This window comes from Candidatus Bathyarchaeota archaeon (assembly GCA_026014735.1).
GTDB lineage: Archaea > Thermoproteota > Bathyarchaeia > Bathyarchaeales > Bathycorpusculaceae > Bathycorpusculum.
This window is the reverse complement of the sequence record JAOZHT010000002.1, coordinates 403,430-461,100: the sequence shown is the minus strand read 5'-3', so window position 1 is coordinate 461,100 and position 57,671 is coordinate 403,430. Positions and strand designations below refer to the sequence as shown.

Annotated in this window: 56 protein-coding genes and 1 tRNA gene (2 of these 57 running past the window's edge); 34 read left to right on the top strand and 23 right to left on the bottom strand. The window is 50.4% G+C overall.

Translation table 11 applies throughout. From position 1 onward, the window contains the following. The 6 genes from NWE93_08145 to NWE93_08120 form a co-directional block, all read right to left on the bottom strand. Positions 1–517, bottom strand: the 5' portion of a protein-coding gene (locus NWE93_08145; GenBank protein ID MCW4000196.1) for a hypothetical protein. 119 nt of this gene lie to the left of the window's left edge; 517 of the gene's 636 nt are visible here — the first part of the coding sequence; the start codon lies at positions 515–517; the stop codon falls past the left edge of the window. Further along, on the bottom strand, positions 514–1,047 hold the full coding sequence (locus NWE93_08140; protein MCW4000195.1) for a hypothetical protein: 534 nt from the start codon (positions 1,045–1,047) through the stop codon (positions 514–516). Before NWE93_08140 ends, NWE93_08145 begins: the two co-directional genes overlap by 4 nt. Before the next feature lie 99 nt (positions 1,048–1,146). Continuing rightward, on the bottom strand, positions 1,147–2,019 hold the full coding sequence (locus tag NWE93_08135) for a hypothetical protein (GenBank protein MCW4000194.1): 873 nt from the start codon (positions 2,017–2,019) through the stop codon (positions 1,147–1,149). Between the two features lie 308 nt (positions 2,020–2,327). Continuing rightward, complete coding sequence (locus tag NWE93_08130; GenBank protein ID MCW4000193.1) at positions 2,328–2,810, bottom strand: hypothetical protein; 483 nt, start codon at positions 2,808–2,810, stop codon at positions 2,328–2,330. 207 nt (positions 2,811–3,017) lie between these two features. Further along, a complete protein-coding gene (locus NWE93_08125; GenBank protein ID MCW4000192.1) occupies positions 3,018–3,635 on the bottom strand; it encodes an ankyrin repeat domain-containing protein in 618 nt (205 codons plus the stop codon). A 65-nt stretch (positions 3,636–3,700) separates the two neighbouring features. Further along, on the bottom strand, positions 3,701–4,600 hold the full coding sequence (locus tag NWE93_08120) for a HEAT repeat domain-containing protein (protein MCW4000191.1): 900 nt from the start codon (positions 4,598–4,600) through the stop codon (positions 3,701–3,703). Positions 4,601–5,018: 418 nt separating this feature from the next. On the opposite strand from NWE93_08120, the gene NWE93_08115 reads away from it, so the two are divergent. After that, positions 5,019–5,648 carry a 4Fe-4S dicluster domain-containing protein gene (locus NWE93_08115; GenBank protein ID MCW4000190.1) on the top strand — a complete coding sequence of 210 codons (630 nt, stop codon included), beginning with the start codon at positions 5,019–5,021 and terminating at the stop codon, positions 5,646–5,648. A gap of 19 nt (positions 5,649–5,667) precedes the next feature. Here NWE93_08115 and NWE93_08110 read toward each other — a convergent pair whose 3' ends face one another. Next, positions 5,668–6,516, bottom strand: coding sequence for a histone deacetylase (locus NWE93_08110; GenBank protein MCW4000189.1), 849 nt, complete (start codon positions 6,514–6,516; stop codon positions 5,668–5,670). 77 nt (positions 6,517–6,593) lie between these two features. On the opposite strand from NWE93_08110, the gene NWE93_08105 reads away from it, so the two are divergent. Continuing rightward, positions 6,594–8,534: an arginine--tRNA ligase gene (locus NWE93_08105; protein MCW4000188.1), complete on the top strand. Its 1,941-nt coding sequence runs from the start codon at positions 6,594–6,596 to the stop codon at positions 8,532–8,534. Between the two features lie 222 nt (positions 8,535–8,756). On the opposite strand, the gene NWE93_08100 is transcribed toward NWE93_08105, so the two are convergent. Continuing rightward, a complete protein-coding gene (locus NWE93_08100) occupies positions 8,757–9,572 on the bottom strand; it encodes a DUF3800 domain-containing protein (protein MCW4000187.1) in 816 nt (271 codons plus the stop codon). Between the two features lie 439 nt (positions 9,573–10,011). Here NWE93_08100 and NWE93_08095 point away from each other — a divergent pair, with 439 nt between their 5' ends. The 4 genes from NWE93_08095 to NWE93_08080 are packed head-to-tail and all read left to right on the top strand — an operon-like array spanning position 10,012 to position 14,781. Next, complete coding sequence (locus NWE93_08095) at positions 10,012–11,100, top strand: NDP-sugar synthase (GenBank protein MCW4000186.1); 1,089 nt, start codon at positions 10,012–10,014, stop codon at positions 11,098–11,100. A gap of 20 nt (positions 11,101–11,120) precedes the next feature. Continuing rightward, positions 11,121–12,491, top strand: a complete 1,371-nt coding sequence (gene glmM, locus NWE93_08090; protein MCW4000185.1) for a phosphoglucosamine mutase — start codon at positions 11,121–11,123, stop codon at positions 12,489–12,491. Between the two features lie 26 nt (positions 12,492–12,517). Beyond that, complete coding sequence (locus NWE93_08085; protein ID MCW4000184.1) at positions 12,518–13,834, top strand: 3-hydroxyacyl-CoA dehydrogenase NAD-binding domain-containing protein; 1,317 nt, start codon at positions 12,518–12,520, stop codon at positions 13,832–13,834. After that, positions 13,831–14,781: a Gfo/Idh/MocA family oxidoreductase gene (locus NWE93_08080; GenBank protein ID MCW4000183.1), complete on the top strand. Its 951-nt coding sequence runs from the start codon at positions 13,831–13,833 to the stop codon at positions 14,779–14,781. Before NWE93_08085 ends, NWE93_08080 begins: the two co-directional genes overlap by 4 nt. 2 nt (positions 14,782–14,783) lie before the next feature. On the opposite strand, the gene NWE93_08075 is transcribed toward NWE93_08080, so the two are convergent. Further along, positions 14,784–15,053 (bottom strand): Trm112 family protein, encoded by a 270-nt coding sequence (locus tag NWE93_08075; GenBank protein MCW4000182.1) that lies wholly within the window; start codon positions 15,051–15,053, stop codon positions 14,784–14,786. Between the two features lie 40 nt (positions 15,054–15,093). After that, positions 15,094–15,960, bottom strand: coding sequence for a class I SAM-dependent methyltransferase family protein (locus NWE93_08070; protein MCW4000181.1), 867 nt, complete (start codon positions 15,958–15,960; stop codon positions 15,094–15,096). 80 nt (positions 15,961–16,040) lie between these two features. On the opposite strand from NWE93_08070, the gene NWE93_08065 reads away from it, so the two are divergent. Next, positions 16,041–16,202 carry a hypothetical protein gene (locus NWE93_08065; protein MCW4000180.1) on the top strand — a complete coding sequence of 54 codons (162 nt, stop codon included), beginning with the start codon at positions 16,041–16,043 and terminating at the stop codon, positions 16,200–16,202. Positions 16,203–16,251: 49 nt separating this feature from the next. Here NWE93_08065 and NWE93_08060 read toward each other — a convergent pair whose 3' ends face one another. Together NWE93_08060 and NWE93_08055 are read right to left on the bottom strand one after the other, a co-directional pair. After that, complete coding sequence (locus NWE93_08060; protein MCW4000179.1) at positions 16,252–16,545, bottom strand: hypothetical protein; 294 nt, start codon at positions 16,543–16,545, stop codon at positions 16,252–16,254. Positions 16,546–16,662: 117 nt separating this feature from the next. Beyond that, complete coding sequence (locus NWE93_08055; protein ID MCW4000178.1) at positions 16,663–18,726, bottom strand: carboxypeptidase-like regulatory domain-containing protein; 2,064 nt, start codon at positions 18,724–18,726, stop codon at positions 16,663–16,665. A 192-nt stretch (positions 18,727–18,918) separates the two neighbouring features. On the opposite strand from NWE93_08055, the gene twy1 reads away from it, so the two are divergent. The 11 genes from twy1 to NWE93_08000 all read left to right on the top strand — a co-directional run bounded on the left by twy1 (position 18,919) and on the right by NWE93_08000 (position 31,177). Further along, complete coding sequence (gene twy1, locus NWE93_08050; protein MCW4000177.1) at positions 18,919–19,881, top strand: 4-demethylwyosine synthase TYW1; 963 nt, start codon at positions 18,919–18,921, stop codon at positions 19,879–19,881. A gap of 385 nt (positions 19,882–20,266) precedes the next feature. After that, positions 20,267–21,064: an AAA family ATPase gene (locus NWE93_08045; protein MCW4000176.1), complete on the top strand. Its 798-nt coding sequence runs from the start codon at positions 20,267–20,269 to the stop codon at positions 21,062–21,064. 1 nt (position 21,065) lies between these two features. Continuing rightward, positions 21,066–21,830, top strand: a complete 765-nt coding sequence (locus NWE93_08040; protein MCW4000175.1) for an AAA family ATPase — start codon at positions 21,066–21,068, stop codon at positions 21,828–21,830. Positions 21,831–21,967: 137 nt separating this feature from the next. Beyond that, a complete protein-coding gene (gene cdhA, locus NWE93_08035; protein MCW4000174.1) occupies positions 21,968–24,316 on the top strand; it encodes a CO dehydrogenase/acetyl-CoA synthase complex subunit alpha in 2,349 nt (782 codons plus the stop codon). A gap of 15 nt (positions 24,317–24,331) precedes the next feature. Next, positions 24,332–24,877: a CO dehydrogenase/acetyl-CoA synthase complex subunit epsilon gene (gene cdhB, locus NWE93_08030; GenBank protein MCW4000173.1), complete on the top strand. Its 546-nt coding sequence runs from the start codon at positions 24,332–24,334 to the stop codon at positions 24,875–24,877. An 8-nt stretch (positions 24,878–24,885) separates the two neighbouring features. Then, positions 24,886–26,289 carry a CO dehydrogenase/CO-methylating acetyl-CoA synthase complex subunit beta gene (gene cdhC, locus NWE93_08025; GenBank protein MCW4000172.1) on the top strand — a complete coding sequence of 468 codons (1,404 nt, stop codon included), beginning with the start codon at positions 24,886–24,888 and terminating at the stop codon, positions 26,287–26,289. 57 nt (positions 26,290–26,346) lie between these two features. Next, positions 26,347–27,531 carry a CO dehydrogenase/acetyl-CoA synthase subunit delta gene (cdhD, locus tag NWE93_08020; protein ID MCW4000171.1) on the top strand — a complete coding sequence of 395 codons (1,185 nt, stop codon included), beginning with the start codon at positions 26,347–26,349 and terminating at the stop codon, positions 27,529–27,531. 15 nt (positions 27,532–27,546) lie between these two features. Further along, complete coding sequence (gene acsC, locus NWE93_08015) at positions 27,547–28,971, top strand: acetyl-CoA decarbonylase/synthase complex subunit gamma (protein ID MCW4000170.1); 1,425 nt, start codon at positions 27,547–27,549, stop codon at positions 28,969–28,971. 98 nt (positions 28,972–29,069) lie between these two features. Continuing rightward, on the top strand, positions 29,070–30,134 hold the full coding sequence (locus tag NWE93_08010; GenBank protein ID MCW4000169.1) for an ATP-binding protein: 1,065 nt from the start codon (positions 29,070–29,072) through the stop codon (positions 30,132–30,134). A gap of 124 nt (positions 30,135–30,258) precedes the next feature. Further along, entirely contained in the window at positions 30,259–30,744 is a 486-nt protein-coding gene (locus tag NWE93_08005; GenBank protein ID MCW4000168.1) for a hypothetical protein, read from the top strand. Positions 30,745–30,790: 46 nt separating this feature from the next. Further along, complete coding sequence (locus NWE93_08000; GenBank protein ID MCW4000167.1) at positions 30,791–31,177, top strand: VOC family protein; 387 nt, start codon at positions 30,791–30,793, stop codon at positions 31,175–31,177. On the opposite strand, the gene NWE93_07995 is transcribed toward NWE93_08000, so the two are convergent. Next, positions 31,174–32,448 carry an ABC transporter permease gene (locus NWE93_07995; GenBank protein MCW4000166.1) on the bottom strand — a complete coding sequence of 425 codons (1,275 nt, stop codon included), beginning with the start codon at positions 32,446–32,448 and terminating at the stop codon, positions 31,174–31,176. The genes NWE93_08000 and NWE93_07995 overlap by 4 nt on opposite strands. Beyond that, entirely contained in the window at positions 32,441–33,190 is a 750-nt protein-coding gene (locus tag NWE93_07990) for an ABC transporter ATP-binding protein (protein MCW4000165.1), read from the bottom strand. The genes NWE93_07995 and NWE93_07990 overlap by 8 nt, the downstream gene beginning before the upstream one ends. Positions 33,191–33,258: 68 nt before the next feature. Between NWE93_07990 and NWE93_07985 the strand changes: the two genes are divergently transcribed. The 6 genes from NWE93_07985 (at position 33,259) to NWE93_07960 (ending at position 40,108) form a co-directional block, all read left to right on the top strand. Further along, positions 33,259–34,092: a hypothetical protein gene (locus NWE93_07985; GenBank protein ID MCW4000164.1), complete on the top strand. Its 834-nt coding sequence runs from the start codon at positions 33,259–33,261 to the stop codon at positions 34,090–34,092. 149 nt (positions 34,093–34,241) lie between these two features. Next, positions 34,242–35,753, top strand: a complete 1,512-nt coding sequence (locus NWE93_07980) for an amidophosphoribosyltransferase (GenBank protein MCW4000163.1) — start codon at positions 34,242–34,244, stop codon at positions 35,751–35,753. A gap of 49 nt (positions 35,754–35,802) precedes the next feature. Beyond that, a complete protein-coding gene (locus NWE93_07975; GenBank protein ID MCW4000162.1) occupies positions 35,803–37,218 on the top strand; it encodes a hypothetical protein in 1,416 nt (471 codons plus the stop codon). Further along, positions 37,215–38,294 carry an HAD hydrolase family protein gene (locus tag NWE93_07970; protein MCW4000161.1) on the top strand — a complete coding sequence of 360 codons (1,080 nt, stop codon included), beginning with the start codon at positions 37,215–37,217 and terminating at the stop codon, positions 38,292–38,294. The genes NWE93_07975 and NWE93_07970 overlap by 4 nt, the downstream gene beginning before the upstream one ends. After that, positions 38,295–39,200, top strand: a complete 906-nt coding sequence (locus NWE93_07965) for a formylmethanofuran--tetrahydromethanopterin N-formyltransferase (GenBank protein ID MCW4000160.1) — start codon at positions 38,295–38,297, stop codon at positions 39,198–39,200. After that, entirely contained in the window at positions 39,197–40,108 is a 912-nt protein-coding gene (locus NWE93_07960) for a carbohydrate kinase family protein (GenBank protein ID MCW4000159.1), read from the top strand. Before NWE93_07965 ends, NWE93_07960 begins: the two co-directional genes overlap by 4 nt. Positions 40,109–40,153: 45 nt before the next feature. Here NWE93_07960 and NWE93_07955 read toward each other — a convergent pair whose 3' ends face one another. The 4 genes from NWE93_07955 to NWE93_07940 form a co-directional block, all read right to left on the bottom strand. After that, positions 40,154–40,546, bottom strand: coding sequence for a PIN domain-containing protein (locus NWE93_07955; protein MCW4000158.1), 393 nt, complete (start codon positions 40,544–40,546; stop codon positions 40,154–40,156). Positions 40,547–40,557: 11 nt separating this feature from the next. Then, complete coding sequence (locus NWE93_07950; protein ID MCW4000157.1) at positions 40,558–40,788, bottom strand: AbrB/MazE/SpoVT family DNA-binding domain-containing protein; 231 nt, start codon at positions 40,786–40,788, stop codon at positions 40,558–40,560. Between the two features lie 235 nt (positions 40,789–41,023). Next, positions 41,024–42,607 (bottom strand): phosphoenolpyruvate carboxylase, encoded by a 1,584-nt coding sequence (gene ppcA / locus NWE93_07945; protein MCW4000156.1) that lies wholly within the window; start codon positions 42,605–42,607, stop codon positions 41,024–41,026. A gap of 146 nt (positions 42,608–42,753) precedes the next feature. Then, entirely contained in the window at positions 42,754–43,893 is a 1,140-nt protein-coding gene (locus NWE93_07940) for a PAS domain S-box protein (GenBank protein ID MCW4000155.1), read from the bottom strand. A 350-nt stretch (positions 43,894–44,243) separates the two neighbouring features. Here NWE93_07940 and purS point away from each other — a divergent pair, with 350 nt between their 5' ends. From purS to purQ, 3 genes are read left to right on the top strand one after another with little or no spacing between them, the layout of a single operon-like run. Further along, positions 44,244–44,495: a phosphoribosylformylglycinamidine synthase subunit PurS gene (purS, locus tag NWE93_07935; protein MCW4000154.1), complete on the top strand. Its 252-nt coding sequence runs from the start codon at positions 44,244–44,246 to the stop codon at positions 44,493–44,495. Continuing rightward, positions 44,492–46,873, top strand: coding sequence for a phosphoribosylformylglycinamidine synthase subunit PurL (gene purL, locus NWE93_07930; GenBank protein ID MCW4000153.1), 2,382 nt, complete (start codon positions 44,492–44,494; stop codon positions 46,871–46,873). The genes purS and purL overlap by 4 nt, the downstream gene beginning before the upstream one ends. Next, positions 46,873–47,688: a phosphoribosylformylglycinamidine synthase subunit PurQ gene (gene purQ, locus NWE93_07925; GenBank protein ID MCW4000152.1), complete on the top strand. Its 816-nt coding sequence runs from the start codon at positions 46,873–46,875 to the stop codon at positions 47,686–47,688. Before purL ends, purQ begins: the two co-directional genes overlap by 1 nt. 166 nt (positions 47,689–47,854) lie before the next feature. On the opposite strand, the gene purM is transcribed toward purQ, so the two are convergent. Continuing rightward, positions 47,855–49,081, bottom strand: a complete 1,227-nt coding sequence (purM, locus tag NWE93_07920; GenBank protein ID MCW4000151.1) for a phosphoribosylformylglycinamidine cyclo-ligase — start codon at positions 49,079–49,081, stop codon at positions 47,855–47,857. A gap of 71 nt (positions 49,082–49,152) precedes the next feature. On the opposite strand from purM, the gene NWE93_07915 reads away from it, so the two are divergent. Both NWE93_07915 and NWE93_07910 read left to right on the top strand, forming a co-directional pair. Then, positions 49,153–49,228: transfer RNA gene (locus NWE93_07915), tRNA-Gly, on the top strand. A gap of 172 nt (positions 49,229–49,400) precedes the next feature. Next, on the top strand, positions 49,401–49,628 hold the full coding sequence (locus tag NWE93_07910; protein MCW4000150.1) for a DUF2769 domain-containing protein: 228 nt from the start codon (positions 49,401–49,403) through the stop codon (positions 49,626–49,628). Positions 49,629–49,636: 8 nt separating this feature from the next. Here NWE93_07910 and NWE93_07905 read toward each other — a convergent pair whose 3' ends face one another. Continuing rightward, the gene (locus tag NWE93_07905; protein MCW4000149.1) at positions 49,637–50,581 is read right to left on the bottom strand and encodes a zinc dependent phospholipase C family protein; all 945 of its coding nucleotides are present in this window, start codon (positions 50,579–50,581) and stop codon (positions 49,637–49,639) included. A 119-nt stretch (positions 50,582–50,700) separates the two neighbouring features. Between NWE93_07905 and NWE93_07900 the strand changes: the two genes are divergently transcribed. The 4 genes from NWE93_07900 to NWE93_07885 all read left to right on the top strand — a co-directional run bounded on the left by NWE93_07900 (position 50,701) and on the right by NWE93_07885 (position 55,098). Next, complete coding sequence (locus NWE93_07900) at positions 50,701–51,072, top strand: hypothetical protein (GenBank protein ID MCW4000148.1); 372 nt, start codon at positions 50,701–50,703, stop codon at positions 51,070–51,072. Positions 51,073–51,140: 68 nt separating this feature from the next. Continuing rightward, the gene (locus NWE93_07895) at positions 51,141–51,506 is read left to right on the top strand and encodes a hypothetical protein (GenBank protein MCW4000147.1); all 366 of its coding nucleotides are present in this window, start codon (positions 51,141–51,143) and stop codon (positions 51,504–51,506) included. A 730-nt stretch (positions 51,507–52,236) separates the two neighbouring features. Then, the gene (locus NWE93_07890; protein ID MCW4000146.1) at positions 52,237–54,267 is read left to right on the top strand and encodes a hypothetical protein; all 2,031 of its coding nucleotides are present in this window, start codon (positions 52,237–52,239) and stop codon (positions 54,265–54,267) included. 69 nt (positions 54,268–54,336) lie between these two features. Beyond that, positions 54,337–55,098 (top strand): ATP/GTP-binding protein, encoded by a 762-nt coding sequence (locus tag NWE93_07885; protein MCW4000145.1) that lies wholly within the window; start codon positions 54,337–54,339, stop codon positions 55,096–55,098. On the opposite strand, the gene NWE93_07880 is transcribed toward NWE93_07885, so the two are convergent. Together NWE93_07880 and NWE93_07875 are read right to left on the bottom strand one after the other, a co-directional pair. After that, the gene (locus NWE93_07880) at positions 55,095–55,724 is read right to left on the bottom strand and encodes a hypothetical protein (GenBank protein MCW4000144.1); all 630 of its coding nucleotides are present in this window, start codon (positions 55,722–55,724) and stop codon (positions 55,095–55,097) included. The genes NWE93_07885 and NWE93_07880 overlap by 4 nt on opposite strands. Positions 55,725–55,783: 59 nt before the next feature. Further along, the gene (locus NWE93_07875; protein ID MCW4000143.1) at positions 55,784–56,161 is read right to left on the bottom strand and encodes a Rid family detoxifying hydrolase; all 378 of its coding nucleotides are present in this window, start codon (positions 56,159–56,161) and stop codon (positions 55,784–55,786) included. Between the two features lie 152 nt (positions 56,162–56,313). Here NWE93_07875 and metK point away from each other — a divergent pair, with 152 nt between their 5' ends. Further along, on the top strand, positions 56,314–57,483 hold the full coding sequence (gene metK, locus NWE93_07870) for a methionine adenosyltransferase (GenBank protein MCW4000142.1): 1,170 nt from the start codon (positions 56,314–56,316) through the stop codon (positions 57,481–57,483). A 178-nt stretch (positions 57,484–57,661) separates the two neighbouring features. On the opposite strand, the gene NWE93_07865 is transcribed toward metK, so the two are convergent. Beyond that, positions 57,662–57,671, bottom strand: the 3' portion of a protein-coding gene (locus tag NWE93_07865) for a hypothetical protein (protein MCW4000141.1). It continues 1,148 nt past the right edge of the window; 10 of the gene's 1,158 nt are visible here — the last part of the coding sequence; its start codon lies beyond the right edge, outside the window; the stop codon is at positions 57,662–57,664.

Genomic DNA, 57,671 nt, shown 5'->3' with positions numbered 1-57,671 from the left:
ATTTATTTTTTCTTTCCCAAGCACGAAAAAGAAGCGTTTGTGCAGCCCCAGCGGATAATAAACTCGAAACAAAGAAGGCCATCATTGAATATGTTAACGTAGCAACTTGGGGGAAGTTAACTATCCAGTTCCCTATTATCAAACACAAACCGCTAAGAGCAAAGACAATAAATGTCGTTGTCGAGAGTTTAACATTTGAAGAGCCAGTTTTAAATAGCGTTTGCAGTTCCCTATATGCGGGCACTATTGCGAGAAATGTTCCTATAACTGCGCCAAAAAGAATTAAGCCAACAAAATTAGAGAAAGGCAGGTAAAATAAACAATTTAGCAGCGGCATCCCTAACAATAAAATGAAAAATATTGAATCGCGGTTTAGGGAAAAAGCTTTGTATCTCTGGGGCGGTATTGCCTGCATTTTAGGTAAGCTATCGCTAATAGCAAACGTTGAGTTTTTTATTTTAGGCTCTTGTGGGAACCAGCCTCTGATTCGGTTTCTTAAGGTTTCTCGTGTTTTCACTTTTTTCTCCTCCAAGAAAGTATTCCAACTGTAAACATTGTAAGTCCGACCGCGAAGAAGCCGCCGAACATCTTCAGTTGCAAATAGTCATAGTTGAGGCTGAGGTCGGTTGGAGCCAGCAGGTAGAGGAATAGGAATCGGAAGGAAATTGCAATCACGCCAAAGCCGCAGCCGAAGAGGAAATTTCCCACAAAATTCTTCCGCATCATTCCTTCAGCCATCGAGTTTCTGAATCTTTGGCTTTTTATCGATACTGCGCCCATAACTGCCATAAGTATGCCGCCAACGCCCATCGATAAAAAGAGCGCAATATTGTCAAGTAAATCTCTGAAAAGGCGGTTGTCTATAACGATGCCCTGCCAACTTAACGCTTCCGCAAAATGGCTGTAATTTATACTTGAAATTAATGCTGCCCCAAAACCCAAAGCGATCAATCCTATGCCAAAGCCAATCACTATGCCTGCATCGCGTTGATATTTTGATTCCATGGCTGCCGGAAGCGGATTAACCACTGCCAGGGCATTCTGCATTCTTGGCAGGCTTTTTTGTGGCTTTGGTAAGGTCGGTGTGGCAGGGAACCATCCTCTGATTCGGTTTTCCAAAGTTGGTTTCTTCATACCCATCATCCTTTAGTTTTGAAGCCTCTCTACATGACCCCACTGAGTCGTGTAATTTCCCGCTTGAATGCTTGACGAGTCGTGAACGGTTATCCAGCCAAAATACGAGAAGAGGTTGAGGTTATAACTATAATTCTGACTTAACGTGACATTAACCAGTGTGCTATAACAATCTACATACACCAGTAATTGCTGGCCTTGTACGGTATAGTTGAAGTTGTTTGCTGGTTCATTGTCATAGGTACCGTTTGGATGATATTCTGCTCGGCTGCTAACTATGGTTGGTCCATATTGTTTGATGAAGGATACTTGACAGATTTTGGTGGTGTCTTCTGTAAAGTAGACATGGATGTCTGCTTGATTTGTGTTAACATTTAAATTCACAACGTTTACGTTAGGCGCCTCTGTGGTGGTTATATAGTGATTTTCGGGCACGTAGGTGACTGTGAATGCGCCTGCAACGGCTGTACCTAAGAACATAATGCAAAAGAGAAGCGCCAAAATGGCGGGGAGGGTTTTGGCGAAGCGGTCTAATCCTCGAAGAACCAGAAAGCCTATTGTAATCAAAGCTATCGGAATGGCATACTCATACTGCAATCCCGAGGTTATTACAAGGTATGTGATGGCGGGTAAGATTGCTATAGCGGCAAGGGGCGCGAGTAGTTGCCGTTTGGTCGGAAAATTATCGGGAACAGTCCAAATTAACTTTTCTTTCTGTAATTTCCAAGTAGTGACGGTAAAAATTATCAATATTACAGCTACCACTCCAACGAAGGTTGCTACGCCCACACTGGTGCCTAGCAGAGGATATGCGATGATTCCTGAAAAACGCAAAATGCCTAAAAGTGCATCATTGAAAAAAACGCCGGCAGCGCCTATAAACATGAACACAGCTGTTACAGCAAATCTTAGTCGAATAGTTATGTTGTATCTGTAAATGCCATAACAAAGACTGAATAAAATAGCGACCCAACAAAAGTCAAAGGCTGCAATAGGGTAATCCTTGGAATATAAAGAGGTAACTCCATTAAAAATCGAGAAAATACCAAAAATAACTGTGTAAATTAGTAGCTGTTTTTTGTTTTTTCGTTCCTGTGAAGGGACGTTATCTATGCGTGTTACTGCCTTGGTCTGAAGTGCGGGTTCTTGAGGGAACCAGCCTCGAAGGTACCGCTGGTAGCCGCTTTCCCAATTCATGCTTTGAGCTCCGGTATGAGTTGGCTGAAGATTTGATGCGCCAGCTTGGCAGGGTGAATCTTGTCGGCATCGGGGATTTCTATGCCTCTTTCATGGGCTATGTCGATGAGGTATTGGCGGGTTTGGTTGAGGAACGCGGTGTCGGTGATTTCTTCGGGGTTGTCGTGCCAGTACCAGACTTTGAGTCCGTGGCTGGTGGTGTAGGTGATGATGGCTTTGCGTTTGAGGCCGGGGTGGTAGCCGAGGAGTATGGCTTGTTGGGGGAGGAGTTTGGTGACTTGGAGGTCGTTGACTTGGGCGACTTCGAGGAGGGTGGTGGCGAGTTTGGTTTGGGCGGTGAGGCGGGTTTGGTTGACGTATTGGCGGGTGGTTTTGAGTTTTTGGGCTATGGTGGTGACGCTGAGGCCTTTGCCGAGGAGTTCCCAGATGGTTTTTTGGCTTTGACTGAGGGGTGAGGAGACGTTGCAGGGCGTGGACATGACAATACCTGTAAACACTACAATGTTTACAGACTATTTAAGAATTATGTTAGGATTCTTAGGGATAATTATGAGTAAAAGGTGAAGAAACTGTTGACCTCCATAAACCACAAATGGAGTTCAAAAGAATATGAGTTTGGAATTGAAACCAAACCTAAACGAATCAATTAAAATTTTTCTTAAAATAAAATTTGTATGCGCTCCATGTTATTCAATACCAGCATTTTCAAGTAGAAAATCAGCTGTGGAATTTTCACCATATAATTTAGCAACAGTTAAAGGCGTAGCTCCTTTTTCTGGAACTATTCCACCCCAGAAATGCTTGTTTGCCATTAGACGCGCATTAATGTTTGCGCCTTTTAAAAGTAGCTTTTCAGCCAAAATCTTGTCTCCTCTAGCTGCTGCGTAATGCAAAGGTGTTGCACCATCCTTATCCAGCACATTGACGTTAGCTCCATGCTGTAAGATGAAATCAAATAGCGAGGAGTTTTGACAAAGTACTGCACTATGAAGTGCAGTAACCCCACAATGGTTTCCTTTATTTATGTCAGCACCTCGGGAGATCAAAAATTCAGCCATTGCTACATCATCACCACCACCTATGACAATGTTTGTATCGTTGATTTTGAGCCCCCTTCGAATAAGAATGTCAATAATTTCAAATTGTCGATAAAGGCTAGCATAGTGAAAAAGTACGATATTTCCAGAACTGTCCTTTGCATTTACAAGATTAGGTTCACGGTCAAGAATCTCTTCAATTTCTCTATTGTTTCCTGCCTTGCAAGCTGCGGCTAATTTGCCTATAATTTCAAAATTCGCAATCATGCTTCTCTGGCCTCTTCTTTGTCTTTTAATAAAGGTGAGAATTTATAAACTTTCTAGTAACACTATTAGCAGAATAGACCTGTAATGGATATTTCTCCATATTTTTGATATAAACTTGTTGGAGGAAATTTAAGCCTTGACCGTAGAGCCGTTAAAATTATCCGTGTAAGCTTACTGTGTTTTTTTTCTAGTTTCAATAAAGCTTCTGATAATATGCTTATTATCCTATTGTCTTTCCAGGGGCGAGCAGCTTCCTCTTTTAGTTTTGCTTGTAATCGTTGAATGACGTGCTCATCTCTGCAACCGATTTCCCCAAGTGACCAAGCTGCAGTATCAAATAGATGCGCATCATGCGTCCAATCCAACTCGAGCAATGGCTTAACAGCTTTTTGGTTCTTTAAATATCCCAGTACTTCTATTACAAACCGCATCATATCAACTGAATTGGGTGGATTGCCAAGTCCTACAAACCTGGCGGGGTTACGAGGATACCAGGCTGGGGCATCTTTTTGTAAAAAAGAAATGAGCGCATCAACTGCGGGCTCACCTATATTGGCCAATATTGCTGCAGTTTCTCTTGTAGTCGGGCTCTTACTGTAAACGACACGTGGGTCTGGGAAAATCTCTTCGAGCAGCAACTCCAATCCGCATAATGCCCTTGTATCTCCCATCAAGGCAAGAGTGAGAAATTTGTCATAGCTATAGTCAGCCTTTTCGAAAATGGCGTATGCAGCACTCTTGTCACCAATCTCACTTAAAGCTCTGACGGCTGCGTATCTTACAGAACTATCTTCGTCGCTTAATAATTCAATTAATGGTTTCACTGCTTGGGGGGCTTTTATTTTGCCGAGAGCTTCTACGGCTGCTATTCGTATAAGAAAATCTTTATTCAGCAGAGCCTTAACCAAACCGTCAACATTTCTATTTTCAGTCATCTTTTTAACATTAGGTTTCAACAAATCCATTGTTGCTGCACCATACTATCCTGATTATTTAGGACAGGACTATTTAACGTGTGCTTGTGAGCGGTGGAAGGGTTTTACAATAATTATCCCTAACTTTTAGCCGCTAATTAAGAATTACCGAAGCCCCGCGGCAACCCCACAAAACCCCAACCAAAAACCCAACAAACAAACAGCCAAACAAACACAAAACCAACACCCACCCAAACCCCCAAACAAAACCCATGCAGACGCCTAGCCTATAAATAGAGGGGGGGTAGAGAAGAACACGCACAACAGAGCCCAAATGCAGCCAAGCCCAGCCAAACCATATTTTTCCGTGATCTAGCATGGGTTTTCCATAAAAACAACCATTTTTTTAAGTAACGCATAAAAGCAAATGCTGCACAGTGTTACTTTAACACCAAAGGTTTGGTTACCAATGTCGGCTAAAAATCCTCCCAGAAAATTCGTTTCAGTTGACCCCAGCAAATGCATCGGCTGCGGCATCTGCGAGTACGCCTGCACCGTTGAGAAAGGCGAAGGCATCTGGAACCCGATTCGCAGCAGAATCCGCGTTGTCCGCATGTCACCAGTTTTCAATTTCGCATTAACATGTCGAGGATGCATTGATGCACGATGCGTTAAAGCATGCCCCGAAAGCGCCATCACCCAATCCGCAGTTAACAACCTCCTCATCATCGACGAAAAGAAATGCAAAGGCTGCGACTGGTGCATTCAAGCTTGCCCACATGGCGGCATCGCGCTCCACGCGGAAACAGGCAAAGCCATCGCATGTAACCTCTGCGAAGGCGAACCTAAATGCATCGAATCCTGCCCCGAGGAAGCCTTGGAAATCGTTTCAACCGACGAGGAAGCCGAGAAACGCTTCAACGACGCCTTAGCAAAGCTGCCTGAGCGAAGCGAGAAACTCCTCAAAACAGTCGAAAACAAGGACTGGAAGCCGCTGCTGGCAAGTGCAGAGAAGCGCTCGGAGAAAATCTCTGAGAAACTCGAAGCCCTCAACACCAAAGCTATGGCTAAAAGAGCCGAGAAAGAAGCTGAGGAATAAACCTCACTCTCCTTTTGGGTTAACGGTTTTCTTCATAACCCCTAATCAGTAAATCCGCGTCTAACCCGACGTTTTGCCCGTTGTAGCCGCCTTCCAGAACCCAAAACGCAGGCAGCCCAAGCGAAGCTATTCTTTTGCCTATATCATAGAAGTCCTGCCCCAAAAGCCCCAGAGTTGCCAAGTCGCCGCTGTGCGTGTCAAACCCCACCGAAACCGCCACAACCTCAAACTTGCCCACATCAACCAAACCCAGCGCCTTATCCAATGTTTCAAGGTAAAGTTTGCCCCCTGCAGTCGCCGGAAGAGGAAAATTGATGCAGTTCTGCTCTATGGTGATGCCGGTTCCAGGGTAGTTGGGTGACTGATGCAGCGAAACATAGGCTACATCGGAGTCCCCTAGAAAGATTTCTTGGGTGCCGTTGCCATGGTGTCCATCGATGTCTAAAATCAACGCTTTCTTGCCCAGCTCCTTAACGGCGACGGCAACGTTGTTTAGGTAGCAGAAGCCACGGGTGTAAGCGCCCAAGGCAGCTCCATACCTGCCCGCATGGTGTCCCGGTGGACGTGTAAGGGCGAAGCCTCCGATTTTGCTTGCCAGCAAAGCCCCGCCAACCGATAAGCTGGCGTAATCAAAGATTTTATCGTAAGCTGGCGTATCGGAATCCTCCACCATCCCCTTTTTGAGGTTCCACAGATACTCCATGTCATGAACCGAGAGCAACTGGTCTTCGGTGGCAGGGGGTGGCTCCACAAACTCGTAGCCCTTCTCCTGCAGGATGTCATGGGCAACTTTCACTCTTTGAGGCCCCTCAATATGCCAAGTTCCATAAGCTAAACATTTTTCGGAGTACACGATCGTGGTCTTCATCGGTTGCATCCAGCAGACACATAAATGTGGCGTCGCATTTAAAATATAAGCCTAAAGTGCCAAACAAGTGGAAAACCATGATTGCCCAAAACCCCTTCGAGCTATTCCGCCAAGAATGCCAAACCCTCCTACAAGACGCCATCAACAAAACGCTGCCTGAAATCAAGCCGCCCCAAATAACACTTAAAAAAACCCCCAACCTCGACTATGGGCAACTCGCCACCTCACTGTGCTTTGAGTTGGCAAAGAAACTCAACCAGAAACCCCTGCCCCTGGCTGAGCATCTAGTCGCAGCCATCGACCCATCCGGCTTTAACCTCGTGGAGAAGGTAGCGCCTGCTGGTGGCGGCTACATCAATTTCCATTTGAACTTCGGCAAGTTCGCTTCTCTTACTTTGGATTCTGTTGAGCAGTTGGGCGCTGACTTTGGCTTCGTAAAAACCCCCTCGCCCAAGCGCATCATCGTGGAGCACACCAGTGTTAACCCCCTGCATCCTATTCATATTGGGCAAGCCCGCAACCCCATGCTTGGCGACGCACTTGCACGTATTCTGCAGCTGCGTGGACACGCTGTTTCACGTCACTACTACATCGATGATGTAGGACGCCAAAGCAGCGTAGTGGCATATGGCTACCAGAAGCTGGGCAGACCCAAACCCACCGAGAAACCGGATCTTTTTGTGGGCAAGATCTACACGGTTACCGCATGCATCGTGGAAATCAACCGCCTTAAACGGCTCCGCAGCATAGCCCAGAATCCAGATGATTTAGCTAAAACAAACCGGGAACTCGACGAATGGGTAGCCATCGCAGCTGAACTCCAAGAAAAATACCCTGTCCTCTTCGAGGCGTTGCTCTCCAAAATCAGCCAAGACCAAAACCCCGAAGAAGAAATCAGCCGCCTCAACCGCAGCTACGAAGACGGAGCACCAGAGGCTAAGCAGCTTATCCGCGAAGTCAGCGACCTCTGCCTAGACGGCTTCCGCCAGACCATGGGACGTGTTGGCGTCAAGTATGATTCGTGGGATTGGGAAAGCGATTTCGTGTGGACCCCGCAGGTCAGCGAGGTAATGGCAAGGCTTAAGGCAACACCGTTCATATTCAACGAGAAGGGTGTGCTCCAGTTTGACGCAAACAAAACCGTTCAGGCACTGGATCTTAAATCCAAGCTGGGCCTAAGCGAGAACAACGAGGTTCCCCCGCTTACGCTGGTCCGCGCAGACGGCACCACCCTCTACACAACCCGCGATATTGCCTACACCATCTGGAAGTTCCGCCACGCCGAAAAAGTCGTCAACGTCATCGGTATGGAGCAGTCGCTGGCGCAGCTGCAGCTAAAACTAGCGCTCTACGCTATGGGCTTTAGTGTGCAGGCAGATAATTTGGTGCATTTCGCATACAACCTCGTTACGCTTCCAGGCTACAAGATGAGCAGCCGAAGAGGACACTACATAACCTTCGATGAAGTCCTCGACGAAGCCGTAAGACGCGCATACCAGGAAGTCACCAAACGCAGCCCCATGCTCAGCGAAGACGAAAAACATGTCATCGCAGACTTTGTGGGGTTAGGTGCAGTGCGTTATGCACTTTTGGATGTGGATTCAGGCAAACCCGTGATGTTCACCTGGGAACGCGTGTTAAACTTCGAAACCAACAGCGCCCCCTACGTGCAGTACACGCATGCCCGAGCCTGCAGCATCCTACGCAAGGCTGGGCGGCAACCCCAAAACCCCGACTACAGCCTGCTCTCTGAACGCCTAGAAAAAGAGCTTATCCTTAACCTCGCCGGCTTCCCCGACATGTTCATTGAAGCCACCGAGTACCTCAAACCAAACATGATCGCCGACTACGCCAACGCGTTGGCAGACAAATTCAACACCTTCTACAACGCCCACCCCGTGCTAAAAGCCGATTCGCAGGGACTAATCGATGCACGCCTCGCTCTGACAAAAGCCATCCAGACCGTCATGAAAAACACGCTTAACCTCATCGGCGTGACTGCGCCAGAGAAAATGTAAACCCGAGTTCTGTTGCTCTGCCAAGATAGCCCCCCCTCTATTTATAGGCGCCAATTTGGTTATGGGAATTTTTGTCTGTTTTGCTTTTCATGTAATTTTGTCTGTTTCGATCAGCCAAGCAGCCTAAGGGGAAAAACGGAATTTTGCGTGTTGACTATCTGAGTTCTAAGCATCGGATTTACCGTTACTGAAACAGTCTTATAGAGAACGATCGAATTTTTTTTAGCGGTTATCGCCAAGTGGTTCGATGGCGTTATCTTGATCAAGGTGTAAGAATCTTTGATTGCGCATTTCACGTTTAGCCGAACAAGCTATACATGTGCAATCAAGTTTTTTTATCAAGTGTTTAACTCCGTCTGAATGTAATGAATCTCTCCAATTGAACTTATTTAGAATTTTTTCTAGGTATTTTTCATTATTTTTTTCATAATACTGGTAAAGAGCATAAACACAAAAATCGGCTAGCTGAAGCATACGAGTATCTTGACTGGCTGAAAAGTAGGGAATGTCAACGATATTATGAATTGGTCTTCCTTCAACGCCTTCTTTTCGAAAAACATAAATTAAGTCTCGAAATTGGCTTTTATGTGCATCATCAATTATTAATAACCCTTTGTTAGTATTGCCTGCCTTATGCATTTTCGTTAAGAATTGATTAAAACTAAGACAAACATCTTGGAAAGTTATTTTTAAATTAATGGATTCTCCGGTCTCTGCCTTGCTTATATGCAATGCGTTTCCAAAAGCTACTAATGTGGGAAAAGGGGCATTTGCTACTACTTCATAGACATCATTCATTATTTCTCCCCTTGTCTTTTCAAGGATTCCTCTCCATCTTTTATTTCCTGTCTTGATGTCACCCGCATGAAATTCAATAGGTACTTTTAATTCACCAAAATATTTAGTTTGAATTTCATCTAATTTGCTTGCTAACCCTGCTACTTGCCCTTCATGAATAGCCACACCGCCTAAAACAAAATGATTTTGGGTTGCCCATCCGTTTGGGGAGCCAGATTCATCTATGTAAAGAAAATACACTTCTTGTTCCCCTCTCCGCCCGTGTTATTACAAGGCGACCGAGTACGAGAGATTATCTCGTAACGACCCGCAATAGGCGAGCCTCCCAGCCGCGGAAAAAGAGTATATACTATTGCCAATTTAAGTTTTGTTGCTATCTGACACTTTGACACACACCCTATAATTTGTCAAAGCGATGGCAGAGACGTTTTTCCAAATTAACTTCGGGTGTTTGTTTGTGAAGCCTTATTTTCGCTATTCTCTTTTTTTGCGCTAGCTCTCTATTTCGGTATACCCACGTGACTTTTTACGCGGTCATCATAGAACTTCGGGGGTCTATTGTTGCTCTGGGTTGCTGTATAGATTATCGCCCATACCCTAAAATGGGTTTTATCGCTTTGCAGTTAGCGGTTTATTTAAAAATAAGCCCAACTGAAGATATACTACGCAAGGTGACTCTGTGAAGGCTCTGATTCTAGCAGGCGGATTCGCCACACGGCTAAGACCCCTGAGCTGTGCAAGACCCAAAACCCTCTTCCCCATAGTTAACAAGCCGCTGCTACAGTGGATTTTCGAGCGGCTCTCCCAAGGCGGTGTAGACGAAGCCATCCTCGCCGTCAACGCCCTGACCCAATTCTACATCCGCCAACATAAACCCTCCAAAAGCGGCTTAAAAGTCCGCTTCTCCATCGACCCGCCCAAGAAGCCGCTGGGAACCGCCGGACCCATCAAAAAAGCCGAGCGCCTCATCGGCCACGACGAACCCTTCATCGCATTAAACGGAGACATATTCGCCGACATCAACTACAGACAACTCATTGAAAACCACAAAAAATCAAACGCCCTCGCCACCATCGCGCTCTGCACCGTAGAAGACCCCTCGGCTTTCGGCGTCGCCGAACTCTGCGATGGAAACTGCATCCGCCGCTTCATCGAAAAACCCCCCAAGGGCGCCGCCCCCAGCAACCTCATCAACGCAGGCGCCTACGTGCTTAGCCCCGAAATCTTCCGCTACATACCCGAGGGCAAAGCCGTCTCGATTGAGCGGGAAGTCTTCCCCGTGCTCGCAGCGGAGGGGCGCCTTAATGGCTTCTGCATGGAGGGGCTCTGGATGGATATCGGCAAGCCCCAGGAGTACCTGCAAGCAAACATGACGGTGCTCGACCAAACCGCAATTCAGCTACGCCAACCGCGCGCCAGAGGGTATGAAGTGAAAAAGCCCGTGGCACTTGACAGTGGGGTACGCATCAGCGAGAACTGCGTTATTGGACCATATGCGGTTGTAGGCAGAAACGTCAAGGTCGGCAGAAACGTCCAAATCGCCAATTCGGTGGTGTTTCCCGACGCGGAAATCGGCGACGACGTTATCTTAAACGGCGCCATAGTGGGTGAGGGAGCCAAAATCGGTGGGCACGTCAAACTCGGCAAAGGCTGCATCGTAGGCGACTTAGCTAAAATCAGCGATGCGCTACATCTATGTGACGGCTCAGCGGTGTGTCCAGCCAAAGTTATCTCTGAAAACATTTTAAAACCCAAACTTGACTGTTAACAGATATAGAGTTGAGATTTATGAGCGCACGAAAGCTTTTCGGAACAAACGGGGTTCGCGGGCTAGTCAATGTTGAGTTGACGCCTGAAATGGCAATTAAAATCGGGGCATCCATCGGAACATTCTTCGGAAAAGGCAAGCGACTGCTGCTGGGGCATGACGCAAGAACCAGCGGCTCCCTGTTCTCCCAAGCCGTCATCTCAGGTTTGATTTCGACGGGCATCGAGGTTTACTTTGCAGGTATGGCATCTACGCCTGCGCTGCAGTTCGCCGTCAAAAATCACAGCATGGACGGTGGAGTCATCATCACAGCTTCACATAACCCCCCCGAATACAACGGCATCAAGGTCATCTGGAGCGACGGCATCGAAACCAGCCACGAGCAGGAAACAGAAATCGAAGGCATCTACTTCGACAACAAAATCATCTATGCTCCATGGGATCACCTCGGAGCAAAACATGAGTTGCCGGGGATCAACGACGAATACAAAGACGCCATGAAAAAACATGTGGACGTCGCCAAAATCGCCTCTAAACATTTCCATGTTGTTGTGGACGCTGCCAACAGCGTCGGAGGCATCGCTCTGCCGATATTGCTGCGTGAACTCGGATGCAAAGTCACCACCATAAACGCCAACATCGACGGCACCTTCCCCGGGCGTCTCCCCGAGCCTCGACCGGAAAGCCTCGGCGACATGGCAGCCACCGTCAAAGCCGTCGGCGCAGATATGGCTGTGGCTTTCGACGGCGACGCTGACCGCTCAATTTTCTGCGACGGCAACGGCGTCATCTACTGGGGCGATAAAACATTCGCCGTCGTCATAAAACAGTACCTGCTAAAGCATCCTGGAGCCAAAATCGTCACGCCCGTCTCCAGCTCCACCCTCATCAAAGACACCGTTGAAGCCTACAAGGGACAGCTCATCTGGACCAAAGTGGGCAGCGTCACCGTTTCCCAGACTATGAAGGCTGAAGACGCCAATCTAGGCGGCGAAGAAAACGGCGGCATCTTCTATCGGCCTCACCAAGCAGTCCGAGACGGCGCCATGACCACTGCGCTGCTGCTCAACATAATGGCTGATACAGGAAAATCCCTGGGTGAACTCGTTGCAGAGGAGCCGCAGTACTTCATCGAGAAGGGCAAAATCGAATGTTCCGACGACAAAAAAGAGCCGTTGCTAGCAGCGATTACTGAGCAGGTCAAAGGCGAGAACATCAGCACCATCGACGGCGTCAAAATCTGGTTTGCCGACAGCAGCGCAATTCTGATTCGCCCAAGCGGCACCGAACCCGTCTTTAGACTCTACGCTGAAGCTAAAGACCAAGAAAAAGCATTAAAGCTAGTTAGGGACTACACTTCACGGCTTGAAAAACTCCTAGCAACCCTATAGGTGAGATTTCAGCCTGAGGAACCATTGTGCCCCCAGCTTTGCAGCTAAAACCCCAAGATTTGGACTCCACTGAGAAACGCTCAAAAATCAGTGTTGCCGTCGTCGGCTGCGGGCACAAAGGCATCTTTTATGCTAACGCTTTTGCGGATGCAGGCTTTAGGGTAATCTGCACTGACGCGGACGCCAGCGTAGTTAAGAAGCTGGCCAAGGGCAAAGCCTCCTTTGCTGCCCCTGAAATGGAAGCCAAACTCAAAAGCCACGTTACAGCCGAAAGAATCTGCGCTGAAGGAGACCTCAAAAAGGCAGTTTCCCAATGCGACGTAGTTGTGGTCGCCATCAACGGAGTCGTGGATGAGCAGAAAATCAACGGCGACAACGGGTTAGTGGGCACATGTAAGCAAGTCGGCTCCGCGTTGCAGCAGGGTTCATTGGTTGTTTACGGCGGCGTGGCAGCTTTGGGCTTCATGGAGGGCGCCATAAAGGAGACGCTGGAGAACACCTCGGGATTGAAAGCTGGGGAACAATTCGGCTTAGCCTACAGCCCCCTCACCTCCACCTCCGTGAATATGGCGCTTCAGGTTGCTGCCGCTGACAAAAACAGCCTTGCCTCCGCCACGGCACTCCTTAAAACATTAACGGCGAACGTCACGGAAACCGGCGATGTCAAAGCCGCCGAAGTAGCTGTGCTTTTCAGGCTAGCAAAGCAGGACACGGACATAGCGTTAGCCAATGAGATGGCGATGTTCTGTGAGAGCGCCAACGTCGACTGCTTTTCGGTGCTTAACCTCCTAAGCCAAGACCACCCAGACTTCTACCCTGCAGTCGCCGAAGACAACTGTGCACAGGCGCATCTGCTGCTGGAAGCCGCCGAGAACCTAAACGCCAAAGTCAAGCTACCCGCGTTGGCGCGTCAAATAAACGAGGACATGATTAAGCACGCGGTGAATTTGACGGCGGATGCTCTGCGATGCGGCGACAAAACGCTTCGGCGGGGCAAAGTTGCGGTTTTGGGTTCTGCAAGCCCTAAGTCTGCTACTGCAGCCTACGTTAAGATGCTGGAGCAGAAGGGCGCCAAAGTCAGCCTCTACGATCCAGCAGCCCGCAGAGAGCCGCTGGATGCGCGGGTGGTGAAACGCAGCCTCAACGAGACAGTGGAGGGCACCGACTGTATTGTGCTGCTATCTAATCCTGATCAGCTTGGACGCTTGAATCTCAAAAAAATCAAGGTGCTGATGAAGTCACCGTCGGTTATGGTGGATTTGGTAGGCAAGTTTGAGCCTGCCCACGTGGAAACAGAAGGATTCATATACGCTGGGCTGGGAAGAAGAGTGGAAAAGAAATGAATAAACTTGGTGTAGCAGTTATCGGGACGGGGCAATGGGGCAGAAACCATGCCCGAGTCTACAAGGAGCTTGCCTCCACTGAACTTGTTGCGGTATGCGACGTTAACATGGATCGGGCTAAGGCGATGGCGATGCAGTATGGCTGCAAAGCCTACAGTGACAGCGCAGAGATGCTTAAAGACAGCCAAATCCAAGCCGTTAACGTCTGCACGTGGTCAACGATTCTGTTTCAGGAAGCCACAAAAGCCCTCAACGCAGGCAGGCACGTACTTGTGGAAAAGCCCATGTCCACTACCCCCGAGCAGGCACGCCAGCTTGTTAAAACTGCAGAGGAAAACGGCTTGCATTTAACGGTGGGTTTTCTGATGCGCTTTATCCCCGGATTGCAGCTTATTCGCCAGTCGGTTGAGAACAAAAAAATCGGGGACTTAGTCAGCGTTACCGCTAAGCGTGTTTCGCAGTGGCCTGAACGCATCGGCGACGTCGGAGTCGTCAAAGACACCGCTATCCATGACATAGACGTGATGCGTTTTATTTCGCGGCAGGACCCCATTAGCGTCTATGCCAAGATGGGCAGTAAGCGTATCCAGAAATTTGAGGACTACGCCCAAATCATGCTGACCTATGCTGACGGCGAAACCGCGTTTATCGAATCCAACTGGCTCACGCCCTACAAAACCCGAACACTCATCGCAACCGGCACCGAAGCCATCATGCGGCTTGACTATAACACTCAGGAACTCTACATTGAAGAGAAAACCCAAACTGTCCAGCCCCGACTGCCCTTCCAAGAGCCCCTCAAAGCAGAACTGCAGCACTTCGTGGATTGCATAACCAAAAAAGAGAAGCCCATCGTGACCGGCGAGGACGGCGTGAAGGCGCTGGAAATCGCCACTGCCGCCATGCAGTCATCTGCTAAAAACGCTGCGGTGCAACTGAAAAACTAGGTTTATTTGAGGTTGAAGGGTTTGCCTTCTGATAGAATCTTCTCTGGCACCTGAGCTTTCCATTTTTTGAGGAAGGGCAGATCCTCGGATTCTTTGCGTAGCTCGTCGGGGAGCATCTCGGGGATTTCATCGCGAATAGGGTACCAGCGGTTGCATTTGGGGCACACGATAAGTCCCTCCACGATTTCGTCTTTCTCCTCAAAAACATGCAGTTCAAGCGGGTCATGGTGGTCGATTGGGCATGCGAGGATTTCCATCAGTTTACGCTTCATTGAGATTCCACACTGTAAAGATTAGGTGAGGCTTGGCTTATTAAAACTTGCTTGGCAACTCGGCTACTTGGATATCCAGCACTGTCTGGTACCAGTTAGGTCCGGTGCTGCGAATCACCCGGGAACACGCAAACATGTAATGCACCCCCAACTCGCAGAGTTTTGCGGCGACTTTACGTTCGGTTTTCTCGGCGGGGTCCTCATCGCCAACTGCATGCTCAAAGTGGTAGAGGTGAATCCAGCCGCCTTCCCGCTTAAGCGCCGCCACAGCAGCCGGCAGATACTCCAGCGCCAGCTCCGGCAGCGGCATCAACACGCGGTCAGCAACCCCCCGAAGCGTCCCCTCCGCGATCTGTTTAGCGTCACCCAGCATGGGGATAACTCGGCTGTAGACGCGGTTAACCCGTACGTTCTCAACCATAGATTGGTAGGCGGCGGGGTTAAGGTCTATCGAGTAAACTTTGGTCTGCGGCGAGGATTTAGCGATGATTATGCTAAAGCAGCCCACGCCCGCAAACATGTTAACGACGGTTTCTCTGGGTGAAACTTGGCTGGCGATGCGCAGCCGCTCATGGCTAAGTCGTGGAGAAAAATAGCATTTGTCGAGGTCAACGGAAAATACGCAGCCTGCTTCCTTGTAGCGGGTGACGGTTTTGTCTTCGCCTGCCAGAACCACCAGTTTCCGGGTGCGGTGGCTGCCCCCGACGGCGCCGGTTTGGAGAAGCACGGTTTTTATGCCTTTATGCGTCGCCATTATCTGCTTTGCGGCTGCCTGTGCGTTTTGGGGGTCGCCGTCGACGGTTTTGATGACGGCTATGTCGCCTATGATGTCAAATGCGCTGTAGATTTTGTTTAGTTGTTGTGGCGGAAGGGCGCCGGCGAGTTTTTCTTTGAGGCGAACTCTCAACTGCATATCCTCATTGTATTAATGTATTGGAAATGTTTAAAAGTAAAATGCTTTTTCTTTGTAGGAACAGGCGTTTACGCATGGAAAAGTCAGGAATTGTTTATGAGTGCATGAGATGCGGCTCACGTGTGCCCTCTGAAGAGCTTGAGCTCCGTGGCGGAGAAACTAAATGCATCATCTGCGGCTACCGTATCCTCAAGAAGGTTAAGCCTCCAGTAGTTAAGCGTGTCCAATCTAAATAAATGAGAAAAACTCGTGCATTGCACGAGCACAAACTTTTTCCGGGTTTCCTTAGTAGAGGTCTTCATCGTACTTGCGCAATGCTTTTCCCTTAAGCTTCACGGAGCTGTCTTCTTGGTAGAAGTCTTCGTCAAGGTCTTTTTCAACGGTTTTTCGCTTGACGGTTTCGCCGCAGATTGCCCCCGGCAGCATCCGCCGCTTCATACACATTGCATATGTGCATTTTGCGACGCTGCATGGTTCATCTGCATCTCTACACCAGACTGCGTCTCGCCGGAAAAAAGCCGCGTTTTTGCCGCATTTAAAGGAATAGCATGTTGGAGAACAAGGTTTTGTTTGAGCCAACAGGTAACACCTCATGTTGTCAAAATCGTTCGCTGTTTGTAGTGCCTTGGTTTTCTCTATGTTCCTTGGAAGCCATATAAACTTTGTTCTATTCAGGGCAAGAAATCAATTTGCGCTTCACGATGTTGGTTTTCTTCTTTGGCGCCGATAAACCTCAACTAGCATAAACAGGGCAGCGGCAACTAAAATTATGATCATAGTTATCAGTGTGCTTGCCTGAATCAGGGTGCCGCCTACCGACACATATCGGTCGATTTTTATCTGTACAACCGTGGGTTCATTAACGGTTACGGTTACCGCCTGCGAAGCATCTTCTACGTCGGCGGATTGCGCAGTGATTAACATGTTGCCTCCCATGATGTTGTTGAAGGAGACTTTGCCGTCGCTGGGTGTAATGGCGGAAACCTTCTCTGGGCCTTTAAGCGTCACCTGCATGTTGGGGATGGGGGCGCCGAAGAGATCCACCACCGAGACAAAAAGCTGAATGCCGTAGAGGGTGCAGCGTATGTCGTCTTGGCGGTCACTGAAGATTGGCACGCTGGACTCGTTTAGGAGTGTGTTGTCTTTGAAGATTCGTAGCCGGTAAACCCCCAGTGTAGGCTGCGTCGTCACTGACCCGTTGCCGTCTGTTGTCGCGGAGTAGAAGAGCCCGTTTGAAAGCTCCACCAGTTCTATGCGGGCATTGGGGATTGCTTCTTGGTTGAATCCCTTTACGTTGATGGTTACGTTTTGGTTGGGGCAGACGATGAGGATTTGGGAGATTGCTTTGCTGGGCAGGTTGTTAGCGGTGTTGTTGCCCTCGTTGAATACTTGGTTATAGATGGAGGCGTCGATGGTGTAGGTGGCGCCTGCCAAAGCCGACTTCATCCTGAATCTCCCAGAGGGATCAGTTATGCCTGATGAACTGCCCTTTCTGACTCCGCCGCTGCTGCTTTGGTAGTTAAAGCTGATCGCTAAGTTCACGTAGGACATTTCTGCGCCGTCCACGTTCTGAACCAGGATTTCTATGTTGGTAAGCTGGCAAGTGAGGGTGAAGTTGCCGTCTCCAGTTACCGTTATGTTTGCCTCCGCCACCTTCACGTCTTCAAGGTAAGCTGTCAGCGCCTGTATGCCCTTCTCCAGCTTGAATGAGGCTGAGCCTTCTTCGTCGCTGGTCGAGTTGGTTTCCAGCAGGCTTGAAGTATCTTTTGCCTTAACCAATATGTCTGGGACAGAGTCGCCTGCAAGGTTTGTGGTCTGCACCTTCACGGTGTACCCTGCGACGGTGAAGGCCTGATGGTCCACGATTGCCTTCTGGGTGCCCGTCGGGGTGATTTTGATATTGTTGGTTCCGATGGGGATGTTGGATGGAATAATCCAGTTCAACGAGATGACGCCTTCAGCTGAGGCTGTAGCTGTTTTTGAATCCACGGTTTCGCCTGCCCTAGTGGTTATGGTGACTGTTGCTTCCTGGTTAGGCTGGTAACCCGTTGCCTTAATCGAGGCGGTGTCTCCGCGATGATAAACGGTCTGGTCGAGGACGCCTACTGCAAACTGGGTCTGCGCCAGTGACTGGTTAAAGGTCGCCGTGTAGGCTCCCGTGTAATCCATGTTGGCGCCCTCTGAGAAGCCGCTGTCTGGAAAGCTAACTTGGGCGCTTGAGGTTCCCCTCTGGTTGGGTCCGCTTAGCGACACCGTTTTTGAGTAGCTGCCGCCGGCGGCGCTTGGAAGCGACACTGCCACGGTTGCGGCGTAGGAAACGCCGAGTTCAGTGCCCGTTACCGCCACCTCCAACGTAACTTTGCTTCCCTCCTGCACGGTTGTAGGCGAGGCACTTACGCTATAGCCGATGGTGACGCTGAACTGCTGGGTTGAGTTAACGTTGGCGGCTACATCCTGCAGTATGAGGGGATAGAGGTTGCTTGGGAGCTCAGGCACCGTGAAGTTGGCGTTGACGTAGTTGCCGTCGGATACCCCGGTTGCCACCACGGTTTTGCCCAGCACAACTCGGTAGGAGCCGTTTTCGGTGGCGATGGTTCCGCCCAAGTTAACGCTTGTTCCGTAGGATCCCCTTGCGTTGGAGGGGGTTAGCTCCAAAATCTTCACGCTGCTGCTTGCGCTCACCGCAGCCTCTGGGGTAAGCAGCATGGCGAATGATACAAGCAAAAGGATGGTGACTGCGGCAATTTTCTTGTTCCTCAAACCACGGCTCTCCCAGTTAGGCAGCTAATCATCGTTTCAAAGTAACTGCGGGAGCACTTTAAAGGTTTACTTAAAGCTGGCAAAGAAGCGGCGGATTAGAATTTGAGCAGGTTATTTCTGCCCTGAAAAACTGGGGTTTACAGGGGACTTTTTAAATGCCTGTTTGTTTTTGTTAACAATCTGGTGCCATATTTGACTCAAGCCCCCGCATCTCCGCTTGTGGAATCCCTGAAAAAACAGAAGTACCACCTTATCGGTGCGCACTCGGCGGTGAAGCGGTGCAAGTGGCTCTACGAATCCATCGTTAACAATCGTCCCTGCTATAAACAGAAATTCTACGGCATCCAAAGCCACCGATGTATCCAGATGACGCCCTCGCTTTACTACTGTACGCAGCAGTGCCTGTTCTGTTGGCGGGCACAGAGCGGTGATATGGGTGAGCAATGGGATGAGATGCATAACCCCAACAAGGACAGCCCCGAGGAGATTGTGGAGGGCTGCTATCATGCGCAGCAACGCATCATATCCGGCTATAAGGGCAACGAGAAGACGGATTGGCGCAAATTCCAGGAAGCCATGCGGCCCAACCAGGTTGCCATCAGCTTAACCGGCGAACCCACCCTCTATGAGCCCTTGGGCGACTTGATTGGGTTGTTCCGTAAGAGGGGCGCCTCGGTTTTTCTAGTCACCAACGGCAACCTACCCGGCAAACTCAGCAAACTCAGCGCGGAACCCAGCCAACTCTACGTTTCCATGTGCGCCCCAAACTCAGAAGTCTTCAGCAAAGTCTGCCGCCCTCAGTTCCCCAAAGCATGGGAAAAACTAAACGAAACCCTCGAGATGCTGCCGAGTTTCCGCTGCCCCACCGCGGTGCGCATGACCATGGTTAAAGACCACAATATGACCGCGATTGAAGGCTATGCAAAGCTGATAGAGAAAGCCCAGCCCACCTACATCGAAGCTAAAGCCTACATGCATATCGGTTTTTCGGGTTTGCGGCTGGGCTTTGAGCATATGCCCATGCATCATGAAGTCAGGGCTTTTGCCGAGCAACTGGCAAACGCAACCGGCTATAGAATTCTAAATGAGGCGCATGAGAGCCGCGTGGTACTGCTGAGCAAGCTAGAGAAGCCCATCAAATTAGGCGGCAACTAACTATAGGCGCCCATTGAGGTTCGGTGCAAAAATCTTTAGAGGTAGCGAAATGAATGGTTTTTTGGGTGCATGTGGGGTTTTTAGCGGTTTTCCCCTAGCCCCTTGAGGCTCTATTTTGCAAGGTGCCCCCGAGAAACGTAGTTTAGGCTGTTCTGCTTGTGGAAGCCGCCACAACCAGCCTGCAATATGCTTTGGTGCCTGTTGCCCGGTTGCATTGTTCTGCACAAACCATAGGTCGTTGTTGTGTAAAGAGGGGTCAGCGGCAACAACAACTAAAGAAAAACTCGAACTTTATATCTGCTGCTTGCAAATGAGGTTTTTGAGGGGTAACGTAAATTAAGCAAGCTGAAAATTAGTTTTGCATACAAGTCTTCTTGTGGTATTTATGAAAGTTGCAGTTGCAGGTAAAGGAGGCGTCGGCAAAACCCTTATTGCAGGCGGATTAGCCAGCGGGTTTGCCTCGCGTAACCTTAAAACAATCGCGATAGACGCGGATTCCTCGCCGAATCTGGGTTTAACTTTAGGTTTGTCAGCTGAGGAAACCCGTAAAATCGTGCCTATATCCGACAACAAGGAACTGGTGGAGTCCAAAACCAGCACAGGCTACAGCGGCGTCTACAACCTAAACTTCACCGTAGACGACATCGTTAAACAGTACGCTAAGCCTACGCCGCTGGGCGCCAACCTCATCGTCATGGGCACCGTCCACACCATGGGGGCAGGCTGCATGTGTGCGCCAACCGCCGTCATCCGTGCGTTGCTGCGGTATCTGGTGGTGGAAACCAATGAGGCGGTGGTTTTGGATTTGGAGGCGGGTGTGGAGCACATCGGCAGAGGCACGGCGCGGCAGGTGGATGCGCTTTTGATTGTGGCGGATTCGAACCTTAAATCACTGGAGATCGCCAAACACATCTATGATATGGCAGCCGCTGCAGGCATGAATAACCTCTACCTTGTCGGTAACCGCATGATGAATGAACAACAAAAGCAGGCTGTGCAAGCCTTCGCGGATCAAAACGGCATCCCGGTGCTGGCGTATGTGCCTTGGGACCAGAAAGTCATTGAATCCGACATGCTGGGCGTAACCCCGCTTAAGAACAAGGAAATCGAGGCAGTTAAGACCATAGACAATATATGCGAGCTTCTGCTAAAGAAAACCTCGCAGAAAAAAGAGGCGACCTGACTTGACTACTCTGGTAACGATTGGCCGCGGCGGAACAGGCAAATCCAGCTTCACCGCCCTTATGGCTAAATGCTTCATCGAAAAAAATCATTCTCCGCTGCTTCTGGTGGACGCTGACCCCGACCAGAACCTAGCTGAGATGCTGGGCGTTGACATGCGGGAAGCCGGAAAAAGCACCATAGCTGAGCTTTTGGTGAATACCTTCATCGTTAAGGGCGGCACCACAGTGGGTGTTCCCCCCACCGAGCGCATTGAAAGCCGCATCTGGGAGCAGGGCCTCTACGAAAGCGCCCACTTCGATTTCATGTCGGTGGGCACCAAGTGGATTGAGGGCTGCTACTGCATGCCTAACTCCGCTTTGAAGGGCGCCTTGGAATCTTTAACAAAAAACTACAAGTACATACTGGTCGATTCCCCCGCAGGGCTAGAAAACCTTAACAGGCGCATAACCTCCAACGTGAATGACATCTTCGACATCCTTGACCACTCCAAAAAATCTCAGGACCACGTACGCCGCGCATACAAAATCGCCAAAGAAGTTGAAATGAAATTCAACAACTTCTACCTCGTCGGAGGCTACCGATTCCCCGCTGAACTAGGTGCATCAGCGCAGGAGGAACTGAAATTCAAGTACCTGGGCAAAATCGAGGCTGACGAGCAGCTAGACGATTACGTTTTAAACGGGAAGTCGCTGCTTGAGCTCCCCAACGACAACAAAGCCTACCTTTCAGTGCAGAAAATCCTCGACGGCTTAGGCTACCTCTGAGCGCAGTTTTTTTTACTTAACTTTTTTCATTCTTTTGCTTTTCGATGGGTGTAACCTGACTTTCGCATAAAGAATCTGGAAAGGTTTAAAAAGATTGTAAGGAAGTAGGGTTGTAAACCTTTACTGAGGTTTCGAATTTGACTGCTAAAAACGTCCATGTTAAAATAGACGAGATGAAGACCAACGCCGGTCTCATTAAAAATCTTGATATATCCATCGGTAAAGTTATCAACGACAACTATAACGAGCCGATGGGCCCAACTCCGATGCCCTCCATAACCGCCATGCGCGATTGGGACATGAAGCTTCTAACCAAGTACAAGCCCTTCTATATGCCCGACTGCGACTCATGCTGCCTTTGCACTTTCGGCAAATGCGACTTGACCGCTGGCAAACGCGGCGCATGCGGCTTAGACATCGCAGCCCAATCATCCCGTATCGTCATGATTGCTTGTGCTATCGGTTCGGCATGTCACACCGCGCATTCAAGGCACCTTGTTCACCACTTAATTGAAAAATACGGCCGCCGATACCCATTAGATGTCGGAGGATTGAACGTAAAAGTTGAGGCGCCAGTCAGTCGCCTCGTCACAGGTATCAAACCTGAAACACTCGGTGACTTAGATGACATATTAACTTACACCGAAGAACAACTTACCCAAATTCTAGCAACCGCGCACACAGGCCAAGAAGCCAACAATCTAGACTTCGAATCCAAAGCTTTCCATGCAGGCATGGTTGACCACGTCGGTATGGAGGTTGGCGACATTGCACAAATTTCCGTCTTCGGTTTCCCAAAAGCTGACCCTGAAGCCCCATTAGTAAAGTTGGGTATAGCCAGCGTCGACAGAACCAAACCCGTAGTCATGTGCATTGGCCACAACGTTGTTCCGTCAGTTGGAATTATTGACTTTGCTAAAGAGAAGAAAGTTGACGATCAAATCGAAGTAGTCGGTTTATGCTGCACAGCACACGACATGACCCGATATTATACACGCGCCAGAGTAGTCGGCCCAATCAGCTGGGAACTCCGGTTTATTCGTGCAGGATTGGCAGATGTAGTTGTGCTCGATGAACAATGTATCAGAACAGATGTTGCTGATGAAGCAGCAAAAGTTAACACACCCGTCATTGCAGCTTCTGAAAAGAACTGTGTCGGCTTCAAAAACCGCACAAATGACGAGCCAGACGCAATCGTTGAAGACCTTGTTAGCGGAAAAGTAAAGGGTGTGCTGCTACTTGACCCGGAAAAAGTCGGCGAAGTCGCAGTTCGTGTTGCACAAAAGATGGCTCCAATCCGCAAACGCAAGAACGTTCTTCCAACACCAGAGGAACTTGTAGCAATCGCAAAGACTTGCACACAATGCAAAGCTTGCCAGCGCAACTGTCCACAAGACTACGCAATCCCCGCAGCGATGAAAGCAGCCGCAGCAGGCGACATCTCCCTACTGACCGACCTCTACGAAGTATGTATCGGATGTGTCAGATGCGAACAAGCGTGCCCGCAGAAAATCGCCATACACAGTCTCATCGTTAAAGCAGGCCAAAAATCAATGGAATGCGAAGACAACCTATGCCGCAGTGGTAGAGGTGCAGTTTCAGATGTCGAAATACGCAGCGTCGGTGGCCCAATAGTTCTCGGAGAAATTCCAGGTATCATTGCCATCGTTGGTTGCAGCAACTATCCAAAAGGCGGCAAAGACGTATACGACATAGCCAGAGAATTCGCAAGCAGACGATACATCGTTGCACTATCGGGATGCAGTGCAATGTCAGCAGGCAGCTACCGCAACAGCGACGGCAAGACCCTCTATGAAGAATTCCCAGGTGGATTCGAAGCAGGAGGAGTTCTAAACGTCGGTTCATGTGTCTCAAACGCGCACATCGCAGGTGCAGCCATCAAAGTAGCAAATATCTTCGCAAAACGCAGCTTAAGAGGCAACTACGAGGAAATCGCAGACTATATCCACAACCGTCTAGGTGCAGTCGGCTTAGCTTGGGGTGCATACTCACAGAAAGCCGCATCAATCGGCGCAGGCTTCTGGCGCTTAGGTGTCCCAGTGGTCGTCGGCCCGCACGGCAGCAAATACAGACGTATGCTCCTGGGCAGAAAAGAAGACCCAGAAAACTGGAATGTCCTCGATGCACGCACAGGCGAAACAGTTAACGTTGGTCCAGCACCAGAACACCTCTTCAACGTCGCAGAAACCAAAGAGGAATGCATCGTTCAAATCGCAAAGCTCTGCTTCAGACCAAACGATACATGGAAGGGACGCTCAGGCAAACTCAGCCACTACATCGACTTACACAAACGCTACCTGGGAGTAATGCCCAACGATGTCCACCTCTACGTCAGAACATTGGCTGATGTACCAATCACAATGAAGGACGAAATCACCAAGCTTCTTGAAGCCAATAACTGGAAAGAATCAGCAATTCCGGACCCAACCCTGCTTCCAAGAATGGTTCGGAAAATGAAGGAGTAAATGGAGGAGAATACTATGTCCTGTGAACCATGGCAATGTGCAGAAATCGCAGCAACTAAAAAAGCAAACCCAATCCAAAAACCCGAGATAGCCGTAGCAATGATCAAAAGAGCCCAACGCCCCCTCCTAATTGTGGGCAGCAACGTCACTGAACGTTGGATGGAAGGCAAACAAGCAATCGAATACATCATCGACCTCGCAAAAGCAAGCAAAGTTCCAGTCGTCGCCACCGCTCACATGGTCGGCGAATTCATCAAACGCGGCTACACACCCGCGGCATTCTGGAACGCAATGGAAATCAGCCAACGCGTCGGTGACCCAACTTGGATGGGACTGGACGGTAAAGGCCACCCAGACCTAGTCATGTACGTAGGTATGCCCTACTACATGGAAGCACTCATCTTGGCGGGTCTCAAACACTTTGCACCGGACCTCAAAACCATGACTCTTGACAACATGTATCATGTGCATGCAAGCTGGTCTTTCCCCAATGCAACCCTTGAAGAGTGGGCTGTAAACCTCAAAGTAATGACCTCAAAATTTAGTGATGGAGGAAATTAGAAATGTCAATGTTTAAAGATATCCCTGTAGAAGTCGGCGTAATCTACGAAGGCGAACGTATCCGAAGAAACGACATGCAAGTCGAACTCGGCGGACCAACAGTCAAACAAAAGTTTGAACTGGCAAAAGTAAAACCCATGAACGAGATCGAAGATGGCAAAATTACCATCATCGGTCCAGACTTAAAAGACCTAAAGGAAGGCGGCGCTTTCCCCTTCGGTATCCTTATCGAAGCGGCAGGCGAGAAACTCGATGCAGGCCTTGAAGGTGTCCTTGAAAGGCGCATTCACGGTTACCTCAACTACATCGAGGGCTTCATGCACCTAAACCAGCGCTATGATATCTGGATACGCATCGGCAAGAAATCCTTCCAGAAAGGCCTCAACAGCTTTGAGCCAATCGGCAAAGTTATCTATCGCCTATTCAAGAGCGAATTGCCAATCGTCGAGAAACTACAGGTTACCTTCATCACAGACCCCGCTAAACTAGACGAAATGACCCCTGCAGCAATCCAAGCCTACGAGGCACGCGACTCCAAAGCCCGTGGACTCAAAGACTCCGAAGTCTCTGAATTCTACGGCTGCGCTTTGTGCCAATCATTCGCGCCAAGCCACGTCTGCGTCATCACACCCCAAAGATACAGCAACTGCGGCGCCATCAGCTGGTTCGACGGTAAAGCCTCCGCAAGCATCGACCCCAAGGGCCCAGTCTTCGCGATTCCAAGAGGCGAAATGCTCAACGAAGAAAAAGGTGAATTCAGCGGCGTCAACGAAGCAGCAAAGAAACGCAGCATGGGCGAAGTCAGCAAAGTCTGGCTCTATACAGCCTTTGATCATCCACACACAAGCTGCGGATGCTTCGAAGCAGTAACTTTCTATGTTCCAGAAGTCGACGGCTTAGCAGTCGTGCAACGCAACTTCAAGGGCGCAACCGTGAACGGCTTACCCTTCAGCACCATCGCAGACTCCGCGGCAGGCGGCAGACAAATCGACGGCTTCCACGGCATGTCCATCGAATACATGCGAAGCAGCAAATTCTTCGCAGCAGACGGTGGCTGGAACCGAATCGTTTGGGTACCTAAAGAAGTCAAAGAGAAAGTCAAAGACTTCATCCCAGCAGACGTCGTCGACAAAATCGCCACCGAAGAGGATGCAAAGAACGTTGACGAACTCAAGGCGTTCCTGAAGGCAAAGAACCACCCGGTCGTTGCAAGATGGGAAACAGAAGCCCCAGCAGCAGAAGAAACAGCAGCGGTCACCGTTAATGAGGAAGCAGCAGGCACCATGATGCCAGTTGCCACAGCTGGATCCCTGCCAATTATGGCCGGCGGATTCAAAATCATCCTCAAAGACGCCAAGATCTACGCCAACAAAGTCATCATCCAAACCGTCAAGGACGAAAAGAAAGCATAGACCTGGTGACATAAAACGACTCACCACGACACAGACAAAAAGAAAGACGCTGAGGGTCTGCAGCTAACAGACGACCTCCTAGCCGCGCTTGCAAAATTCAAGCAAATCGAGCTGGAGGACTTCCAGCTTGAAGCTAAGGAGCTGCAGATACTCTTTGAGCCCGGCATGGCGGCAACCGTCCTGCCAAAACTCAAGCTCCCAGCCGGCGTCGCAGCAGGCAAACCAACCAGCCTCCTACAGCAATCATTCATGCCACCAGTCGAAAAGTACCCCAACCAAATCGCAACAGTCAAACTAGGCGCAACCAAGAGCGAAGGCGGCACACGCGGCAAAACCCTTACCATAGGCGGAGAACTTTCTCCTGCCTTCTACAGCTTTGAGAATCCAACGCCCCACAAGCCAATCATCACCTTAGACGTTTTCGACATGGAAGTTCCCCTGTCCAAGGCCGTGAAGATGCATGTTAAAGACGTCGTCGGCGACCCCGCGGCATGGGCAAAGCTTGCAGTTGAAAAGTTCGGCGCAGACATGGTTACAATGCACCTTATCAGCGTTGACCCCCTGCTAAAGGACGCAACACCCAAAGACGCATGCAAAACCATAGAGAAGGTTCTGCAGGCAGTCGATGTGCCCCTCGTTATCGGCGGATGCGGTGACCCAGTTAAAGACACTGCACTCTTCGAAGAGGTATGCGCACAGTTCCCCGGTGAACGTTTCCTCATCAGCTCCGTTACACGCGATATGGACGTAGAAAAATGCGTTAAATTCATCAAGCCCGCAGGCCACGCAGTCCTCGCCTTCACACCCATGGACCTTAACTTTGCACGTGAACTAAACAGGCACCTCTTCGACTACCTTAAACGCGAAGACATCATTATGGACTTGACAACCGCAGCCCTCGGCTACGGCTTAGACTACGCATTCACCAACATGGAACGCGCACGCATCGGCGGATTAATGGGCGACTTAGAGTTAGCTCAACCAATGTCCTCTGGAACAACCAACGCGTGGGCAGCCCGTGAAGCATGGCTGAAGATGTCAGCTGACTGGGAACCCCGTGAACTCAGAGGTCCACTTTGGGAAGTCACAACCGCTCTCACTCTGCTAACCGCAGGCGTCGACATGTTCATGATGATGCATCCCGCAGCCGTAAAAACCCTCAAGGACGTAACTAACTACTTGACAGCTAACAAGAAAGCTGACCCGGCAAAATTCCTCGACTGGGTCAAGGTGAAAGCTTAAGGAGACATGACTGATATGGCAGAAACCAAAAAAGGCGGATTAAAAGAACTTAGCCCAATCGCAATCTACAAGAACTTACCGAAAACTAACTGCAAAGAATGCGGCCAAGACAACTGCATGGCATTCGCCACAAAGATTGTTAACCGCGAAGTCGAACTCGAAGCTTGCAAACCTCTGCTTAAACCCGAATTTGCAAAGCAGTATGCTACACTTAAAGAAATGCTTAAGCCAGCGGTAAAAGAAGTCACTGTCGGTGTCGGCGAGAAAGCCAAGAAAATCGGTGGCAAACTCGTCATGTACCGCCATGAATTCACCTACAAGAACCCAACGGCCATAGCCATTGACGTAACCGACGAAATGCCCGAAAGCGAAGTTGTCGCTCGGGTTCAGAAAACCGAGAACTTCAGCTACGAATACATCGGCAACACCCTTAAACTCGACATGATCGCCGTCCGCTGCACAAGCGAGGACGCAGACAAATTCAAGGCATGCGTCAAGAAAGTCTCCGAAACCACCAAGCTTCCCATGATCCTCTGCGCCTTAAACCCACAGGTCATGGAGGCAGGCATCATGGCTGCACCTAAAGCGCGCCCACTACTCTACGCAGCAACCACCGCAAACTGGAAAGAAATGGCAGAACTCGCAATCATGTACGATGCACCCCTAGTTGCATCAGCACCAAACGACCTCAACGCGCTGGCTTCCCTGGCAAAGACCCTGCAGAGCTACGGCGTAAAAGACATCGTTCTTGACCCCGGCACCTTCGCCAGCGAAGGCTTACAGGATACACTAAACAACTTTACCATGCTACGGCGAGCAGCCACAAAAGCAGGCGACGAACTCGCAGGCCTACCCTTGCTCGGCATACCGATGGTTGCTTGGGCAAACAAGGGCGAAACCGCAGACGACCTCATCAAATGGCGCGAATCCTACATCGCCTCCATGCTGATTGTCCGCTACACAGACGCAATCATCCTCCACGGTAACGACGGTTGGAGTCTACTGCCTATCGCTGTACTACGCCAAAACATCTACACTGACCCACGTAAACCAGTCGCAGTTGCACCAGGCCTCAAAGTCTTCGGCACCCCCGACGAGAACAGCCCAGTCATGTTCACCAGCAACTTCGCCTTAACCTACTACACCGTCGCCTCAGACATCGAATCAAGCAAAACCAACGCTTACCTAATCGTCGTCGACGCAGAAGGCAGCGCCATCGACAGCGGCGTTGCAGGACGCAAACTCACCGCAGAGAAAATCGCAGACGCCATCAAGCTAAGCGGCATCGAAGGCAAAGTTAAGCACCGCAAAATCATCAGCCCAGGCAAAGCCTCACGTATCAGCGGCGAAATCGAAGAACTATCTGGCTGGAAAGTGCTGGTTGGTCCACGCGACAGCAGCGAAATCCCCAAGTACATCATCGATAAATGGCAACCATAAGCCATTTTCCTTTTTCATTTTTTGTGTTTTGTTCAGAGTTATTTTTCCGAAAAGCTCTTTAACTTACGGGGCGTAAGTAACTTACGGGGCGTAAGTAAATGTCATTGTTTGATCTCAAACCCAAAGAGTCACCCAAAGAACTCTTCGGTCGCGAACAAGAACTATCAGACCTCATTCGGTTAATAGAAGCAAAACGCTGGGTTGCCCTCAAAGGACCCCGAATGGTAGGCAAAACAAGCCTTCTAAAAGCGGCTGCTCCAACCCTGACACGTCGAAACATTAAAGTCATATACGTTAACCTCTGGGGTGCGAAGGGAACAGACGATTTTCTAAAAGCGTTAGCCAGAGCAATCAACGAAGAAAAAAGTATCATAAACAAAATCAAGAACATAACACTCGAAGGCGCGACAGTCGGTTCCAACGGCATAAGTATTACTCTCTCTAAAAAGCCGATGGGAACCGCATGGGATTTACTTGATGCACTGGGAAGACAAAAGGAGCCTTATGCAATTGAACTCGATGAGGTACAGGAACTCGCAGCCATTTCAGGGCGTTTGTTAAGAATTTTGGCAAATCTATTTAACACCCACAGCAACTTGACCTTCGTTTTTACGGGATCTATGTTTGGTCTAATGAAAACACTTTTAGAGCCCAACTCCGCTTCACCCCTCTATGGGCGCTCACCTGCCATTATTGAAGTGAATCCATTCAAGGAGGAGCAATCTAAAAAGTTTCTTGGGAAGGGTTTCTTACAATGCAGTATGGAGGTTTCCAGCAAGAAGATAAACGATGCGGTTGAACGTTTGGACGGTATCCCCGGTTGGCTAACATTATATGGAAACAAAGTTTGTGTGCAACGTCTTTCACATGAACGCGCCCTTGAAGAAACTGTGAAAGAAGCCTCGCAAATCGTAGCGGATGAACTTGAACATTTCTTACGTAACCGGGACCGTTCAGCGTATCTTGCAGCGCTTAGACAGGCTTCTGTCCCTTCTAGTTGGACGGAAATTAAAAGGTCGGTATCGTTTGCTAAGGATACGATTGTTAATGATGTTACTGTGGATAGGATAATTAAGAATCTTCAGGCAGGTATGCTGCTTCAGCAGAGCAAGGGGCGTTATTTTGTTGGGGATCCGATGTTGCGGTCCTTTGTTCTTCGATAATGCTTTTACTTACAGGGTGTAAATACTTACGGGGCGTAAGCTAATTACGGGACGTAAGCGCCGCTGCAGTTTCCGCATTGGCAAGTTTCTTATACACCTACAAACAAACCCATTATGACCACACATGAAATCCTTAGTTGTCTACTATACAAGAACAGGCAAAACCAAGTTTGCCGCCGAAGCCATCGCCGCTGAACTCGGTGCAGACATAGAGCAGGTTGTAGACCTTAAAAAGCGCGAGGGCAAAATAGGCTGGATCATGGGCGGCAAAGACGCAACCCAAAAGCGCCTCACCGAGATTGCCCCCTCAAAATGCAACCCTGCTGATTATGACCTTATCGTTTTAGGTACACCTATCTGGGCTTGGGCTCCATCACCCGCCGTGCGCACCTACCTTTCCAAGAACAGTTTGGAAGGCAAGAAAGTGGCTCTGTTCTACACGTTTGATTCTGACCCAAAGCAAGCCAGCCAAAAAATCCGTGAAATGCTGCCCAACATAGAAGTCGCCGGCGAGTTAGCCCTAAAAGACCCCTTCAACAGCAAAGAGGAAACAGAAAAGAAAATCGCTGACTGGTGCAGCCGCCTAAAAGACGCCGCATCAAAGGTTTAGCAACGCTTTAATAATTTCCCCTTCTTCTAGAGTTTGGTGATTTTTAGTGGATCATACAGTCATACATTTTGAAATCCCCGCAAACGATGTGGAGAAACTCAAGAAATTTTACTCGGGCCTTTTTGATTGGAAAATCGAGAAAACCCCCATCATGGAGTACTATGGCATCACAACCGTACCCAGTGATGAGAAAGGTAACCTTCTGAGGCCCGGTGTAAATGGCGGCATGTACAAAAAAGAGCAGCCCCAGCAGCAACCCGTTAACTACATCAACGTGGAATCGGTTGATGAGTACAGCAAAAAAGTAGTTGCCTTGGGAGGTCAAATAGTTGCTCCAAAAATGGAGATTCCCCAGATGGGTTGGTTTGCGTTAGCCAAGGACCCTGAAGGCAACGTGTTTGGGATTTTTGAATCGGTTCCCCTCCAGGCTTAACTGGGGATTCTATCTTTAACCGTCATAACCGCCAACGCAAAGAACAGCGCCGCGATGCCGCCGATAACTGCGAAATCAAGGCCTAACTCCACGATGCCATAGCCTTTGAGCATGATGCCCTCGAAGATTTGGTTGCCATAGTACATGGGTACAAATTTGCTGATGGTCTGTACCCACTCGGGAAAAGCGTTTATGGGGATGAGCATGCCGCTTAAGGCCATGCTGGGCAACGCTATGAGCGGCGCCATCTGGACGGCTTGCAACTCGTTTTTGGCGAAGTTGGACAGGAACACCGCCATGAAAATATGCGCCAATGCATAGAGCACCATGGCGGAGAACAGCAGTGCGAGGTTACCCTGCACCGCCGCGCCAAATACGCCCACTCCGATGCCTAAGATTACCCCTGCCATAACGATGCCGAGCACCAGAAGACCCGCGGAGTAGCCCAGCAGCCGCTCGATAGCTGACAGTGGCGTCGCATAGAGACGCGCCAGCACGCCCGAGGTGGATTCGCGGGTGATGATTATCAGTGAGATAAGCAGCACAAGAAAAGTCAGCACAAACGCGATAACCGAGGGAATGCTAACATCCAGCCCCGAAAACTCCAGGTTGCCAAACGCATATTCCTTATCTAGTTCAACGCTGGTTGCCCCAAACGATGTCTGCAGGGCATTCTGAACCGCTGCTAAAACGCTGGCTTGGTTGAGGGGCTTGGTTCCATCGATGTAGAGGATAAGGGTGGCGTTTTGGTCTTCTTCGATTGCAGTTAATGCTTCAGTGAGGCTTGCAGGAATACTTATCTGGGCTGGTTGACTGCTGCTGGCGTTGGCGGTTGTGTTGATAACAACTTGTATGTTGGCAAGCTGAGTTGCCGCGGCTCCTAAACTTCTTTTAAAGAGAACCTCAGAGAAATTCGCAGGTATTTCAAGGGCTGCAAAGCATGTTCCGTTGTCTACGCCGCATCTGCCCTCTTCGAAGCTGCACTGGGTAACTTTAACCCTATCGTCGCTTTGCAGGGCCTGGGTGATGTTGCCGCCAAAAAACACCGAGACATCACTTGAGGCGCCAGTGACGCTGTAGCCTGCGTCTTGGTTGTCAACGACTACGGGGACATTTTTAACTTCGCCGCCCAAAGCAAACCCAAAGATAAGCATGATTATCGCCGGCATCATAATAATCATCCCCAGAGTGCGTCGGTCCCGGGTAATCTGCTTCATAACCCGCCACGCCACAGCTCCCACACGGCTAAAAGAGAAGCCCTGCTTACTCATCTAAAGCCGCCTCCACGCTGAGTTTAATGAAAACATCCTCGATGGAGCCTGCCTTATAGGCTCGTTTGATCTCCGCAGGCGACCCCTCCTCGATGAGTTTGCCGCCCCGCATCAAACCAATCCTATCCGCGCGCTCTGCCTCATCCATCACATGCGAGGTGAGAACAATCGTTAAGCCCTCTTTTGCCAGCGAACGGAAATAATCCCAGAAGAAAGCTCGGAGCACCGGATCGATGCCCACGGTGGCTTCATCGAAAAACACGATTTTTGGTTGATGCACCAAAGCACAGGCGATGCTGGTTCGCCGCTTCATGCCGCCGGAGAGGTTGGAAACCACGGTTTTTCGCCGTTCGTCCAGCTTAAGTATGGGCAGCAACTCGTCGAGTCGCTTATCGAATTCTGTGTGTTTCATGTTGTTGAGTTGGGCGAAGAACCAGATGTTTTCTTCAACTGAGAGGTCGCTGTAGAGTGCGTATTCTTGGGGGGCGACGCCGATTTGGGCTGCGGCTGCTCGGCGCTGTTTGGGGATTGGTAGGTCTAGCACGTGGATTTGGCCTGTGGTGGGGTACAGTGAGCCTGTTAGCATGTTGATGGTGGTGGTTTTGCCCGAGCCGTTGCCGCCGATGAGGGCGTAGATTTCTCCTTTTTGGATTTTTAGGTTGAGGTTGTCGACGGCTTTGATTTTGCCTTCTTTGTATATTTTTGTGAGGTTTTGGGTTTGGATGGCGGGTTGTGTTGTCATGTTTTTTCCTCAATTGTTATTAAGCGGTTTCTTCTTATAATTTTGTTGTTACTATTGGAGTGACAAAAATGATTGTTGAGCAGCAGGAACAGCTAACCCAAGCCCTCACCAAACTCGGACTAAGCCTCTACCAAGCCAAAGTCTACTCCGCCCTAGCCGCCCTAGGCCCCTCAGGCGTCGCCGACATCCAGAAACTCTCCGGCGTCCCCCGAACAAAAATCTACGAAGTCCTCGACCAACTACTCGACATGGGCGCCGTGGAGTACCAAAGCGGCAGACCCGTATTCTACAATGCCATCTCCCCAAGCATAGTAGTTGACCGCATGAGAAACTCTTACTTGGCAGCAGCCGACGACGCAACTAGGCTTTTGGCGGAGATGCAGCAGACCGAGAAGAGCACCGCCGAGGATTTAGTGTGGACTGTCAGAGGCATGTTTGCGGTGCGAAGAAAACTCGCGCTCACCATCGCCTCCGCCAAGGAACGCATAATCATCGTTGAGCAGTATCCTCCGAAGTTGATGCTATCGGTCTGTTCGATTCTGAAATCTCAGATTCAAAAGAACATTCAGGTTAAAGCTATCTGCGTGTTAAGGCCCGGCCAACAAGTTGATAACGATTTAAGAAGGGAAGATTATATAGAGTTCAGGCGGATGACGGGTTTGGGGGATTTTTCTGATATAGGCGAAGAAGTCACGGCTGCCTTTGAGAAGATGATTACCGCTGTGTTAGGGAAGAAATCAAGTTTAACTATCGTTGATGATTCGGAGGCTTTTCTGTTTTTGCCTGATCTTTCCGATGCTTCGAAGAGTGCGGGGTTGACTTTGAGGATTCCTGGGTTGCCTATGGTGCAGCGGATATTGTTTGAGCGGATCATTGAGCAGGGAACAACCAGAATCAAGTAGTCTAGGCTTTCCATGTATCTTGTCTTTAGCTACTTTAGGAAAAAGTTACCGCCCGAACCCAAGCCAGGTTCAAACTGTTTGCTGTTAAAATATACGTGGTTTTTAGTTAAATTTGTACTAAAAATTGATAAACCCCCTCGTTTACTAACATGCGTACTCAATTCGAGAAGGGACCAAACATAGGCTGCGGCATCTTTGGGGCAATAAACTATGAAAACCAGCCCGTCTTCCCCTACGTTTACTGGGGACTAAGGGCACAGAACCATCGAGGACACCAATCACATGGCTTCCTCACCTACAACAACAAGCAGTTCTTTTCCTACAAGAACCTTGACCTTGTTCCGAAAGTGAAAAGCAACGCCATAAACGAGTGGTTTGGGCGCTTGCCAGGCTCCATAGGCATCGGCAACGTCCGATACACAACCTCGGGCAAATGCGACGAAGTATCCATCATCCAGGGCACCCAGCCTGTAACGGCCTCCTTTGGCAACATCAAACTCGCGCTTTCCTTCAACGGCAACATCGTCAACACCATGCCCCTCAAAAAAGAGATCATTGAGAATTTCTCCGATTTCCTCTACAACTGCGACTCCGACATCGTCTGCCACAAAATGCTCCTAGCCCTCAAGCAGGGAAAAGATTTGAAGGAGGCAGCTAAATACGTGATGGAGAGCCTCGACGGAGCCTTCTCGGTGACGGGCGTCACTGGCGAAGGAGACTTTTTCGCCTTCAAAGACCCCCATGGCATAAAACCGCTCTGCGCAGGACATGACCCTGAAACCAAAACCTTCGCGTTTTCCTCCGAAACCGCCAGTTTAGATATGAACAGTTTTGTGCGTGATTTTGAATTAAACCCCGGTGAATTTGTTTTAGCCACCAAAGACGGCTTTAAACGCAGCCAACTCATCAAGAATCCCCGCCCCGCCTTCTGCGCCTTTGAATATGCTTACTTTGCTAGGCCCGACTCGATTTTCGACGGCAAATACGTCTATGAAGTCCGCGAGGAATATGGCCGTAACATTGTGCGGGAGAACCCCGATATCGTTGCGGAGGGCGACATCATTATGTCGGTGCCTGAAACCGGCGATGACTCCGCGATGGGTGTCCATGAAGAGTCAGGTCTACGCTGGGAACGTGCCTCGCGTCGACACCGCTACGTGACTGAACGCGCGTTTATCCTGCTTAACATGGAACGTTACTCGACCATCGACAAGAAAATCAACATTTTAGGCGCCAAAGTCAAGGACAAAAACGTCATCATAACCGAGGACAGCATCGTCCGAGGCGACACAACCAAAGTCATCATCGAAAAGATGCGCAGGGCAGGCGCCAAGAAAGTTTATGTCTTCGTGACTTTCCCCCGTATCATCGGTCCATGCTTCTACGGCATCGACATGTCCAGCTACGGCCAACTCGTAGGCAGCCGCCACAACGCAGCGGAAATCGCCAAAATCATCGGCGCCGACGGCGTATGCTACCAATCTCTCGATGGCTTAATCCGGGCTTCGGGGCACACGGAAAACGAGCTTTGCTTAGCCTGCATCACCGGCAAGTATCCCACGCCTTGCGCCCAGAAAATGGCGGATGCCATGAAAAAACGTTTCATGGAAGGCTACGAGGAGAAAGGCCGCATCTACGAGAGTGAAGATGTCCAGCCGTAACCGCTTTAAGCGTTCCCTTACAGACATAGTGCAGTAACGGTGTATCGGGATGGAAAAGATCGGTGTACTCTTGGTTTCTTACGGCGCACGAGAAGTCGCTATGGCAGATACGCTTCTGCGCAGCCCCAACTACAAAGTTGAACTCTACGTAGCTGACAAGCAACGCAACCCCTTCAACGCAGCCCACGCCGCCAAACACGCAGTCATCCCCAGCCTCGACGTCGAGGAAATCTGCAAATTCGCAGCCGCAAACAAAGGCAGCCTCGACTTCGTTTTGGTAGGCTCTGAGACCCCCATCATCAAGGGCATCCGTGACCTCATCGAGGAAAAAGTCGGCGTCCCCGTTATCTGCCCCAAAAAGGCCTATGCCATCGAGGAAAGCAAGGTGGCGCAGCGGATACTTTTTGAGGAGATTGCTCCTGAAGCTAACCCCCGCTTCAAGGTTTTTGATCCAGCCGATTACAAATCCAAAGCCGACGTGAAAGCAGCGGTTTACAAATGGCTAGCTGAACTGGATAACCAGGCAGTGGTGAAACCTGACAAACCCGCGTTAGGCAAAGGCGTGGGAGTATGGGGTGACCACTTCCAAACCCGCGAGCAGCTCTTTGAGCATTTCCAATCTAACTTCAAATACAGCAGCGTAATCATCGAGGAAAAAGTGCCTGGGGAAGAATCCAGCTGCATGGGCTTCTGCGACGGCAAACACTTCATCACCCTCCCCGACACCCGCGACTACAAACGCGCCTTCGACGGCGACCGAGGACCCAACACCGGCGGAATGGGCTCCTACAAAGACGCCCAAGATTACCTGCCTTTCCTCACCGCCGCTGACCGCGAAGCAGAATTGGCACTTGCCAGCAAAGTTTTCAATGGTTGGAGGCGCAAAATCCCCGACGACACCGCGCTACGTGGTGTTCCACTGTACCTTGCGTTTATGCATACGGGCAGAGGCATCAAGATTCTGGAAATCAACAGCCGCCCCGGTGACCCCGAAATCATGAATCTGCTCCCCATCATCAAAGACGACTTCGTCGATGTTTGCCTCCGCATGGTCGATGGCACATTGCGGGGCGTCGAGATGGAGAAGGCGGCGACGGTGCTTACCTATAAGGTTCCGCCCAGCTACGGCGGTTTCCAGGAGGTCCACGCGGGTTTGGTGGATAACTCCGCAGTTAATGGACCCGTCGACCTCTCAGGGGCAGAGGCATTAACCAAAAAATATGGGGACAAAATCCGCGTCTACCCCGGCTCCATGGAGATACGTGGCGGCAGCAACTACGCGCTTAAAAGCCGCGCCATCGGCGTTTTAGGCATCGGCGCATCGATCGAGGAAGCCCGCCAAATCAGCCAGGAAGGAGCCGCAGCCATCCGTGGCGGAGCCATGTGGAACCGAGGCGACATCGCCAGCCGCACCCATATCGCAGCAAGCATCCGCCGCATGCAGCAGCTGAGGGCAACGGTTTGAAGCGGCTCTTTGTCTCCGACTGCGAAGGCCCCATAAGCAAAAACGATAACGCCTACGAAATCGCCGAGAACTTCATCCCTAATGGAGGCAAATTCTTCTCTAACATCAGCCGATACGACGATGTGTTGGCGGACATCGTGCATAGGGAGGCTTACACGGCGGGCAGCACGCTTCGGCTGATTCTGCCCTTCTTTAAAGCGTACCGCCTCACCGACCATGACCTCGAAGCCTTCTCGGAGCAAAACATCCTGCTTATCGCCAACAGCCGCGCCACCCTGCAGCATGTGCAACGCATCGCCGACGCCTTCATCGTCAGCACTAGCTACGAGCACTACATCCGCGCTCTCTGCAAAGCCGTGGATTTCCCCTTCAAAAACACCTACTGCACCCACCTAAGCCTAGACAAAATCCCCATCACGCCGCAGGAACGCGACCAACTCCGTGTCACTGCGCAGGAAATCAGCCAGATGCGCCAAATCGACATCCCCAGCGGCGCCACCTCACTTGACGAGTTCTCTCACTGCGACCAAACCCTGATACAGCGGCTAGATGAGATCTTCTGGACAGAAATCCCCAAGATGTTTGTGGGCAAATTTCTCGATGTTGTAACGGTGGGCGGCGAACAGAAAGCCGAATCCATCCGTGACGCAGCCAGAAAACTCGGCGCAGACCTCTCAGAGGCGATTTACGTTGGCGACAGCATAACCGACGTGGAGGCTTTCCGTCTGGTAAAGGAGAGCGGCGGCTTAGCGGTTTCGTTTAACGGCAACGGCTACGCGGTCCGCAATGCGGATGTGGCGGTTATGTCGGAGAGTAACACGGTGACCGCTGTGATTGCCGACTTATTCTGCAGATTGGGCAGGGAGCGGACTTTAGAGTTCCTTGCCGACTGGAGCAGCCAAACCCTAGCTCAAAGCGGCGTTGAGGAGGCGCTTGCAAAGCAATTCATCAAGGTCTACACGGAGGGGCTGCCGAAAGTTCAAATAGTCACAGCCCAAAATATGGAGGCAATAGTTAAGGAAAGCAGCGAGTTCCGCCGGATGGTGCGGGGCGTCAGTATTGGGAGACTGGGATAGATGGATAAGAAAATTGATGATACATACATTGAAGCCTTCGAGGGCATCTACTGCCGAATAATCGTAACAGCCGACGATGTGGAGACCCTATGCAAAGCCGCATCGGATTCAACCGCCACGCCAGCCACCGTCATCGGCCGAACCGAAGGCGGCGTCGAACGTTACCTATGCGAAGACGACACCCCCGACGGCAGAGTCGGCGCTATATTGCAGTTCTGGGGGCAAATTGACCCAAAAAAAACCTTCCAGCAGTCATTGGAGAAATTCGAAAAGGAACTCAGCTACCGCATACGCCAAGACATACTCGTTAAACCCTTCACCGCCGTCTATGATGCTCTACCCAACGCCGAGGGCAAATTTGACATGATGACCCGCGTCGGGCACTGCGGCGACGGCTACGAATGGGTTGAGCAGCGGCATGGACGCGAAGTCATCGTGGTTCCCCTGATGGTTCCTGACTTTGTCATCGAACGCGCCATCGGCTATGGACGCGGGGTGGCAGGCGGCAACTTTTGGCTTCTGTGTACCACCAAAGAAGCCCTCAAGCAAGCCGGCAAAGCGGCGCTGGATGCCATCCATGAAGTTGAGGGCGTAGTCACCACCTTTGACATCTGCTCAGCAGGCAGCAAACCCGAAACGCATTTTCCAGAAATCGGGCCCACCACAAACCACCATTACTGTCCCTCGCTTAAAGCTAAACTCGGCAAGGACAGCTGGGTGCCTGATGGCGTAAACTACATCGCCGAAATCGTCTACGACGCCACCTCGCTGGATGCGCTTAAAGCCGCCACCAAAGTAGGCATCGAAGCCGCCCTAAACGTGCCAGGCGTTGTGCGGGTATCCGCGGGCAACTACGGGGGCAAACTGGGCAAATACCAAATATCGCTGAAGGAGATTTTTCCATGACCCGCTTTGATGTAGTCGGCTTTGGCGCGCTCAACGTGGACACGCTTCTTAAAGTGGACAAGATCGCGGGCGCCGAGGAAGAAAGCTTCATCCATGACTACACGGAGGCCTGCGGGGGCTCAGCGGCAAACACCATGGTCGGCTTGGCGCGGCTGGGCTGCAAAGTGGGCTTTGTAGGTAAAGTCGCCGATGACCATGAGGGTAAAATGCAAATTGACTGCTTCAAAGGCGAGGGCGTGGACACCGACGGCATCATATCCGCGGCGAAGGGCAAAAGCGGGGTCTGCCTGGGATTCGTCGACAAAAAGGGAGCTCGGGCACTCTACATTAACCCCGGCGTCAACGACACCGTCGAATTCCGTGAACTCAACGCCAAATACATCACCGACACCCAGTTCCTGCACCTCTCCAGCTTTGTGGGCGAAAAAAGCTTCCGCACCCAAAAGAAGCTCATGAGTTTCCTCCCCGATTCGGTGAAGGTCAGCTTCGACCCCGGTTCACTCTACGCGCAGAAGGGGCTCTCAGCGATCGAGCCGATTATCCAGAACAGCTTTGTTATGATGCCTAACTCTCTGGAGCTGGAGCTTATCACGGGCGAATCCAACGTCCCCAAGGCGGCGCAGGCACTGCTGGATATGGGCGTGCAAATCGTCGCTGTTAAACTCGGCGAGAAGGGCTGTTATGTTACCAACGGAGCCGAAAAAGCCACCATTCAACCCTTCAAAGTCACCGCCGTCGACACCACCGGTGCAGGCGACGCCTTCAACGCGGGCTTCCTCTACGGCTTAATCCAGAATAAATCCCTCTTTGAATGCGGGCGCCTAGGCAACTATGTGGCGTCGCGGAGCGTCATGAAGATGGGGGCACGCGATGGTTTACCGATTGAGAAAGATTTACCGTTGACCTGATTGATAGCAGAGCGGAGGACGGTTAAGTTCCTCTGCGGCATTTTTCTAAATCCATCTTGTCTTAACTTCCCTAACCTGCCGGATGTGCCTATCATCGGTCACAACGCAATCGCAGCCCAGAACAATCCCGGTTGCAGCGATGATGGCGTCGGCAGTGGGCAACTCAGCGTACCTGCAGCGGAGTTTAGCCGCCTCCACAGCGATGGGTGAATCAAGATTGGCGATATCCATGTTTAATTTGAGTAGGGAATTAACTCTGAGTTCAGCTACATCAGAACCGAATTTCTCCAACTGTAACTTGTACATTTCAAGAATAACTATCGAAGGAATAATGCCCAAGTTACCTTTTCCTTCAAGATTATCCAGCATTGCCCTTGAACGTTTCCTGAACTCTAAATCCTTGCTTTCTAGACTCTCGATGAAGAATCGCGTATCCAAGACTGCCTTCATCAGTACCTGTCTTCTGAACGCATCTTATCTAGTTTTTTCAGTGTTTGCTCTAAATCTTCGGTTTCAGCGTCGGCTCCGATCAAATCTTGAAAGCGAGGAATAACCTTCAGAACTAAGCTTGACCCCGAGTCTTCCACGGTGATTTTCATTCCTTCCTTTATGCCGTACTTGCGCCTTAAGTGGATGGGGACGGTGATTTGGCCCTTACGGGTAACCAGAACCTCTTCCATAGTTCAACTTCGACCTTCAAGTTGTACCAATCTCAAAAGTACAACTTAACCTTTCTGGTTGAACCAAAAACATTGCAAAGTAAGCCTCAAGGCAAACCGTGTAATAAGCCGCAAACTCATCCATAGACAACGAGCAGAACCTCGTATAACCCTGCAGAATACTAACCTAGCTTCCAGCAAGCGGGAACACTCGGCGCTAACGTAAAGCTGAACCAGGCCCAATTCAGCGGAAGGATCAGCCAAGGCACCGTCTCAGTTTAGCTGACTCAAACAGCGCCTCTTTCGCTTCAGCGTCGTCTTTTTGAAGGTAGGAGAGCAAAAACAGGTTTGTGTAGTTAGCGTGTTTGCGTTGCGCGATGCCTTTGGGGCAGAGTTTAAAGTTGAATTTCTCCTCTACCGCGGCAAGGTTGACTTTGAGTTCCGCCAGGCCCCTTTTTAGCTCGTCCTCGTTCATGTTGGCGCGTTTAGCGGTTTTCTGGCTCATCTCCAAAAGCAAGTCCAGGTTATCCCATGAAACATATTCCCCTGCCAATTTGAGGTCGTACTCCATTTTTACGTAGTGCTTGTTGAGCAAACCCCATTCCGCCTCGTTGAGGCTGCCCAATGCTTTCATGCCCAAAAACTCCGGGGGCAACCCGATGCTATACATCACCGTTGAGAACGATATGGCGCGGGGCAAGCAGACTCCGGCGACGCAGCGGCTATACCCGAATAATCCAATGTGGAGTTTGCGGGCTCTTCTCTGCGGAACATAGGCGGCGAAGCTGTTGATGAGGGGCGCTAGAGCCTCGATTTGCTTCTCGTATGCTGCTCTGCATTTGGCAAGTATACCCCGCAGCGCCTTTTCTTCCTCTGCGCTTATAGGTTGGGGGGTGCCGTTTGGCAATCGCTGGTTTAGGGTGTTTATGGCTTCTTGAACTTGCTCGGTTGGGTAATCATAGCGGAAGGCGGATTGGATAGTTGCGGTCGAGAGTCCCCTGTATTCTTGAAGGAAGTTCTCGACGTTGTCTGGGGAGAGATGGCCCCTGAAGGGCTTTGAGCCTACCCCCAAGATGGGGTGTATTTCAGTTTCCTGGCTTGTTTCTAGCGCTTTAAGTTTGCTTAAGCCGATTTTGGAAAGCAAAACGGCGCAGAGCAAGCCATAGTTGAGTGCGGGGTCGGAGCGTGCGATGAAGACGCGTTGCTGCTTGGGCTTGACGGCTTTTATGTAGGCGCTGACTATGCTGTCTACGTTTAGGATGCTGTCGAAGTCCTCGACTAAGGGAATTACTTTTATGGCTTTAGGCTCAAAGGTCCCAATCCAATCCTTTGCGGTTGTTGACTCATACAGCACGGAGTCTTCAGCCGAAACAATGGCTTTTCTGTAGTAATTGAAAAGCATTATTAGCTCCTCCGCGCCCGTTGTGAAGGGCAAGATTACCTCGAAAATCGGGGAAACCTGCCTCTTGTAAGCCAACGAAGCAACGTCATGAGCCACGGGGATGTTCTGGAGGGTTTCCACGATGTATTTTTTCTCTGCGCCCTCGATTTTGGGGTTGGGGATGCGGTAGGTTAGGAAGATGTCTTCGCCGATTGTTCGGCCTGCAAAGAAGTCCCAGTGCTTCTGGAGGAGCTTTCGGACCACGCGGGTGTCGGTGTCTTTGCCTTCGGAGTCCCACATGATTTCTTGGCAACCCAGCTTTTCGTAGGCGTAGAGGGCCTCGTAGACTTCCAGGTTGCCGTTGATTACTTCGTCGTTGCTCCAAGCTGGAGTATTTGCATTATCCGGATGCTGAGTGGACATGGTGCGGGGGATGGGTTTTTCAAATACTCGGCTCATAGTATTTCCTCGAGGCTCTAACCCAAGCTAGTCAACAGCTATTTTAATTTTGCACACATCAAACCCAAGAAACGCGCTGGATTACGCACTAAGAATGCAGGCAAGACCAGCCGTCAACAGGGGAAGGCGACGCATTCATGGGTAGATTAGTGCTCATCTGATTGGGGCGGTGCTGCCCTGTTTATGCAATAACAGGTCTTGGGCTTAAAAAAAACAAGGCTCGGCACAGTCATCACAAACTTGGTGCCTTTCCCCTCTTCTCCTTCCTCCCGTATGCTCCAGCCGTAGACCTGCACGATTTTTTTGGAGAGGAACAAGCCAAAGCCTGTGCTGCCGCCAGTGGAGAAGCCCTGCCTGAAGAGTTGCTGCTTAGACTGCTGCGGTATCCCTACGCCGTCGTCTTCATAGATCAACTGAAGGTCCCCTCCGGGTACGTCCTTGTAGTGGACCCAGACGTTTCGGGTTGTTTTACCGTATTTTCTTGTGTTATCGATGAAGTTGAAGAGAAGCTGGCGAAGCAACGAGTCAGCGTGGACGATTATGCCGTGGCAGTCATTAACGACTTTGAAGGGTAAATCCGGGAACATCTCAACCGCGCCGTCGAGGGCTTTTCCCACGTCAACGTCAACCAGCGCTTCCATGCCTACCTGCTCGTATGTGCTGGCGATCTCGAAAATCTTCATGGAATCAGTAACTGCCTGCGACATCTTATCAAGGCCGTCCACGACGTCTGCGAGGTCGTAGTGGCGCCTTTTTAGGATATAGCTGTAACCTGTTACGGCGCTGAGTTTGTTTCTGACGTCATGGCGGGTTAAGCTGCCGACGACCTTTAGTTTCTCATTTAACTCTTCAATCTTGTCTATGTTAGCGGAGAGGTACTCGAGCGCCACGGTCATGTCTTTTTCGCAGATTTTCTGTTCCGTGATGTCGGTGGCGCCGACGGCGGTGCCGACGAAGCCGCCTGCTTCATCATGAAACGGTGCGCAGTTAACCAGAAGCGGAACCAGTGAACCGTCTTTTCGCTGCGCCAAAAATTCTGCTTTTACTGCTTCTTGGGGGTTTAGCCATTTTGTGATGGTTTCGCAGTCTTCTTTGGCGTTGGAGCCAGCCAGCACTTCAGCTGCATCTTGGCCCAGTGCCTCTTTTTTTGTGTAGCCTAAGAGGTTCTCGGAGGCGCTGTTCCAGAAGGTAATTTTGCGGGTTGCATCAACCATCATGACGGCTTGCCCGATGTGGTCAAGTAGGCTAACGTGGAAGTTCTGCTGGGTTAATGGGTTTGGCTCCAAGGGAATGCACTCAGAGATAAATTTAAGTAAAATATTATAAAATCATTATGTATCCTCAATTCATTATTTGTTTTTAACAAATTTACCGATGTGTTCTGGTGCATCTTTGCAGATTCTGCTTCGCCGCCAACTCTTTTTTTGAACTAACGATTGAACCCATCGTTGACCCTATAAATAGAGGGGGGGTAGGTGTGTGTGAGCAACAGCAACCGTCTCACAGGCGCAGTCTGTTTTGCCGCAGAACCGCCGTCGCCTCCAAAAAGAAATGCATCAAACACCGTTTTTGCCGTAGGATTTTGCATTTTTGGTGACGAAAGCGTTTAAATCCCAAGTGCTTAATTTAAAGGCTTATGAAATACGCTGCCAAAATCGAAGTCAGCCTCAAACCCGGACACAGCAACCCGGAAGGCGAAACCACCCAGCGACTCCTCATCGAACTCGGCTACAAAGCATCAGCGGTGGATGTCAGCAAAGTCTACACCGTCTATTTAGAAGCCAGTAGCGCCGCAGAGGCAAAGGCGCAGGCAGAGGAAATGAGCAAGCGGCTCCTTGCTAACCCAACTAAAGATAACTACAGCATAAGCGTCGCTGAGGCAAAATGAGCGCTGACCTCATCACCCAACGCAAAACCAGCCAAGTCCTCGAGTTCGCCACAGCAAACGCCACCAAAGAGCAGCTTGGCGCAGTTAACAGCGAACTCGCATTAGGCTTTAGCCTCGATGAGCTTTTGTCAATTCAAACTTACTTTAAAACCGAAAACCGCAGCCCAACCGACGTGGAACTCCAAACCATCAGCCAAACCTGGAGCGAGCACTGCTGCCACAAAACCTTCAAAGGCAAAATCGAGCTTGACGGAAAAACCATCCAGAGCCTCTTTAAAACCTACATCTCCAGAGCAACTAAACAAATCAAGGCGCCCTGGTGCTTTAGCGTCTTTGAAGACAACGCAGGCATCGTTAAATTCGACAAGGGCTACGGCATCGCAGCTAAGGTTGAAACGCATAATCATCCCTCGGCGGTGGAGCCCTTCGGCGGCGCAGCAACCGGCGTCGGCGGCGTAATCCGCGACATACTGGGCGTGTGGGCGGATCCCATCGCATGCACCGACGTGCTGGGGTTTGGTCCCCTCAACTATGACTACACAAAGTTGCCCCCAGGCGTTAAGCACCCCAAATACGTTTACATGGGCGTTACCGCGGGCATCAGCGCCTATGGTAACAACATGGGCATCCCAACAGTTAACGGCGCCATATACTTCGATGAATCCTACACCGGCAACGTCATCGTCTACTGCGGCTGCATCGGACTGCTGCCCCTTAACAAATACACCAAAACCGCCCAAGTCGGCGACATCATCGTGCTATCAGGCGGCAAAACCGGACGCGACGGCATCCACGGCGTAACCTTCGCCTCAGCCGAACTCACCGAGAAATCCGAGGAAATCAGCCGCCCCGCCGTCCAAATCGCAGACCCCATCGAGGAAGAAAAAGTCAAACGTGCCGTGGTGGAAATCCGCGACCTCCAGCTTGGCTCGGCAATAACGGACATCGGCGGAGGAGGATTATCCTCGGCAGTAGGTGAAACCGGGGAGCGCTTTGGCTGTGGGGTGCGGGTGGATTTGGCGAAGGTGCCGCTGAAGTATCAGGGGCTGACGCCATGGGAAATTTACCTCTCTGAATCCCAGGAGCGCATGTTGATGACTGTTCCGCCCCAGAATCTGGAGCGGGTTATGGCGGTTTTTGAAAAAGAAGACGTGAAAGCCACCGCGATAGGTCAGCTTATTGGTGAACGCAGGTTGCAGTTAACCTTTGGCGAGGAAGTGGTGGCTGACATCGATATGGACTTCATGTTTAACCCCTGCGAGAGCAGCAAGGTCGCAGTTATCGAATCACCCAAGCTGGTTGAGCCCGAGTTTGCCGAGCCCAAAGACCTCACTGAAGTGCTGTTGCAGCTGCTAGCGGCTCCCAACATCGCCAGCAAAGAAGCCGTCGTACGCACCTATGACCATGAAGTCAAAGGCAACACGCTTCTAAAGCCGCTGCAGGGCGACTATGCTGGCCCCAACGATGCGGCAGTGCTTAAACCCGTCGATGACTCCGTGAAGGGACTGGCGATTAGCTGCGGCATGAACCCCAACTACGGTAAAATCGACGCTTACTGGATGGCGGCTTCAGCAATCGACGAAGCCATACGTAACAATTTAGCTGTAGGCGGCAGAAGAATCGCGTTGCTGGACAATTTCACTTGGGGTAACCCTGAGAAGCCCGAGCGCCTCGGCTCGTTGGTGCGGGCCTGCGAAGCCTGCTATGATGTAGCCACTAGTTTCCGCACCCCGTTCATTTCAGGTAAAGACAGCCTCTACAATGAATCCCCCATGGGACCCGTAACACCCACCCTGCTCATCACAGCCATCGGAATAGTCCCCGACATAGACAAAACCGTCTCCGTGGACCTCAAAGCCGCAGGCAACCTGCTTTACATAATCGGCGAAACCTACCCTGAACTCGGCGGCAGCGAATACTACAAGCTTAAAGGCCACCTCGGCAAATCCGTCCCTAAACTCCACACCTCCAAAGCCAGAAAAAGCTACTACAACCTCACCAAAGCCATGGGCGAAGGCATCGTTAAATCCTGCCATGACCTCTCCGAGGGCGGGTTGGCGGTGGCGGCTGCAGAGATGGCTTTTGCAAGCGACTTTGGCTTAGAAATCGATTTGAAGGATGTTCCATGCAAAGATGTCTTGCGAGACGATTTCGTGCTGTTCTCGGAGTCTAACAGCCGCTTCCTAATCGAAATCGCACCCCAAAACCAGGAACTCTACGAAGACCTCATGGGCAAACACAGTAAACTAATCGGAAAAGTAACCCAGGAACCTAGGCTACGCATCAAGGGCTTAACCGGCAAAGTCATAGTCGATGCCCCAGTTGACAAGCTTCGGCACAGCTGGAAAGCCACCCTTAACCCCAAGGAGGACATCTAATGAAGCTAGAAGACATCCGCGTTTGCGTGCTGCGCGTCGGCGGAACCAACTGCGACCAGGAAACCAAACGTGCCTTCCAGGAACTAGGCGTCCAAGCCGAAACCCTGCAGGTCAGCGAACTCATCAAACAAAAAAACCTCCTCGACTACAGTGTGCTGGTTTTTCCAGGCGGCTTCAGCTACGGCGACTATGTCCGCAGCGGCGTCATCTTCGCGCGGCATCTTGCGGCGAATCTGGGAAAAGAAATCGCAAAGTTCGTCGACGAGGGCAGACCCATCTTAGGCATCTGCAACGGCTTTCAAATCCTGGTTGAGTACGGGTTGCTGCCGGGTTTCAGCGGAGTCAGCGCATACCCCGAAGCCACCTTGAGCACCAATGAACCCGCAGGATTCAAATGCAAATGGGTCTACCTTAAACAGGAGAACCGCGGCAAATGCGCTTTTACCTCGGCGATTCGGGCAGGCAAAACCATCCGGCTGCCGATTGCGCATGGCGAGGGCAGACTGCTGTTTCCCAAAGAAAAAGAAGTTGCGCTGCTCCAAAAACTCATCGACGAGGACATGCTGGTTTTCCGTTACTGCAGCAGAGACGGCGCAGTGGCAGAGGGCAAATACCCCGATAACCCCAACGGCAGCTTCCATGACATCGCAGGCATATGCAACAGCGAAGGCAACATCTTTGGCCTGATGCCTCATCCGGAGCGCGCCATGTACTGGTGGCAGCAACCCGACTGGACAAGCCAAAACAGGAAGCTCCTCTACGGCGACGGCAAACTCATATTCCAAAGCATCATCGACAAACTCGCAAAAACATAGCTCTGCTGCTCACCCGATTCTATACCCCCTTATATATAGGCTAAACAAATGTAAAAGAAACATTGTGAACAGCGGAAAACTGCTGTTTCCTCAGCATTGAAGTGTATGCGATTGTGGGTGAACCTTGGGGATCATTATGCGTTTGTAGCCAGCTGAAGCAAGGGGTCTAGGTTAGGTACATGTGTTTATTTTGGTATTTTATTTCAACAATTCGTTCTTTGTCTGTGACTTCCCCAATTACCTGTGGCCTATGAGGGTCCCCAGCTAACGCCTGCAACGCTTTGTCTCCATCGCATTTGTCCACTATGATGCCAAAGCCCCAGCCCATGTTAAAAGTCCTAAACATCTCCTCATCCGTCACCGTTAAGCCCAGTTCCGCAGCTATTCTCTGGAGCAAACCAAAAATCGGAGGCGGACTAAAATTGCTAAAGCAAAACCCTATGCCCGGCGAGAAGCCTGCGAGGTTGTTGAATTTGGTGTAGGCGTCGCCTGTGATGTGGACGGCGCCTTTAATTTTGACTTCATGTGCCAGTTTAAGGAGCGGTTTAACGTAGATTTTGGTGGGCTCCAGCGCTTCCAATCCGACTTCGCGGTCCAAGCCCTCAGGTACGTCGGTGGCTTCGTATTTGCCGCCCCACTGCTTGAAGAGGATTTTGCGTGCCATCGTGATGCCGTTGCTGTGCAAACCACTGCTCGCCAACCCGATGATGGGGTCGCCGGGTTTGATGCCCTGCCCTGTTATGATGTCCTCTCGCTCCACAGTGCCCACGCAGGACGCCACCATGTCAAAACCACAGTTGGGTTTGATGCCCCGGATGATTTCTGCGACGTCGCCGGTTTCGCCGTTCACGATGGGGCACATGGATTGCTCGGCGCCCTCGATTAGGCCTTTAAGCCAAGCGTTAACTAAAGCGGGTTCGCTGGCTACGGCGTGAATGTTATCTGCCAATGCAAGGGGTTTGGCGCCGCTGCGGATTACGTCGTTTACCACCATGGCGACTGCGTCTACGCCTATGGTGTCGTGTTTACCCACGAGTTCAGCGAGCAATACTTTGGTGCCTACGCCCTCGATTTCCAGGTCCAAAAACGAGTTTTCTCCGACGGGGAAGAGGTTGCTGTAGGGTAGATGCATGATGCCGCCAAAGCTGATGTGTTTGTAGGTGGCTTTTAGGGTTGAGAGGGCTTTTTTGGATTGGTGGCGCTGTTCCCGGTTGACGCCTGCATCGGTGTAAGTGTAGTTTTTGGGCATGCCAATTCGCCTGCTTAATGTGTAGGTTTCTGTCTGATAACGATTTTGTTTCCATTCAGCGTAGCCTGCGGGGTTGAAGGGGGTTAGCTGCAGGGTTGTTGATGCTTTTGTATACGGTTGCGCTGGCTCGGCAAATTCAGGCATTTTGTAATCCGTTTCCGTCACAAAACCAATATATTCCCCGAGCCACACCAAAAACAGGGCATCGGCTCAGCGCGGTTGTAGTCTAGCTCGGTAGGACTCCAGCTTCCCAAGCTGGCCACCCGGGTTCAAATCCCGGCAACCGCACCAAAATTCATATGGTGTGCATTAGTAATGCACAAGGAATAGCCCAATCGCAGCACCGAGTGCGCATCAAGGTCTCAGAGCTGAAACGGCTTTTTACTTGATAATTAATGTAACTGCTCTGTGTTAGCCACATATCCATATTACGTCTGCATCGCCACTTGGTTATGGTGAGCTATTGGGTAACCCAGTTTTAGATAACCAAGAAAACGCAGCGTTATGCATCTGTCCCAGCTGCCCCACATACCTAAAATCGAAATTAACCGGCACCCTCTTCTGTGCCCGAGGCAAAGCAAACCAGAACGCCAGCTCCGTAGGCTGCATCTGCGCCACCTGCCCCGTCTACCTTAACAACTCGCTGAGCCAACTCTACTATTGCATGCAGGGAAAAAGCCAAGACCTCTAGCTACAGCTTCATCGAGGTTTAGGCACATATTTTTTGGAGGCAATAGTTAATGCCAGAAGCGCCGCCATTGCTGCAAGCAGGATTTGGACCACTGGAAACTCGGGAACCGCGGGTGTAGCTGTGGGGGATGTGGAGGGCGAAGGCGTGTCTGTCGGCGCTGGGCTTGGGGTAATCTGCGCAGGGTATGTTTCCACGTAGAGGCTATGCAGTGCATCCGCCACCATGTTCACTGCCAGATTGAGTGATTCTCCACATCTGCTTTTGAAGTCTGGGTTGCTCCAGCCATAGTTAGCGTCCATCCAGGTGCAGTTGCGGTGGCTTGCGCCGCCGAAGGTGGTGTCGTAGGCTAAGGTTACGGTGGCGTCGTGGGCTGAAAGCACTGTTAAGCTGCCGTCGAATGAGAGGTAACCGTCAAAGCTGCTACTGTAACTTGAGGTTTTGTCTGTAACGTAGCTTTCGTAGTCGCTATGGTGGACTTCTGTGCCCCAAGTCGTCGAAGCGCCCATAACATGCCCAAACACCGCTAAGTCCGCGATGTAATGGGTCATGGCGCCGGCGGCTCGAGCGGCATATGTGTAGTTTTGGGTTTGCAGGAAACTTTGCGCCTGCGTATACATTGCCTGCGCTCTCTGCGCCGAAGCATCATCGGCAATCTCTCCGGAAGCGGTATAGTATATGTGGTGTTTGGTGGTGTCGCCTATGCCGCCTTGGCTGGCCGGTAAATCCGGCAGTTCGGTGCCGTAGAGGTAAGCGGCGAGGTTGCTGGTCAGGTACTGTTTTTCCTCCGCGGGCAGATAGCTGAGGGCATGCTCTGCGATCCAGTCGTGGGTGCCATAGTCGGGGACTGCGGGGTCAGCGGAGTAGCCGCCGTTGCTCCAGCATAACGCAGGCGCCACATAAGCAATCAGCAGTAGTGTGCATGCAGCCGCAAGGATTAGTCGGGTTCTCTTCAAATGCTTGTTCATCCAACTGCCTATTGTAGCGGTTGCCTTAAATCCCTTTTCAGTGACAAGCCGGCGCCTGAATTGTAAAACATTAATTCTCGATTAACCTACTTACTTTTGGCGGTCTGATGAAATACACAGTTGTATACACCGACAACCAAGGCGAATCCCACTTTAGAGAGGACGCCTTCTCCTTTGAATCCGTCAATTTTGCTCCCCCAGCCCCGCCTGTAGGGCTATCAAAATACTATGATGTAGGCAAAATGGTGCTGTTTTGCATCTCTGCAGGCTGGTTTGGCGACTGGCATCCTGCACCTAAAAAGCAGTTCTTCTGCTGCCTCAAAGGCGAAGTTGAAATTATAGTGGGCGATGGGGAGACGCGGCGTTTTCGGTCAGGCGAGGTTTTTCTTTTAGAGGACACCTCAGGCAGGGGGCATACGACCCGCGTGGTCAGCAAGGAGGATTTTGTGGCTGCGGTGGTCCAGTTAGCCGGCACCTAAACCGAAGCTTTCCCCTGTTTTGGGTAAGAATATTAAACCTGCTTAACCTATTCTACGTGGGCGAGATATTGACGGTTTTTATCGTGAGAACCTACGTGGTTAAACCAGACAAACAAAAAGAGCATCTGGCATGGGGCAAAAAACTTGTTGCGCTGATGAAAAAGCAGCCTAAACCCTTCGCGGATGTGCGGTCCATGCGGGTGCTGCGTCACAAGTACGGCGGAAACGTCGGCGGCTTCACTGCCATGTGGAAATTTGACAGTTTAGAGGATGCCGAGCAGTGGGAGCAGGGTTTTGTGGATGTTAAGGAGCAGGCGGATTTACGTGCCGAGTTCCTTTCGCTGATTGTACCCGGCTCCTACACCGAATGCATCTGGGAACCCGTGCGCACATTAAACCGCAAGAAGAAGCGCCGCCGAAAACCACAAAGCTAAACAAACCCGCTTCCCGCCGGGCAGCCAAGTGCAGGTTAGCTGGGTTTTTTGGCGCTGATTTGCTTATGCTATTTTTTTGGCAGTGGATCCAAAATTTGGTGGGTTTGTTTTTTCTATAGTTGTTGTTGTGGCAAGGCGGCTTTACACAACAACTACCTAAGCGATTGGTGGGCGGCTGCTTTTCCGTTTCAGGCTGCCAAGACGGTTGCTGGCGGGTTGTGCAATCTGCCACAAGCAGAACAGCAAAAAATTTTGGTACTATAGGGGCGGGGGGTTATTGCAGAGCAAAAAGGTCATGACTTGGTGATGCACTTGCTAACGATGTATCCTGCGTTTATTTCCTTTCACTGGAACCGTTGGCAGCGGAGATTCCGAATTTGCAGAAAGTATCTTATTATAACATCCTTCAAAAAAGGCAAGTTTGCCGAAGTTTTGTATCTTAAGTTAGCTATATTTGTCATTTTTGTTTTATGTTTTTCGGATCACCGTAAATTATATTACGGCGTTAAGGTGGACTTAGTTGTAGAGTTAAAGTAAGCTCGGAGAGGATAGATTGGGTAAGTTTCGGTTAAGCGCATTTTTAGTAACCTGTGTTTTATTTTCCTTAATCTTAGTCCAATCGAACTCGCTTCAAGCTCAGGCTGTCGGTACAAACGTCAGCGGAATAATCAGTGTAGATACAACTTGGACACAGGTAAACAGCCCATACAGTTTAACTGGAAATGTGTTAGTGAATGAAGGTGCCAGCTTAACTATTCAGCCCGGAGTCACAGTAAACATTAACAGCTACTACCTAAGGGTAAACGGTACCTTAAACGCTCGGGGAACACCCGATAACAAGATTGTAATCAACATAGATTCTTCAGGGACGTATTATGCGGGAATTGATTTTACGAGCAGCTGTAACGGTTGGAACAACCAAACAGGCACAGGCTCAATAATACAATATGCCCTTATCACAAGCAACCGCACCTACTATCCAACGATAGAAGCGAATTCTGCTTCACCTAAAATAGATAGCAACACCATAAAATGTCCCTCTGATGGAGGAATCGAGTTCTGGTACGATGGAAACACGACAGTTACCAACAATTATATTCAGGGAAAAGTCCTGAGCCATTGTTATGGTGGCTATGCAATAATCGCTAACAACACAATCGTGAGTCCTTCCCAAATAGCTTTAAACATAGGCGGAAACGCGATAGTTGCTAATAACTCTTTAAGCGGTTCAGATCAGGGTATTTTATGCCATGACAATGGCAGCACACATAATTTTACGACTCGTATAACTGGAAATCTAATCGTGAATAACCGCATCGGCATCCGCGTTTTTCAGGGTCTTAACCACGATGACACCCCGAATGTCAAGTTTATTATCCAAGACAATACGGTTACCAAAAATGTCCGGGGGCTGCTTTTGGATTCGGAACATACCGACCACCAGATAGAAAATGGACCCTTAATCGGAAACAATAATCTGTTCGACAATAGCCAATGTAACCTCGAAACAAGTTACTACACAAACCTTAACGCTTCATCTAACTGGTGGGGAACAACCAACCCGCAAGCAATCAACCAAACAATCTATGACTACTACGATGATTTTAACTTGGGTACTGTAGCATTTGCCGCATTCTTGACGGCGCCAAACATGGAAGCTCCAACTTACATCAAGGCATCTGCAGGCGTTGGCGGCTCAATTTTTCCAAATGGCTACATCCGAGTTGATTATGGCAGCAACCAATGTTTTACTATAGAAGCAAACAGTGGGTATCAGATTTTAGCGGTTAAAGTCAACGGGACCTCCGTTGAGGCTGATAGCTCCTGCTTATTGCTTGATATTCGAGGCGGCACTGATATCTCTCCTACGTTTGCAGTAAAAACAACGCCCACGCCTTCCCCTACCTCATCACCGACTCCAACCCCAACCCCTACTCAAACCCCAACCCCAACTCCAACTCAAGCTCCAACTCAAACCCAAACCCCAGCATCCACAGTTGCGCCTACTTCAACACCTCCGCCACAATCCAAACCAACTCCCCAAATAGACATCATCTGCCGCAGCATCGCCTTAGACGCAACCTACAGAGTTGACATAACTGGAAGCATAACCTACAATGGCGCCCCTATAAGTGATGCACAGCTCTTCCTGTCATACAGTGTTAACGCTGGAAACACCTGGGTTGACTTAACAACCGCCGTCACGGATAACAACGGAGAATTCGCTGAATCGTGGAATCTGCAGGTTACAGGCAGCTATATGCTTAAAGCAACCTACGCAGGCAACGCCATCTACGGCTCCGTTAGCAAAGCGGTAACCTTTGCTGTATTGGCATGCCAAGGGTCACAACAAAACGCAGACACAGCAAATACGTTCTCGTTAACCTCCAACTCAACGTTAACGTCACTTATCTTCAACTCAACCAGCCAAGAACTCAGCTTTTCAGTTAACGGAACCACAGGCACAACAGGATACGTAAGCATATTCATACCTAAAACTTTAGTCAGCAATACTTCATCACTTAAAATCTATCTCGACGAGACCCCCATAACATACACTGCAACAGAGCAAGGGGACTCAATACTAGTTACCTTCACCTACCACCATAGCGCCCATAAGGTAACAATAGCTGTTGGTACCCCAGCAACCGAAACAGCGGAGGGCTTTAACCAATGGATAATACTCGGCGTTGTCGCCTCTTTGGTTGTATTGGTTTTAGCAGGTACACTTGCTTTAAAGAGAAAAAGGGCGGCAAACTGACTCAATCGGTTAGGTCAGTAGAAAACTTCATTACATCTATCGATGCACACCATAGCGGAGAGTATCCCTGTGCCTTTAGCATTTATCATCGGAACCGCGGGCAGCGGCAAATCGCTTTTCACCGCCGCCTTCGCAGAGTGGCTTAAAATGAGCAAACAAGACGTAGCCATCGTTAACCTTGACCCCGGCGCATTAAAGCTGCCCTATCAACCCGACGTGGACGTCCGCAACTACGTGGATGTAGGCAACATAATGGAGAAGTATGGTTTGGGGCCTAACGGCGCCTTGATTATGGCGGCGGATTTAATCGCCGATGAAGTTGAAAACCTGACCCGCGACATCGAGGAAGCCCACGCCGACATCGTTTTGGTGGATACGCCCGGGCAGATGGAGCTGTTTGCCTTCCGCGCCTCCGGCCCCTACATCGTCAACGAGTTAACCAAAGAACCCAAAGCATTGATTTACCTCTTCGACGCCGTCTTCTCAATTAACCCCCTCAACTACGTCTCCAACATGTTCCTCTCCGCAGCAGTCTACAACCGCTTCTTCCAGCCGCAGCTGCATGTGCTCAGCAAAGCCGACTTGGTCCCCAAAAAGGATGTGCAGGCAATCGCGTCGTGGTCGGCGAGTCCCATGGCGCTGGAGGACGCCATCGAAGCCAGGTTGGAGGGTACCAAGCGCCTGTTCAGCCGCAACATGATGCAGGCCATCGATAAGCTGGGGCTAAAGTTTCTGCTTATGCCGGTTTCATCTAAATCCAACGAGGGCATGGTTAACGTTAACACTGTGCTTGAGCGCATCTTAAACGAGGGCGAAAAATACACCACTTAAACAGCGCTGACCAGTGACCAACTCGCGGCGAACGCGCCCCGCTTAGCCTTCATCGCGGTCTCGGCGCCTGCAACCACAACCACATCGTTTTCTTTGGGCTCGAGCCGATCCATTATCTGCTTTGCCGCCTGAGGATACTGCTTTGCAACGTCATCGCTGATGGATTCGATGCATAGATGCCCCTTCTTGTAAACAATCACTATGGCTTTGCGTGCACCCGCAATGATGGCGGCGTCGCGTTGATCGATGCCTGAGCTGACTTTTTGGCCGCTGTTCTTCACCAAAAACGCATGGTTATACTCGGAGGGGTAAAGTTCGGATCGTGGCAAGTCAGCTTGACAGGGGAAGATTTCTTCGAATTGCCGCCAGATGCCTCTGCCCTTCTCGGTGAGGTTGCAGCCTTCCTTGGAGGTTTCGATTAACTCGGCGTCTCTGAGGCGGCTGATTATGGTGCGGACGGCTCCGTCTCCCACGTGGAGTTGCTCGGCAAGCCGGTTTCTGCCCAGCGGTTTTTGCGCCATAAGCTCCAGTGCATAGTACACGTGGAATATGGTGAAGCTGGTGGAGGGGCCGGGGGCTTTTTTGCCTGAAAGCTGCTGCATGTACCTCTTAAGTGAAGTCGCCATATTTACGCCTCTTAATATTTAGCGTTAGGTAGGCTTTATAATTTGTCACGCTTGCACGGTTACTCTCTATAGGCAGTAGCGGAAATCTCCAATAGCGCCCCCGCTTTAAGGGTGCAGGCGACGGTTGCGCGGGCGGGAAAGTAGCCGCTGAAGTATCTGGCGTATTCGCGGTTAAAGCCCTCGAAATCCGTCATGGATGCAAGGTACACGTTGACCTGCACCACATCGCCTAAACCGTAGCCCGCCGCTTCCAGGATGGCTTGGATGTTCTCCATAACCTGCTTTGTCTGCGCCGCCGCGTCTTCCCCGATTAGCTTGCCGCTTTCTGGGTTTATGGCGAGTTGCCCTGAAATGTAGAGGAAGCCGCCTGCCTGCACTGCTTGGCTGTAGGGTCCGATGGGCGTTGGCGCTTTGGGGCTGTGGATTGTTTTCTTCATGGCTTATCCAGTGTCCTTGGCGTCTGCGGGTTTAAATCGTTTTTGGAATAGCGGCTATGTTTGATATTTCGTTTGGAATATTTTTATCAGAAAACCATATAAGAAAACCGCCGAGTTACCTATGCCAACTGTTAGCTTGGATGGATATCCCTATGAAAAGAAACGGAAAATACTTGTTCACCTCTGAATCAGTTGGCGAAGGCCACCCTGACAAAGTAGCAGACCAAATATCAGACAGCGTCCTAGACGAGATTTTTTCCCGTGACCCCAAAGCACATGTTGACTGCGAAACCCTCGTTATGCAGGGCACCGTAGTTATCACGGGGCAAATCACAACCTGCGCATATGTAAACATCCCAAAGATCGTGCGCAAAACCCTCTCGGAAATCGGCTTTGACAACGCAAAAGACGGCCTCGACTGGGAAACCTGCGGTATTCTGGTTTCGCTCACTGAGCAGTCACCCGACATCGCCATGGGCGTTAACGAATCCAACGGCCACGAGCAGGGCGCCGGCGACCAAGGCATGGTTTTCGGCTACGCCTCAAACGAAACCAAGGAACTTATGCCTCTGCCGATTCTGCTGGCTCACCGCCTCGTAAAGCGCCTCGCGGACCTCCGCCACAACGGCACCATGCCCTATCTGCGGCCCGACTGCAAATCCCAAGTTACCGTCGAATACGAAAACGGCAAACCCAAATGCGTCAAAACCGTCGTCATAGCAGCCCAAAACAACGGTTCAGTGGAAGACGCAGTTCTCAAAAAACAAATCATCGAGAAAGTCATCAAATGCGTCATCCCCGCGGAGATGATGGCGCCAGACATAAACTACGTTATCAACGGCACCGGACGCTTCGTCATCGGCGGCACCCTGGCTGACTCAGGTTTAACCGGACGCAAAATCATCGTGGACACCTACGGCGGAGTCGGAAGCCACGGCGGCGGATGCTTCAGCGGCAAGGACCCCTCCAAAGTTGACCGCAGCGGCTGCTACATGGCCCGCTACATCGCCAAAAACATCGTGGCTGCGGGGCTCGCGGATCAATGCGAAATCCAAATCAGCTACGCCATCGGCGTCGCCCAACCCATCTCGGTTCTGGTTAACACCTACGAAACAGGCAAGATATCGGACGAAAAAATCCTTGAACTCGTGAAAGCCAACTTTGACATGCGACCAAGAGGCATCATCACCACGCTTGATCTGCTGCGGCCAATCTACAAGAAAACCGCTGCCTTCGGACACTTCGGACGCGACGACGTCGAGTTCCCCTGGGAACGCACCGACAAGGCGGCGGTCCTTAAAAAAGCCCTTGAGACAGCTTAAGCTGCCTCTTCCTTTTCGTTTTTCTTTGTCAGCACCTGATTTATCGATTTAGGCTTCTTAGATGCTTCGGTCTTTGTCTGCTGTGCTTGCTCATAGACCCCCCTCTATATATAGAACCCAATTAGCAAAATTACGCCCGAACCAAAACTTGCAGACCAGTCAACGATAGAGTAGGGGTCTACACCTGA

Bases quoted from the DNA above. Each gene is read 5' to 3' on its own strand.
- acsC (MCW4000170.1), top strand. From the start codon at position 27,547: ATGGCAGAAACCAAAAAAGGCGGATTAAAAGAACTTAGCCCAATCGCA.
- NWE93_07880 (MCW4000144.1), bottom strand. From the start codon at position 55,724: ATGGCGACTTCACTTAAGAGGTACATGCAGCAGCTTTCAGGCAAAAAA.
- NWE93_08125 (MCW4000192.1), bottom strand. From the start codon at position 3,635: ATGATTGCGAATTTTGAAATTATAGGCAAATTAGCCGCAGCTTGCAAG.
- metK (MCW4000142.1), top strand. From the start codon at position 56,314: ATGAAAAGAAACGGAAAATACTTGTTCACCTCTGAATCAGTTGGCGAA.
- NWE93_07965 (MCW4000160.1), top strand. From the start codon at position 38,295: ATGGATAAGAAAATTGATGATACATACATTGAAGCCTTCGAGGGCATC.
- purS (MCW4000154.1), top strand. From the start codon at position 44,244: ATGAAATACGCTGCCAAAATCGAAGTCAGCCTCAAACCCGGACACAGC.
- NWE93_07900 (MCW4000148.1), top strand. From the start codon at position 50,701: ATGAAATACACAGTTGTATACACCGACAACCAAGGCGAATCCCACTTT.
- glmM (MCW4000185.1), top strand. From the start codon at position 11,121: ATGAGCGCACGAAAGCTTTTCGGAACAAACGGGGTTCGCGGGCTAGTC.
- NWE93_08080 (MCW4000183.1), top strand. From the start codon at position 13,831: ATGAATAAACTTGGTGTAGCAGTTATCGGGACGGGGCAATGGGGCAGA.
- purM (MCW4000151.1), bottom strand. From the start codon at position 49,081: ATGCCTGAATTTGCCGAGCCAGCGCAACCGTATACAAAAGCATCAACA.
- NWE93_08120 (MCW4000191.1), bottom strand. From the start codon at position 4,600: ATGGATTTGTTGAAACCTAATGTTAAAAAGATGACTGAAAATAGAAAT.
- NWE93_08105 (MCW4000188.1), top strand. From the start codon at position 6,594: ATGATTGCCCAAAACCCCTTCGAGCTATTCCGCCAAGAATGCCAAACC.
- NWE93_08140 (MCW4000195.1), bottom strand. From the start codon at position 1,047: ATGCAGAATGCCCTGGCAGTGGTTAATCCGCTTCCGGCAGCCATGGAA.
- NWE93_08010 (MCW4000169.1), top strand. From the start codon at position 29,070: ATGTCATTGTTTGATCTCAAACCCAAAGAGTCACCCAAAGAACTCTTC.
- NWE93_07985 (MCW4000164.1), top strand. From the start codon at position 33,259: ATGATTGTTGAGCAGCAGGAACAGCTAACCCAAGCCCTCACCAAACTC.
- NWE93_08045 (MCW4000176.1), top strand. From the start codon at position 20,267: ATGAAAGTTGCAGTTGCAGGTAAAGGAGGCGTCGGCAAAACCCTTATT.
- NWE93_07950 (MCW4000157.1), bottom strand. From the start codon at position 40,788: ATGGAAGAGGTTCTGGTTACCCGTAAGGGCCAAATCACCGTCCCCATC.
- NWE93_08115 (MCW4000190.1), top strand. From the start codon at position 5,019: ATGTCGGCTAAAAATCCTCCCAGAAAATTCGTTTCAGTTGACCCCAGC.
- NWE93_08130 (MCW4000193.1), bottom strand. From the start codon at position 2,810: ATGTCCACGCCCTGCAACGTCTCCTCACCCCTCAGTCAAAGCCAAAAA.
- NWE93_07980 (MCW4000163.1), top strand. From the start codon at position 34,242: ATGCGTACTCAATTCGAGAAGGGACCAAACATAGGCTGCGGCATCTTT.
- ppcA (MCW4000156.1), bottom strand. From the start codon at position 42,607: ATGAGCCGAGTATTTGAAAAACCCATCCCCCGCACCATGTCCACTCAG.
- NWE93_08110 (MCW4000189.1), bottom strand. From the start codon at position 6,516: ATGAAGACCACGATCGTGTACTCCGAAAAATGTTTAGCTTATGGAACT.
- NWE93_07975 (MCW4000162.1), top strand. From the start codon at position 35,803: ATGGAAAAGATCGGTGTACTCTTGGTTTCTTACGGCGCACGAGAAGTC.
- NWE93_08075 (MCW4000182.1), bottom strand. From the start codon at position 15,053: ATGAAGCGTAAACTGATGGAAATCCTCGCATGCCCAATCGACCACCAT.
- NWE93_07995 (MCW4000166.1), bottom strand. From the start codon at position 32,448: ATGAGTAAGCAGGGCTTCTCTTTTAGCCGTGTGGGAGCTGTGGCGTGG.
- purQ (MCW4000152.1), top strand. From the start codon at position 46,873: ATGAAGCTAGAAGACATCCGCGTTTGCGTGCTGCGCGTCGGCGGAACC.
- NWE93_08135 (MCW4000194.1), bottom strand. From the start codon at position 2,019: ATGTTTATAGGCGCTGCCGGCGTTTTTTTCAATGATGCACTTTTAGGC.
- NWE93_07990 (MCW4000165.1), bottom strand. From the start codon at position 33,190: ATGACAACACAACCCGCCATCCAAACCCAAAACCTCACAAAAATATAC.
- NWE93_08065 (MCW4000180.1), top strand. From the start codon at position 16,041: ATGGAAAAGTCAGGAATTGTTTATGAGTGCATGAGATGCGGCTCACGT.
- cdhB (MCW4000173.1), top strand. From the start codon at position 24,332: ATGTCCTGTGAACCATGGCAATGTGCAGAAATCGCAGCAACTAAAAAA.
- cdhC (MCW4000172.1), top strand. From the start codon at position 24,886: ATGTTTAAAGATATCCCTGTAGAAGTCGGCGTAATCTACGAAGGCGAA.
- purL (MCW4000153.1), top strand. From the start codon at position 44,492: ATGAGCGCTGACCTCATCACCCAACGCAAAACCAGCCAAGTCCTCGAG.
- NWE93_07875 (MCW4000143.1), bottom strand. From the start codon at position 56,161: ATGAAGAAAACAATCCACAGCCCCAAAGCGCCAACGCCCATCGGACCC.
- NWE93_07960 (MCW4000159.1), top strand. From the start codon at position 39,197: ATGACCCGCTTTGATGTAGTCGGCTTTGGCGCGCTCAACGTGGACACG.
- NWE93_08005 (MCW4000168.1), top strand. From the start codon at position 30,259: ATGAAATCCTTAGTTGTCTACTATACAAGAACAGGCAAAACCAAGTTT.